At 68.2% G+C, this 57273-nt stretch carries 50 protein-coding genes and 3 pseudogenes (2 of these 53 running past the window's edge); 19 read left to right on the forward strand and 34 right to left on the reverse strand.

Features of this window, described 5'->3' with window-relative positions:
* Positions 1-358, reverse strand: partial view of a sensor histidine kinase gene (locus tag ACFYNL_RS35645; RefSeq protein ID WP_388811698.1) — the start only. The gene continues 1391 nt to the left of window position 1, outside the view; only the first 358 of its 1749 coding nucleotides appear in the window; it begins with the start codon at positions 356-358; its stop codon lies beyond the left edge, outside the window.
* A gap of 71 nt (positions 359-429) precedes the next feature.
* A complete protein-coding gene (locus ACFYNL_RS35650) occupies positions 430-1107 on the reverse strand; it encodes a response regulator (protein WP_388811700.1) in 678 nt (225 codons plus the stop codon).
* Between the two features lie 169 nt (positions 1108-1276).
* Between ACFYNL_RS35650 and ACFYNL_RS35655 the strand changes: the two genes are divergently transcribed.
* The 6 genes from ACFYNL_RS35655 to ACFYNL_RS35680 all read left to right on the forward strand — a co-directional run bounded on the left by ACFYNL_RS35655 (position 1277) and on the right by ACFYNL_RS35680 (position 7564).
* Positions 1277-2086 carry a hypothetical protein gene (locus ACFYNL_RS35655; RefSeq protein WP_388811226.1) on the forward strand — a complete coding sequence of 270 codons (810 nt, stop codon included), beginning with the start codon at positions 1277-1279 and terminating at the stop codon, positions 2084-2086.
* Between the two features lie 313 nt (positions 2087-2399).
* On the forward strand, positions 2400-3299 hold the full coding sequence (locus ACFYNL_RS35660; protein ID WP_388811229.1) for a response regulator transcription factor: 900 nt from the start codon (positions 2400-2402) through the stop codon (positions 3297-3299).
* Positions 3300-3496: 197 nt separating this feature from the next.
* Positions 3497-4078, forward strand: a complete 582-nt coding sequence (locus ACFYNL_RS35665; RefSeq protein ID WP_388811231.1) for an RICIN domain-containing protein — start codon at positions 3497-3499, stop codon at positions 4076-4078.
* 498 nt (positions 4079-4576) lie between these two features.
* Positions 4577-4981 (forward strand): hypothetical protein, encoded by a 405-nt coding sequence (locus ACFYNL_RS35670; protein WP_388811233.1) that lies wholly within the window; start codon positions 4577-4579, stop codon positions 4979-4981.
* 7 nt (positions 4982-4988) lie between these two features.
* On the forward strand, positions 4989-6218 hold the full coding sequence (locus ACFYNL_RS35675; protein ID WP_388811236.1) for a hypothetical protein: 1230 nt from the start codon (positions 4989-4991) through the stop codon (positions 6216-6218).
* Positions 6215-7564, forward strand: a complete 1350-nt coding sequence (locus ACFYNL_RS35680) for a hypothetical protein (RefSeq protein WP_388811239.1) — start codon at positions 6215-6217, stop codon at positions 7562-7564. The genes ACFYNL_RS35675 and ACFYNL_RS35680 overlap by 4 nt, the downstream gene beginning before the upstream one ends.
* Before the next feature lie 176 nt (positions 7565-7740).
* On the opposite strand, the gene ACFYNL_RS35685 is transcribed toward ACFYNL_RS35680, so the two are convergent.
* On the reverse strand, positions 7741-8103 hold the full coding sequence (locus ACFYNL_RS35685) for an STAS domain-containing protein (protein ID WP_388811242.1): 363 nt from the start codon (positions 8101-8103) through the stop codon (positions 7741-7743).
* Between the two features lie 185 nt (positions 8104-8288).
* Between ACFYNL_RS35685 and ACFYNL_RS35690 the strand changes: the two genes are divergently transcribed.
* Positions 8289-8741: an ATP-binding protein gene (locus ACFYNL_RS35690; protein ID WP_388811702.1), complete on the forward strand. Its 453-nt coding sequence runs from the start codon at positions 8289-8291 to the stop codon at positions 8739-8741.
* A gap of 226 nt (positions 8742-8967) precedes the next feature.
* Here ACFYNL_RS35690 and ACFYNL_RS35695 read toward each other — a convergent pair whose 3' ends face one another.
* The 7 genes from ACFYNL_RS35695 to ACFYNL_RS35725 form a co-directional block, all read right to left on the reverse strand.
* The gene (locus ACFYNL_RS35695) at positions 8968-9123 is read right to left on the reverse strand and encodes a DUF6131 family protein (protein ID WP_388811245.1); all 156 of its coding nucleotides are present in this window, start codon (positions 9121-9123) and stop codon (positions 8968-8970) included.
* Positions 9124-9340: 217 nt separating this feature from the next.
* The gene (locus tag ACFYNL_RS35700) at positions 9341-10195 is read right to left on the reverse strand and encodes an RNA polymerase sigma factor SigF (RefSeq protein WP_388811248.1); all 855 of its coding nucleotides are present in this window, start codon (positions 10193-10195) and stop codon (positions 9341-9343) included.
* Positions 10196-10448: 253 nt separating this feature from the next.
* Positions 10449-11378, reverse strand: a complete 930-nt coding sequence (locus tag ACFYNL_RS35705) for an anti-sigma factor RsbA family regulatory protein (protein ID WP_388811251.1) — start codon at positions 11376-11378, stop codon at positions 10449-10451.
* Entirely contained in the window at positions 11375-11863 is a 489-nt protein-coding gene (locus ACFYNL_RS35710) for an STAS domain-containing protein (protein WP_388811705.1), read from the reverse strand. The genes ACFYNL_RS35705 and ACFYNL_RS35710 overlap by 4 nt, the downstream gene beginning before the upstream one ends.
* A gap of 300 nt (positions 11864-12163) precedes the next feature.
* The gene (locus ACFYNL_RS35715) at positions 12164-13006 is read right to left on the reverse strand and encodes an alpha/beta fold hydrolase (protein ID WP_388811254.1); all 843 of its coding nucleotides are present in this window, start codon (positions 13004-13006) and stop codon (positions 12164-12166) included.
* A gap of 5 nt (positions 13007-13011) precedes the next feature.
* Positions 13012-13629: a dihydrofolate reductase family protein gene (locus ACFYNL_RS35720; RefSeq protein ID WP_388811256.1), complete on the reverse strand. Its 618-nt coding sequence runs from the start codon at positions 13627-13629 to the stop codon at positions 13012-13014.
* 108 nt (positions 13630-13737) lie between these two features.
* Positions 13738-15210, reverse strand: a complete 1473-nt coding sequence (locus tag ACFYNL_RS35725) for an MFS transporter (protein WP_388811259.1) — start codon at positions 15208-15210, stop codon at positions 13738-13740.
* 119 nt (positions 15211-15329) lie between these two features.
* Here ACFYNL_RS35725 and ACFYNL_RS35730 point away from each other — a divergent pair, with 119 nt between their 5' ends.
* Positions 15330-15917 (forward strand): helix-turn-helix domain-containing protein, encoded by a 588-nt coding sequence (locus ACFYNL_RS35730; protein WP_388811262.1) that lies wholly within the window; start codon positions 15330-15332, stop codon positions 15915-15917.
* A gap of 123 nt (positions 15918-16040) precedes the next feature.
* Here ACFYNL_RS35730 and ACFYNL_RS35735 read toward each other — a convergent pair whose 3' ends face one another.
* The 5 genes from ACFYNL_RS35735 to ACFYNL_RS35755 form a co-directional block, all read right to left on the reverse strand.
* Positions 16041-20966: a hypothetical protein gene (locus tag ACFYNL_RS35735; RefSeq protein WP_388811265.1), complete on the reverse strand. Its 4926-nt coding sequence runs from the start codon at positions 20964-20966 to the stop codon at positions 16041-16043.
* Positions 20967-21154: 188 nt separating this feature from the next.
* Positions 21155-21832 (reverse strand): hypothetical protein, encoded by a 678-nt coding sequence (locus ACFYNL_RS35740; protein ID WP_388811268.1) that lies wholly within the window; start codon positions 21830-21832, stop codon positions 21155-21157.
* A 532-nt stretch (positions 21833-22364) separates the two neighbouring features.
* Positions 22365-23684: a CHAT domain-containing protein gene (locus tag ACFYNL_RS35745; RefSeq protein ID WP_388811271.1), complete on the reverse strand. Its 1320-nt coding sequence runs from the start codon at positions 23682-23684 to the stop codon at positions 22365-22367.
* Positions 23685-23897: 213 nt separating this feature from the next.
* Positions 23898-24497, reverse strand: a complete 600-nt coding sequence (locus tag ACFYNL_RS35750; RefSeq protein ID WP_388811273.1) for a hypothetical protein — start codon at positions 24495-24497, stop codon at positions 23898-23900.
* A 333-nt stretch (positions 24498-24830) separates the two neighbouring features.
* Positions 24831-25292: a DUF6153 family protein gene (locus ACFYNL_RS35755; protein ID WP_388811276.1), complete on the reverse strand. Its 462-nt coding sequence runs from the start codon at positions 25290-25292 to the stop codon at positions 24831-24833.
* 335 nt (positions 25293-25627) lie between these two features.
* Between ACFYNL_RS35755 and ACFYNL_RS35760 the strand changes: the two genes are divergently transcribed.
* Entirely contained in the window at positions 25628-26155 is a 528-nt protein-coding gene (locus ACFYNL_RS35760) for a DUF4396 domain-containing protein (RefSeq protein WP_388811278.1), read from the forward strand.
* A gap of 72 nt (positions 26156-26227) precedes the next feature.
* Here the strand turns inward: ACFYNL_RS35760 and ACFYNL_RS35765 are convergent, their stop codons facing one another.
* A complete protein-coding gene (locus ACFYNL_RS35765) occupies positions 26228-26764 on the reverse strand; it encodes a hypothetical protein (RefSeq protein ID WP_388811280.1) in 537 nt (178 codons plus the stop codon).
* Positions 26761-26910, reverse strand: coding sequence for a hypothetical protein (locus ACFYNL_RS35770; RefSeq protein ID WP_388811283.1), 150 nt, complete (start codon positions 26908-26910; stop codon positions 26761-26763). The genes ACFYNL_RS35765 and ACFYNL_RS35770 overlap by 4 nt, the downstream gene beginning before the upstream one ends.
* Positions 26911-27010: 100 nt before the next feature.
* Here ACFYNL_RS35770 and ACFYNL_RS35775 point away from each other — a divergent pair, with 100 nt between their 5' ends.
* Entirely contained in the window at positions 27011-27580 is a 570-nt protein-coding gene (locus ACFYNL_RS35775) for a TetR/AcrR family transcriptional regulator (protein ID WP_388811285.1), read from the forward strand.
* A gap of 425 nt (positions 27581-28005) precedes the next feature.
* Here the strand turns inward: ACFYNL_RS35775 and ACFYNL_RS35780 are convergent, their stop codons facing one another.
* Positions 28006-28512, reverse strand: a complete 507-nt coding sequence (locus ACFYNL_RS35780) for a DUF6624 domain-containing protein (protein WP_388811288.1) — start codon at positions 28510-28512, stop codon at positions 28006-28008.
* A 90-nt stretch (positions 28513-28602) separates the two neighbouring features.
* Between ACFYNL_RS35780 and ACFYNL_RS35785 the strand changes: the two are divergent.
* Positions 28603-29355: pseudogene (locus ACFYNL_RS35785) on the forward strand (transposase); the annotation flags it as partial.
* A gap of 30 nt (positions 29356-29385) precedes the next feature.
* On the opposite strand, the gene ACFYNL_RS35790 reads toward ACFYNL_RS35785, so the two are convergent.
* Positions 29386-29856 (reverse strand): GNAT family N-acetyltransferase, encoded by a 471-nt coding sequence (locus tag ACFYNL_RS35790; RefSeq protein ID WP_388811708.1) that lies wholly within the window; start codon positions 29854-29856, stop codon positions 29386-29388.
* Between the two features lie 152 nt (positions 29857-30008).
* Between ACFYNL_RS35790 and ACFYNL_RS35795 the strand changes: the two genes are divergently transcribed.
* Positions 30009-30728: a hypothetical protein gene (locus ACFYNL_RS35795; protein WP_388811291.1), complete on the forward strand. Its 720-nt coding sequence runs from the start codon at positions 30009-30011 to the stop codon at positions 30726-30728.
* A 574-nt stretch (positions 30729-31302) separates the two neighbouring features.
* On the opposite strand, the gene ACFYNL_RS35800 is transcribed toward ACFYNL_RS35795, so the two are convergent.
* Both ACFYNL_RS35800 and ACFYNL_RS35805 read right to left on the reverse strand, forming a co-directional pair.
* A complete protein-coding gene (locus ACFYNL_RS35800; protein WP_388811294.1) occupies positions 31303-31476 on the reverse strand; it encodes a hypothetical protein in 174 nt (57 codons plus the stop codon).
* A gap of 179 nt (positions 31477-31655) precedes the next feature.
* Positions 31656-32315 carry a hypothetical protein gene (locus tag ACFYNL_RS35805; protein ID WP_388811297.1) on the reverse strand — a complete coding sequence of 220 codons (660 nt, stop codon included), beginning with the start codon at positions 32313-32315 and terminating at the stop codon, positions 31656-31658.
* A 574-nt stretch (positions 32316-32889) separates the two neighbouring features.
* Here ACFYNL_RS35805 and ACFYNL_RS35810 point away from each other — a divergent pair.
* On the forward strand, positions 32890-33474 hold the full coding sequence (locus tag ACFYNL_RS35810; protein WP_388811300.1) for a DinB family protein: 585 nt from the start codon (positions 32890-32892) through the stop codon (positions 33472-33474).
* A gap of 46 nt (positions 33475-33520) precedes the next feature.
* A pseudogene (locus ACFYNL_RS35815) lies at positions 33521-34339 on the forward strand (IS5 family transposase).
* A 439-nt stretch (positions 34340-34778) separates the two neighbouring features.
* On the opposite strand, the gene ACFYNL_RS35820 reads toward ACFYNL_RS35815, so the two are convergent.
* Positions 34779-35126, reverse strand: coding sequence for an ASCH domain-containing protein (locus ACFYNL_RS35820; RefSeq protein WP_388811302.1), 348 nt, complete (start codon positions 35124-35126; stop codon positions 34779-34781).
* Between the two features lie 441 nt (positions 35127-35567).
* Here ACFYNL_RS35820 and ACFYNL_RS35825 point away from each other — a divergent pair, with 441 nt between their 5' ends.
* Entirely contained in the window at positions 35568-36437 is an 870-nt protein-coding gene (locus ACFYNL_RS35825; RefSeq protein WP_388811305.1) for a nuclease, read from the forward strand.
* A 210-nt stretch (positions 36438-36647) separates the two neighbouring features.
* Here ACFYNL_RS35825 and ACFYNL_RS35830 read toward each other — a convergent pair.
* From ACFYNL_RS35830 to ACFYNL_RS35840, 3 genes and pseudogenes are all read right to left on the reverse strand, one after another.
* Positions 36648-37147 (reverse strand): annotated as a pseudogene (locus ACFYNL_RS35830) (IS5/IS1182 family transposase); the annotation flags it as partial.
* A gap of 96 nt (positions 37148-37243) precedes the next feature.
* The gene (locus ACFYNL_RS35835; RefSeq protein ID WP_388811308.1) at positions 37244-37999 is read right to left on the reverse strand and encodes a peptidoglycan-binding protein; all 756 of its coding nucleotides are present in this window, start codon (positions 37997-37999) and stop codon (positions 37244-37246) included.
* Positions 38000-38534: 535 nt separating this feature from the next.
* Positions 38535-39248, reverse strand: a complete 714-nt coding sequence (locus ACFYNL_RS35840) for a BTAD domain-containing putative transcriptional regulator (RefSeq protein ID WP_388811310.1) — start codon at positions 39246-39248, stop codon at positions 38535-38537.
* Positions 39249-39473: 225 nt separating this feature from the next.
* On the opposite strand from ACFYNL_RS35840, the gene ACFYNL_RS35845 reads away from it, so the two are divergent.
* The 3 genes from ACFYNL_RS35845 (at position 39474) to ACFYNL_RS35855 (ending at position 42607) form a co-directional block, all read left to right on the forward strand.
* Positions 39474-41900, forward strand: a complete 2427-nt coding sequence (locus ACFYNL_RS35845) for a S8 family serine peptidase (RefSeq protein ID WP_388811312.1) — start codon at positions 39474-39476, stop codon at positions 41898-41900.
* A gap of 259 nt (positions 41901-42159) precedes the next feature.
* Positions 42160-42345 (forward strand): hypothetical protein, encoded by a 186-nt coding sequence (locus ACFYNL_RS35850; protein WP_388811315.1) that lies wholly within the window; start codon positions 42160-42162, stop codon positions 42343-42345.
* A 73-nt stretch (positions 42346-42418) separates the two neighbouring features.
* A complete protein-coding gene (locus tag ACFYNL_RS35855; protein ID WP_388811318.1) occupies positions 42419-42607 on the forward strand; it encodes a hypothetical protein in 189 nt (62 codons plus the stop codon).
* Between the two features lie 1380 nt (positions 42608-43987).
* Here the strand turns inward: ACFYNL_RS35855 and ACFYNL_RS35860 are convergent.
* Complete coding sequence (locus ACFYNL_RS35860; protein WP_388811321.1) at positions 43988-45106, reverse strand: hypothetical protein; 1119 nt, start codon at positions 45104-45106, stop codon at positions 43988-43990.
* Positions 45107-45345: 239 nt separating this feature from the next.
* On the reverse strand, positions 45346-46083 hold the full coding sequence (locus ACFYNL_RS35865; RefSeq protein WP_388811324.1) for a hypothetical protein: 738 nt from the start codon (positions 46081-46083) through the stop codon (positions 45346-45348).
* 856 nt (positions 46084-46939) lie between these two features.
* Between ACFYNL_RS35865 and ACFYNL_RS35870 the strand changes: the two genes are divergently transcribed.
* A complete protein-coding gene (locus ACFYNL_RS35870; RefSeq protein ID WP_388811327.1) occupies positions 46940-49129 on the forward strand; it encodes a hypothetical protein in 2190 nt (729 codons plus the stop codon).
* Between the two features lie 114 nt (positions 49130-49243).
* On the opposite strand, the gene ACFYNL_RS35875 is transcribed toward ACFYNL_RS35870, so the two are convergent.
* From ACFYNL_RS35875 to ACFYNL_RS35905, 7 genes are all read right to left on the reverse strand, one after another.
* Complete coding sequence (locus ACFYNL_RS35875; protein WP_388811330.1) at positions 49244-49675, reverse strand: DUF2087 domain-containing protein; 432 nt, start codon at positions 49673-49675, stop codon at positions 49244-49246.
* 52 nt (positions 49676-49727) lie between these two features.
* Positions 49728-50933, reverse strand: coding sequence for a hypothetical protein (locus ACFYNL_RS35880; protein WP_388811333.1), 1206 nt, complete (start codon positions 50931-50933; stop codon positions 49728-49730).
* A gap of 44 nt (positions 50934-50977) precedes the next feature.
* Positions 50978-52099: an MFS transporter gene (locus tag ACFYNL_RS35885; RefSeq protein WP_388811336.1), complete on the reverse strand. Its 1122-nt coding sequence runs from the start codon at positions 52097-52099 to the stop codon at positions 50978-50980.
* Between the two features lie 64 nt (positions 52100-52163).
* A complete protein-coding gene (locus ACFYNL_RS35890) occupies positions 52164-52472 on the reverse strand; it encodes a hypothetical protein (RefSeq protein ID WP_388811339.1) in 309 nt (102 codons plus the stop codon).
* A complete protein-coding gene (locus tag ACFYNL_RS35895) occupies positions 52469-53392 on the reverse strand; it encodes a hypothetical protein (protein ID WP_388811342.1) in 924 nt (307 codons plus the stop codon). Before ACFYNL_RS35895 ends, ACFYNL_RS35890 begins: the two co-directional genes overlap by 4 nt.
* Positions 53389-54036 (reverse strand): hypothetical protein, encoded by a 648-nt coding sequence (locus ACFYNL_RS35900; protein WP_388811345.1) that lies wholly within the window; start codon positions 54034-54036, stop codon positions 53389-53391. Before ACFYNL_RS35900 ends, ACFYNL_RS35895 begins: the two co-directional genes overlap by 4 nt.
* Positions 54037-54693: 657 nt before the next feature.
* On the reverse strand, positions 54694-57273 hold the 3' portion of the coding sequence (locus ACFYNL_RS35905) for a fumarate reductase/succinate dehydrogenase flavoprotein subunit (RefSeq protein WP_388811348.1). Its footprint extends 162 nt past the window's final position; 2580 of the gene's 2742 nt are visible here — the last part of the coding sequence; its start codon lies beyond the right edge, outside the window; its stop codon occupies positions 54694-54696.

Genomic DNA, 57273 nt, shown 5'->3' on the forward strand with positions numbered 1-57273 from the left:
GGTACGGCCCCGCCGCCCGCGGGTCGATCCCGGCGAGTTGGGCGCCCGGTTCCGTGTAGGTGTCGGTGTTCAGCGGGTCGATGGTGGCCGAGGCGCGGGCGGGCAGGGCGGTGCCGCGGGCGGCGGAGTCGGCGATGACGTCTCCGGCCTCCGTCGTCAGGGCGATGCGCCGTCCCATGGTGCGCGAGAGGTCGCGTACCGAGGGCTGCACGCCGTCCCAGTCGGCATGGGTCGCGGCGAAGCCGCTGAGCTGCCGCAGGATGTCGGTGTCGTCGGAGAGCACCTGACCGCGCTCTTCCTGGATGGCTCGCTTGGTGGTCTGCACGGCCAGCCACGCGGTGGCGCCCACGGAAACCATGGCGATGGCGATGGAGGTGAGAAGCAGCCGTACCAGCAGGCTCTTGCGCCAGGGTATGCGGGGGCCGGGTGTCACGGCTGCTGCCCGCTGAGCTTGTAGCCCACACCGAAGACGGTCAGCAGCCGGACGGGTCTGCGCGGGTCGTCCTCGATCTTCTTGCGCAGGTTCATGATGTGTACGTCGATGGCGCGCTCGGTGGAGGCGCGGTCGTGGCCCCGGGTGTGCTGCAGCAGTTGACGGCGTGAGAAGACCCGGTCGGGTGCCTCGGTCATGGCGTGCAGGATGGCGAACTCGCCGGGAGTGCAGGGCACGGGGACGCCGTCGCAGGTGACCTCGTGCCGTTCGGGATCGACGGTGATGCCGCCGACGTGGAGCACGGGCGAGTCGGCCGCGGGGCGCTGGGTGCGGCGCAGCACCGTGCGGATGCGGGCCAGGAGCTCCCGTGGGCTGTACGGCTTGGTCATGTAGTCGTCCGCGCCGGTCTCCAGGCCGAGCAGTACGTCGTCCTCGGTGGAGCGGGCGGTCAGCATCAGGACGGGGATGTCCCCGTTCTGCCGCAGCACACGGCACACGCCGAGACCGTCGATCCCGGGCAGCATCAGGTCCAGGACGACCAGGTCGGGCCGACGGCTCGCGGCCTCGTCGATCGCGGCCCGCCCGTCGGCGACCACGACAGGGGTGTGACCCTCCCGAAGCAGCAGCCGCCGTATCAGCTCGGCCTGCATGGGGTCGTCTTCCGCGACCAGAATATGTGCGCCCACGCGCCCGACTCTAAGCGCGCGTGGCCGCTCTCCAGGAGCCATTGCGGGGCTTCCCACACCCTGACGACTTCCTGACAAGCGTGCCGGCCGGCCGGCGCTCCGGATCCTCGGTCCGAAGCTGACGAGTTCCTCACACGCCTCCTCCAGCATGACGATCATGGCTTCATCAACGCGTCGTTTCGGGATACCGGCGGCCGCCGGCCTGGCCCTGGTCCTCATGCTCGCCGGATGTGGCGGAGCGGGGGCGGGTGGCAGGACGGCCCACGCCGACCGGTCGGCGGCCGCCCGCACGCAGGAGGGACCGGGACCGGCCACCGAGTCCGTCGTCTCCCGTACGGCCCGGGCCAGGCCCGGGCCGGCGCCCTCGGACAGCGCCGGCCCCGCGCGGCTGCCGGGCCTCGGGCCCCGGACGCTGGCCCAAATCCCCGACAGCGCACGCCAGGTCGTCCTTGTCACCGGCCGGGACAAGAACTCCTCGACGTCGCAGGTGGTGCTGTATCGGCACACGGAGGCGGGCTGGGAACCGGGAGCCACCTGGCCGGCCCACAACGCACTCAGAGGCTGGACCGACGACCACCGTGTCGGTGATCTCCGCTCGCCCATCGGCGTGTTCGCGCTCACCGACGCCGGCGGGCTGCTCGCCGATCCCGGGACCAGGCTGCCGTACGACCAAGGGCGCGGATTCACCATCAACGGCACGGGCTTCGAAGGCGAGCCGCTCGCGGGGTCCTTCGACTATGTCGTGGCGATCAACTACAACCGCCGGCCCGGCACCTCACCCCTCGACTGGACCCGCCCGCTCGGCGCGGACAAGGGCGGCGGCATCTGGCTGCACGTCGACCACGGTGGGCCGACGCAAGGCTGCGTGAGCGTGGCGAAGCGGCACATGAGGGAGCTGCTGCGCACCCTCGATCCCGCCCTGCACCCGGTGGTCGTCATGGGGGATGCCGCGTCTCTCGCACGCTGAAGCGGGCGCCGAGGGACGATGCGGGAGGACGCCTCATAAGCCGAGGCGCTCGCCAAGTACCGGACGACAACTGATGGTCCGCACGGACGTGTCGTGATCACCGATGTGCGGGCAGGGCGAATCGCCGTCGCAGCCATGGCAACCGATGCGACGCCGGTGAGGGACGGGCACGTGTACGTCGAGAGCCTGACCCGCTCGAACGAGAGCACCTTCGGCGGTCCCGTGCGGCTCGGGGCTCTGCAGGGGCGGGAGCTCTGGATGTCGCAGGACTCCGGCCCCGTCAGCAGGACCGGGTGGATCCGGGAAATCGCGCATGCTCCCCGAACTCGATCCACAGGTCCTGAACATGGCTCGCCTCTGCCGTGGCCATGGTGGCGAGTTGTCGGTCTGGCGAAGGATCTGTCGCGCGGTGGATGCTGCCGCTGTGGCGGACTTCTCACAGCGCGAGTACCGACGGATGCTCGATCTGGCGGTCGCGGTCCTGGAGAGCAAGGACCCTGAGGCCATGTGGCACATGGTGGGGCAGGAAGTACTGGAGATACTGCATGCCACCACCACCATCTTCGTCGAGTTGCGCTGGCGGGAGAGAACGGGGCGGGCTGAGGGGTGGGCGCCCGAGTGGGTGGGCGGCACTCCGCTTGCCGACCTCGTTGGAAGGCGGATGCGGCAGGAACACCCGCTGTTCCTCTACACCTCCAGCGGGCAGCGTGCTCCGATCACCGTGGACGAAGTAGCCGAGCGTTCAGAGTGGTTGAGGTCGGACTGCTACAACGAGGCGCATGAGATATTCGGGACCACGCGGCAGATGGCCCTTCCCCTGCTGACGACGAGTAATGTGGTGCGCGGCTTCATCATGGGGCGGCCCGGACAGAACTTCAGCGCGCGCGAGGTGGCTCTCGCCGCAGGCATTCAGCCCCTGCTTCATGGTGTGGACAGCCACCTCCGGGAAATTCGGCGACTGCGTCACGATCACGGTACAGACGGTGCTGAACCCGACCCGCGGCACCGTGCCGCAGAGATCGGCATCACGCCACGCGAACTGACCGTGCTCGCGCTCCTGGCCGAGGGACTGACCGCCGCTGCCATCGCTCGCCGTCTGGGTATTTCGACCCGCACGGTCAACACCCACCTGGAGAGGATCTACCGCAAATTGGGCACCAAAGACCGGCTGACCACTGTCCTGGTTGCCCGGAACCTGGGCCTGTGCAGGTGAGACGGGCGTAGGCAAGGGCCGGCTCGCACGGTGATAGGCGCAGGTGCCCGCTCCCCCCTTTTTTTGGCGGAGCGTCGCCCTGACTGGCCCGTGCCTGTGGCGGCATCGGGAATTCTTCCGATGGCAGCGTTGCACGGGAACCGCAAGTCTTCTGGCAGACGGCGGCCTCGCCGTCCCGATCCCAGAAGGAGTGACACATGAGGCGACAAGGTGTCCGCTGCTCAACACCCGAAGGCGGAAAGCACCGCAAGAACCGGGAAGCGACCAGGCTCACCGGCCTGGCGGCAGCCGGTGCTGTCGCGACCACCGCGATCCTGGTCACCGGTGCGCCGCCGGCATCGGCCGGGATCCTCCCCGGCTACCACCAGATCATGAACCATCAGAGTAAAGAGTGCCTGGACGTGACAGGTGCGGCGACCTACAACGGCGCGGAGGTCAAGATCTGGCGGTGCGTCAACGCCGACAATCAACGCTGGTCCCCCGAGCCGGTTTCGAACGGCCAGTCCAAGCTGCGAGTTGCTCACACCGGCAAATGCCTGTCCGTGCAATGGTCGGGCAGCGACGGCTACGGGTCCAACGTGGTGCAGGACGACTGTAACGACCCACGCACCTCATTATGGCGCTTCGGCGACGAAGGCAACGGCTGGAGCAGCATCGTCACCCAGAGGCCGGACACGCACGGCGGCCCGCTGGCCATGTGCCTGGACAAGTCAGGAGGAGACGTGACGGTGTGGGGTTGTCACTCCCCTTGGTGGCAGGAGTGGCAGTCCCTGGGATGAGCTCCGTTTCGGCACTCTCCCTCGCGCGGCGGAGCGAAGGGACCTGACTCTCTTGCCTCAGGGGCACCGAGGCGCACGGCGTCGGTTCCTGGCCATGGCTGACACGAGGCATGCCGGCCTATGAGCAGGAATCAGACCACAGTTCCGTCCGCGGGCCCCTGGCAGTAGCGGCGCGGCACTCACCCTGTTGTGCTGCTACCGCCGCCGGGGCCAAATCCCCAGCTCCATGGGCCTGGTTGTCACCCCCCGTCGGCGCCGTCGGCGTCACGGCCATGCGACTCGCTCGACGACGCACGGCAGGCCTCCCCTGTAGCCCTGTAGGCCGCAAGTATCGATGATCACGACATGTATTGCATAGAAGCGATCGTCTTGTCTGTAATTCAGTATCTATATCGGTAAGTATTGCAAAAGCAGCCCATGGAGAGCCCGGTCTTCCTACCGTGAGCGTTCGGCGCGTCCTTCCACGCGCCCGGCTGTCGTGGGGAAGGAAGTCTGCTCATGGACCCTGTCACTCTGGTCACCACCGCACTCGTGGCGGGCGGGGTCGCGGGCATATCCGGTGCGGCGTCCAGCGCGGTCCAGGGTTCCTACCAGGCGCTGTGCGGCGCGGTGCGCCGGAAGCTCTCGGGCGGCGAAGACGGCCCGGAGGGGCAACAGGAGCGTGCGGAGGTGCTGGACGCCTACCTCACCAACCCGGTCGGCCACCATGAAGGGCTGGTGCGTGCGCTGGTCGCGGCGCATGCCGACCGCGACCCGGAGCTGGCCGACGCCGCGCGGGCGGTCCTCGTACTGACCCATCCCGGCGTACAGGCCGACCAGCGGACCCTCCACGTCGATGCCCGCCACGCTCAGGGATTCATTGCGGGCGACCATGCCCGGCAGACCAACCACTTCTCCGGGTGACGGCCGCATGAGCCGCCGGACCGTCGGCGACCAGGACCTCCAGCCGGATCCGGACGGGCAGCGGCCCCTCGACCTGCGCGGCGCTCAAGGCGTGATCGTCGGTACCGGCCGCATACGCCAGCGCAACACTTTCATCAAGTACCTCGTGCAACTGCCGCGCGGCGTCCAGGTGCTCCTGGCCGTACTCCTCTGCCTGGCCGTCATCGCCGGCGGGTGGTCGATCTACTCGCGGTGGGTCGTTCCGGAGATCGCCCCCACCTACCGCACGCAGTTCCTCGTGGACGCGGCGAAGGGCGCGGACCCCCGCGGAGCGTCTGACGTCGCCGCCGCTGTGCGGACGACGGTGGGCAACTCCGGGGACCATGACGCGCTCGCCTTGCGCGCCTTCGGCGGTGCGTGCGGGCAGAGCGACAACACTCGGCGCCTGGCCGACTTCGCGACCGACAACCGGCAGGAACTCGTCCGTGCCACCGACGGCATCCGCGCGGCCGGGGAGCCCACCCTGGTGCGCGGCATCGTGGAGGCGGTGCAGGACTTCTCCCGGCCCTTCGACCTCGCTGCCACCCAGATGAACCGCGTCATCGTCATCACGCGTCACGGGGCGGACGCCTGTGACGACGACATCGCCTTCGTGGAGAAGGAGATCCGGGACCGGATCCGTGCGGCAGGGTTGCGCCTGGAGTTCCGCATGATCGGCTATCAGGTACCAGAAGCACAGCGTGACCGGCTGCGCCGGATCGCTGCGGGCACCGGAGCCCCGGATCCGGTGCTGGCCGACACACCGAGGGAGCTGGAGGCCGCGGTGGACTGGTACGCCAACGACGAACCGGTCCTTCTCGGTGCCCGGAAGGTCGTCGACGCGCTCAATCCCGCCGTCGAACAAGTCGACGCGGCCGTGCGGGCGATCGACGACGGCCGGTTCGACGCCGCCGATGAGCACCTGCGTACGGCTCGTGGGGCGGACGCCCGGGTCAGCGCGGTCTTCGAGGACCTGGCCGGCCGTACCAAGAACCCGACCGAACGCGACATTCACGAGCGCGCCGCACGACTTCGCGACCGGCAACGGCGTGTCATCGCGGCCGCCGGTGAACTGCTGGACGCCGAACGGTCCGCACCCGCGGGGAGTTCGGGCCCGAGGGCGGCCTACCGGAAGGCCGCTGACGCCTACAACACGGAGGTCGAAGCCTTGAACACGGCACTCGCCAAGCTGCGCGCCGAATCCCCGGTCGCCTCATGACGGGCCGGGGGCCTGCCCAGGACGCACAGGGCGCGGAGGGCGCGGAGGCCGGCAGGGTCGTGGAGACGGTCGCTGCCGGTGGTGCCGGGGCGCCCGTGGGGGCCGCGGCACCGCGAACCTCCCGGCGACGCAAGGTGATCACATCGCTGATCGCGGTGTTCGCGCTGCTCGTGGCGGCCGCCGTGTTCTTCGTGTACCGCTCCGTGCCGGACCACCGCACCGCGTTCCTCGTGGACGCGTCCGTCCCCGTGCCTGCCTCCGCGGCACGCCGGGGAGCGGACTTCGCCGCCGTGGCCGGCGCCGTAGGTTCGGCTGCCCAGAATTCGGGGGAGGGCGACGCTCTGTCGTTGCGCCGGTTCGGAGGCGACTGCGGCGCTCCCGGGAACACATCGCAGATCGTCGGGAGCGGTACCGGCCAGGGACGCGAGATCGCCGACTCCGTCCGTCGGCTGACGCCCGGCGGACAGGCGACGCTGGGCAGCGGAATCGCCGCGGTGATCCAGGACTTCGACGGTCTCTACCCGTTCCGGGGGGAGAAGAGCAACCGCATCCTCGTGGTCACGAGCAGCGGCAGGGATGCCTGCACGTCCGATCAGCGTGCCGTCCTCAGGGAGGCGCACGACAAGGCGAAGTCCGCCGGTCTTGAGCTGGAGTTCAGGTTCGTCGGCTACAAGGTGCCCGCCGGTGAGCGGGCCGACCTCAGCCGACTCGCGGCCGCCGTGGGCGCCCCCGCGCCACGCTTTGCGAGCACATCCGCCGCACTCGCCCCAGTACTACGGAAACTGATGCTGCCGAAGGAGTACGAAGCCCGCAAGGTGACGGTGCCCAGCACGCCCGGTGCACCGGAAACGTCCGCACGCCCGGAACACCCCTTCACGGTCGGGCTCTTCACCGGCTGGGCGGTGAACGTGACGGGCACACCGGTGCGCTGCGCCGCGGCGACCAACGCGACCACGGATCGGGAGTGCCGCTTCACGATGCGTGAAGGCGATCGCATCACTCTGCGGGCCGCCGTCAGCGGGCCCAACCCCAACCCGATGGGCGACCTGGCCGAGCAGAACAACCCGTACTACCGGGCACACAAGACGCCCTACTGGTACGGCTGCGACGAGGGCCCCCGGTCGCGTACCTGCACGATCACGATGACCAGGCAGCGGGTCGAGACCAGCAAGCGGTGGGCGGACGGCGCCTCCTCACCGACGGGCATGGCGGCGAGCCGACTCCTGGCCTGCGTGACCACCGAGGAGACCTCGGTGCTGACCCTCGCGCGCACCTGCGCCGCCCTGACCGGCTCCGAGGCGCCGCCGGAGCCTGAGATCACCTATGCCGACGGTTCGACGCAGTGAGCGGTGGCCGGGGGATGCGGCCCCGGGGCCCTGCCACCTTGCCTGGCGCGCTCAGCAGGTGCGCGCCATGCCCCCGCCGGGGCCGTCGGCGGTCGTTGCGGGCCGGGACGGTGTCACCCGGCGTCCCGGCGGGCAGCCACGGCTCGATCCGCTGGTGCACCCGGCGCGCGCTGAGTTCAGTCGGTCAGGGCCCGCTCGACGGTGGGATGGCAGGAGATGATCTCGTCGAGGCCGACAAGCTGCAGGACCCGCAACACCGGATCCGTGGCACCGGCGATTCGCAGCCACCCCTGCGCGTCACTCATTCTCTGATGGACGGCGATGAGGATGTTGATGCCGCTGGAGTCCAGAAAGGTCACGCCGCTGAGGTCGACCACGGTCCGGGCCGTGGTGTCCCCGTCGGGCAGCAGAGCCTCGCTGAGCTCGTCCTTGGCGGTGTGGTCGATCTCCCCGCGCAGGGTGAACACCCGGATGCCGTCGACGGTGGTGTGGTCGATCGACAGCCGGCCGGACCGGGCTGCTCCGTGGGCGTTGGTCACCGCTGTTCCTTCGACTGCGCTCGCTGATCGGTGCTCGGGCTCCGTGCAGGACGTACTTCGGCAGCCTGCCCCGATGCCACGGCGAACAGTCGTGAGACTTTCCGGCTGGATTCAGGAGCATGTGAGGCGTGGTGCGGGGTACGCGCAAGCGTGTGAACGGGGGAAACGGCGATGAATCAGGCGGAATCGGCCGTCGAGGGGAGGGCAGCGCGTTGCCCGGCACCGCTTCGGTCCAGGACACCGTCGTGCTGGACGGCGATGGATCCTGCATCGCTCAGGCACGGCACCGTGCGGTTGACTTCCTCACTCGTGCGGGGGCTGAGCACGGCCTGTTGATGTCCACACGCGCGATGGACCTGACCCAGCTGGTGGTCAGCGAACTGGTCACCAACGCGCGCAAGTACGCTCCCGGGCCGGTGCTGATGGAACTGCGCATCTCCGGCGGGATGCTGGAAGTGGTCGTATGGGACAGCGATCCCGTACTCCCGGTGGCCCGGGCTGCCGACCCGGGGAGAGTCGGCCAGCACGGCCTGGAGATCGTCATGGCCGTCGCACACGGCTTCGAGGTCCAGCGAGAGCCGGTCGGCAAACGGATCACAGTCCGTATCGCCCTGCCCGACGATCCCTTGGAGGCATGACAGGACGCCGCTGTCACCAGCGGCAGCCGACGCCCCCCAACCTCATGGCTCCCGGCGCGCTCGTGGGGAGTGGCAACCGGGGGAGGGCGGGTGTCACTCGTGGGGCGTGGCCGGGTCGGGAAATCGGGACGTGTTGCTCCGTCACACCGTCGGCATGCGGTGACCATGCGGAACGACGGTGCGCTCCGGCCCGTGGGCCCAGGTCACCCCGGCCCGTGGGCCCAGGTCACCAGTAGTGTCGGCGGCCTGCGACCGCATGCCCCATGGAGCCCATGATCCACAGGACCGCGCCGACGACCGCGAGGATGAGGCCGATCGTCCACAGGATCGATATGCCGGTGACGAATCCGACGACAAGCAGGACGATGCCGATGAGAAGCATGACCGCCTCCTGTGCGGAGTAGTACCGCTTTCACTGTGGACCGCAACGCCCGGTTTGGGAAGGGCTGCGCTCCGTGGTGCCGCCCCTGGCACGGACGCTCACCGGGCGGAAGGCGGCGGAGCTTCGGCTGCGGCCCCCTCTGTCGACCGCTGTCGGCCCTCGACGGATGGGACGGCGGCGGCGCCGGGCGAGTTCCGGCGCCTGCCGGCCCAACGGCTCAGTCAGTGGTGAGCATGCCCTTGCGCAACCGGGCCAAGGTGCGCGAGAGCAGACGGGAGACGTGCATCTGGGAGATGCCCAGGAGTTCGCCGATCTCGGCCTGGGTGCGTTCCTCCACGAACCGCATATGGATGATCCGCCGGTCACGCTCATCCAGTTCCGCGATCATGGGGGCCAGCGCGTGGAAGTCCTCCACCAGGCCCATCGCCGCGTCATCGGCCCCGATGAAATCCGCCAGCACCATCTCCCCGTCCGCGTCGCCGCCGATGGTGGCGTCCAAGGAGGCCGAGTTGTAGCCGTTGGCGGCCACCCGAGCCTCCAGGACCTCCTCCTCCGAGAGGTTCATCAGCTGGGACAGCTCGGCGACGGTGGGGGTGCGGCCCAGCCGTGAGCTGAGTTCCTCCGTGGCGCGGGCGAGTTCGACCCGGGCCTCCTGCAGGCGGCGGGGGACGTGCACGGCCCAGGAGGTGTCGCGGAAGAACCGCTTGATCTCCCCGACGATGTAAGGGATGGCGAACGAGGTGAACTCCACCTCGCGGGAGAGCTCGAACCGGTCGATCGCCTTGATCAGGCCGATCATGCCCACCTGGACGATGTCCTCCAGCTCGTCCGCGCTCCGGTTGCGGAACCTTCCGGCGGCGTAGCGCACGAGGGACATGTTCATCTCGATGAGCGTGTTGCGCGCGTACTGGTACTCCTGCGTGCCCTCTTCCAGCACCGCCAGCTGCTGAAGGAACAGCTTCGACAGTTCCCGTGCGTCCCTGGGCGCGATCTTCGCCGGCTCGGCGACCTCCGGCAACGACGCAGCCGTGCTCTGGACGGACCCCGTCTTCGACACCGTCACCACCGTCACGTCCGTTCCCTCCCCATATGTCCGCCTGACCTGCTCTGTCGCCACGTGAAGCGACGAAGCGCGCTTACCCGGACTCCCACCGACCATGCCTGCGCATTTCAATCTTGCGTCCACGTGAGGCCGCGACGGCTTGGGCTTCGGCGTCGGCTTCGGCTCCGGTGTCCGCTCGACCTGCGCAGGCGACTCCGGTCGAGGTGGCCGCCGCACGGGACGGCCACCGGCCACGGGCGCTTCACAGGGCCGGGCAGAAGCTTCATGGAGCCAGGTAGAAACGGACGACCGTGCCGTGGTCCGTCGTCTGCACCCGCACGAGGTCGGCCACATAGTTGACCAGCAGCAAGCCCCGGCCGCCGATCTGCCCGGGTTCCGGCGGCCTGCGGCCCGCGAGGGGGTCGGTCAAGCGCCCGCTGTCGCGGACCTCGCACACGACCTGTCCTGCCTCGCCCCAGACCCGCAGGGTCCCGTGTCCGCCACCGTGGCGGACGCTGTTGGTCGTCAGCTCCGCGACCGCCAGCTCCGCGTCCTGCAGCCGCTGCCCGGCGAGACCCAGCCGTGCGGCCTGCTCGACGGCGAAGTGGCGGACGGCGGAAAGCTCGCCCGAGCAGTAGGAGAAGGCGGCTGCGTCCGCGGCCGGCACGAGTTCCTCGTTGTAGCGGGCTACGACTGCCTGCCAGTCGTAGCCCTCACTGGCGGCCTCTACGCCCCCTTCGATGACCGTCGGATGAGTGAGACGCGCGTCGGCCACCACGTCCGCGTCCAGCCGGGACTCGTCGTACGGACACAGGATCGTCACCGCCCGCCCCACGAAGGCCGCGTTGATCAACGCCTCGTGCTGCGCACACGCCGGGTACTCCACTCGGCTGCGCCCGGCCCAGATCGGCTCTCCGATGATCCGCACACGCCCCTGCGGATGGGCGTCGGCGAACCCTCTGAGCACGCGGGGGATGATGCGCCCCGGATTGCGGCCCTCCTCGGTCATGTCCAGGAACAAGACGTCCTGGGCGTCCGCACCCAGTGCGGCTTGCAGAATCTTCAGATTGGGTCCGGGCACTGCCACCGCCACCGGCTCACCCGCGACCAGGCCCTCGCGCACGAAGGACACCGTCTGCTCGGCGTACTCCAGTTCGGTGCGGTAGAACAGCGCGGGGTGGGAGAACACATCGTCGACGGTCCCTGTACTCATCGCGGCGCCACCTCGATCCCCGGCAGACTCGGCCAGAACAAATCCAGCACCCGGAGCAGATGGGGAGGCGGCTCCTCGACCACGATCCGTCCGTCCGACAGATTCATGGCCGTGACCGCGAACGCGGACACCCCCGCGACGTCGACGAAGGCGACCTCTGACAACTCCATGTAGGACACGTCAGTGTGCCGCCGGGCCAGCTCGGTCAACGCCTCCTCCCAGGACGGGAGTGTGAGCGCGCTGATCTCGCCACTGACACGAATTCCGGGACGGCCCCGCAACGGTCTCACCTCCAGTACGGCGCCGCCCGGTACCGGAGCGGGCCCCCCACCCTCGTGCGCCACACTCACGCGCGGTCCCATCGATAGTCCCCGACCGTCTGTTCCCCGCACGCGGGGCCGGGCGGCCTCTTCCCAGCCAGGGAGCTTAACCCGGCCCGTCGGTGTCGTTGCCGTGGACCTTCTTGCCCGAGCAGGTCGAAGCATGCTTGAAGGCTCACGTCCGATCTCCACGGCTCGACGCGCACCTACCAAGTGAAGAGGGCGACTTGTGCCGGCGGGTGGAGGGCGAACCGGGCACCTGGCAGGTCGGCGAGGCCGTCGAGGAGTGGCTGCACGGGAGGCTGCTGCCGTCCGAGGGCTCCGTCATCGAGACGCTGCGGGATCGCCGCTGGGCGCCGCCCGAGGGCGCCGCCGCAGTCGTGCCGATCGAAGACGCGCGGCCGGATCGGGCCTCGGACGTCCACAGCCGCCTGGAGGCCGGACCCGGGCGACACGCGCCGTCCTCTACCCGAGTGCGAGCATCGCCTCGGTGACCTCACCGACCTCCGTATCGGGGATCGCAGTGGCGGCCTCCCGCAGGACGAGCAGGCGTGCCCCGGGGATCTCGCGTGCGATCGCCTCGCCGTTGCCGACGGGGAAGAACCGGTTGCGGCGGCCGTGGACGACGAGTGCGGGGACCTCGATCTCGGGCAGGCGCTCGCGCCAGCGGGGTGTGCAGTCGAGCGCGGCGAACACCATGCCCAACTGGTTGGCCATCTGGACCGGGGGAGCGGTGCCGGGCGTGCGGTCCCAGATACGCGCGGCGGTCGCGTGCGCGGCGACCGGGTCGTCGCCGAGGATGTCCGCGCCGGCGGCGACGAACCGGGCAACCTCCTCGCGGTCGGTCCAGTCGGGCATCGGGCGCGCGAACAGTCGGCTCATCGTCGCCTTGTCATGGTCGGGAAGGTCATCGTCGGGCGGGCCCGGGGCAACCGGCCGGGTGCCCACCAGGGTGAGCGCCGAGAACGCGCCCGGATGGTCGAGCGCGGCCACCTGGGCGACCATCCCGCCGACGCCGATCCCCGCGAGGTGCGCAGGCCCTCCGCCGAGCACGTCGACGAGGGCCGCCGCGTCGGCGGCGAGGTCGCGCAGCGTGTAGGCGGGCGCCTGGGGATACGTGGTCGTCGATTCCCCGCTGTCGCGCAGGTCGTAGCGCACCACACGGCGCCCGCCGGCGGCGAGGCGCTCGCACAGCGCGTCGGGCCAGGAGAGCATCGTCGTCCCGCCCGCGAGCAGGACGAGCGGCGCGTCGCCGTCACCGAACGACTCGATGCCCAAGGCGATTCCATGGGCGTTGACGGTGGTCATCGGGGTCACCGGACGACGTCGTAGGTCAGGTGCGTCGCGGTCGATGTCGGGACCACCTCGCGCTGCACCAGCGTGCGTGGCGTTTCACCGGTGAACAGCGGTGTCCCGGTCCCCAGCACGACGGGCGCGAGGTGCAACGTCAGCGCGTCGACGAGCCCGGCCTCCAGCGCCGAGCCGATCGTGGCGCCGCCGCCCATGAGGATGACGTCGAGGTCCTCGCCGCTGTCGGACGACGCCGCCTCGGCCCGCTCGCGTGCGGCGGTGACGGCGTCGGGCAGACCGGTGGTGACGAACGTCCAGTCGAGGCCGGCCGTCCGCACCGACTCCGGCGGCGAACTCGTGACGACGAAGAACGCGGGCTTGCCGACCTCGCCGGCGCCGTAGCCGGTCGTGTCGTCCCAGCCTTGCGGCCCGTCGACGATGTCGAAGAGGCGGCGGCCGAGGACGACAGCGCCGGAGCGGGCGGTCCCCTCACGCAGGACCCGGCGGTCGTCGGGGTCGTCGGAGAACGCCCACGTGTGCAGGGCCTCGCCGCCGGTGCCCAGACCGTTGTCCGGGCCGGGGTCGGGCCCGGTGACGAAGCCGTCGAGAGAGACCGAGATGTCAGCGATGATGCGAGTCATACCAAGGCAGACCCGATCGGCCGCCCGAACTCATCGCTCACAGCCAGACGTAGCGCGGGTGCGGAATCGCGCGCACGAGGACCGAGGGGGCCGACCTGGGACGCTCGGTCACCGCCCGGGGTCCTCCCTGCCTGTCGTGGTCGTGGTCGTGGTGGCGGTCGCGGCCTTGGCCTCGGCCGTGGTCCGCGGGGCGCTCGGGGTACGTGCCGCGGCGAATGCCACGGCGAACAGGAACAGTCCGCACGCCGTCACGATCAGCCATCCCGCCCGGGAGGCCTGTGCGAGCCCCGCCGGCGCGACCCCCGTGACCAGAGCTCCGGCGACGGCGATGCCGACTGCCGAACCGAGTTGTCGTGCGGTGGAAGTGATCGCCCCGGCCACTGCCGCTCTCGACGGCGGGAGTCCACCGACGGCGGTGTTGGTGAGGGGGGCGTTCGCGAACCCGAAGCCGATGCCGATGAGCAGGTAGGCGAATCCGAGCAGCACCACGCCGGTGTCCTGGTTCAGGCCCACCAGGCTCAAGCCCCCGGCGGCGATGAAGGCGCCGGCGAGGAGCAGCGGGCGGCGCGGCCCCATACGTCCTACCAGGACACCGGACCAAGGCGCGCACAAAGTGGCCCCGACGGCCATGGGGAGGGTCGCCGCGCCCGCTGCGAGCGCAGTCCAGCCACGGCCGTGCTGGAGGTAGAGCGTGGTGAGCAGCAGGCTGACGTTGAGCGCGACGAACACCGCTGCCGCGCCCAGCACCGCTGTGGCGAACGCCGGCCGGCGAAAGAGCCGGAGGTCCATCAGGGGTTCGGACCGGCGGAGTTCGACCCGGGCGAAGGCGGCGACGGTGACGGCGATCAGGGCACAGCCGGTGAGCACCGCCGTTGAGGCCCAGCCGAGGCGGGGGCCTTCGATGAGGACGCCGACGGTGAGGAGCAGGGCCGCCGTGAGCAGTGCCTGCCCGCGCAGGTCCAGCTGCCGGGCGCGCGCTCCGCGTGACTCGGGTACGAAGACGGCGACCAGGACGAGCGCGGTGACCACCACCGGAACATTGATCCAGAACACCGACCGCCAGCCGAACGCGGCGATGAGCGCTCCGCCGGTGACAGGGCCCGCGGCCATGCTGAGTCCGAACACGGACGCCCAGATACCGATCGCCCGGGCCCGCTCCCGTGGGTCGGGCATCGCGTTCACCACGATCGCCAGCGCCACGGGACTGAGCATCGAGGCCCCGATCCCCTGGACGGCCCGCGCCGCGACGAGAGCACCGAGCGAGGGCGCCAGCGAGCAGGCCAGTGAAGCCAGGCCGAAGACGACCAGTCCGCACTGGAAGACCCGCCGCCGTCCGAACCGGTCCGCGAGCGCGCCGGACACGATCAGGAGGCTCGCCAGGACCACGGTGTAGGCGTCCACGACCCATTCGAGCCCCCGGGTGCTGACGCCGAGGCCGTGCCCGATCTCGGGCAGGCCCACGTTGACGATGGTGGTGTCCACTCCCACGAGGAACAGGCTCAGCGCACAGACGGCGAGCACCGTCCAGCGCCGACGCGCGCCGAGCGAGGGTGGTGGGGCGGACAGGGTCGTAGTGGCCACGGAGGCTCCCCTTCCATCGAGCCGGGATCTTTCGCGAGCTCAGGCTCGGGGTCGGCAAGCGCGGCGGCCTACACTTTTTGCGAAGGCTGCAAAACGGCACGGGGCGCGGACGGGCGGTCATGGACGCTGAACTGGCGGAGATACTCGACGGCATCGGGCCACGGCTGCGGACGCTGCGGCGTGACCGCGGGCTCACCCTGGAGGCGGTCGCGGACGACACCGGCATCTCGGTGAGCACCCTGTCGCGTCTGGAATCGGGCCGACGGCGCCCGACACTGGACCTGCTCATCCCGCTCGCCCGCGCCCACCGTGTCGCTCTGGACCAGCTCGTGGCCGCTCCCAGCACCGGGGACCCACGCGTCCATCTGCAACCCCGCAGCCGCGGACGCGGCAGCGTTCTCGTACCGCTGACGCAGTACCCGGGCCGCGTACAGGTCTTCAAGCAGGTCCTCGCCCACCGCGAACCGAAGCTCGTCACTCACTCCGGCTACGAATGGCTGTACGTGCTCGCCGGTGAACTCCGCCTCGTCCTCGGCTCACGTGAGGTCGTCCTGCGGCCGGGCGAGGTGGCCGAGTTCGACACCACCGAGCCGCACTGGTTCGGTCCCGCCGGAACGGACGCCGTGGAGATACTGCACCTGTTCGGCCCGCACGGTGACCAAGCCGTCATCCGCACCGCCCCGTCGGCCCACGGGGCGAACACCTGAGCCTGTCCGGCCGCCGTCTGCCCGCCTTGCTCCGCACCGCTCAGGCGCGGTCGACGACCGCAGGGGCCTGCGGGACGTGGTCGAGCCCGACGGTGCCCACGACGTCGGCGCGGTGCGCCATGATCACCGTTCCTCCTGGTCACCCTGGCCGAAGGGTGCCATGGGCAGGAGACCGTCGCCCTTTCTGGCGATGAAGGGCAGTTCCCCCTCGTCCGGGAGGGCCGCTGGGGCACCGGTGCCGGGGAACAGGTGCCGGATCACGCGCATGGCCAGCTCCGACACGTGGGGTGGATTGCTGCCGATCGTCAGGGCCAGCATCGTCTGGGTCGCCGCGTCGCGGTCACCTGCTCGGAGCCTGACCAGCCCCGCGTGCAGGGCCAGCAGAGGGGTGAAGTCCGGTGCCAGGGACCGGCTGGCCTTCCAGGCGGCCTCGGCGCCGGCGCATGCCTGGTCATGCAGGCCGATGCGGCTGCGAGCCTGCGCGAGATTCGCGGTGATCACCATCCGGCCGACCTCGTCGCTCGGCGGACACCGGTCGAACGCCTCGCCGAGCAGGGTCGCGGCCGCGGGCATGTCCTGCCGAGCCATCGCACGCACCCACCCGGTGGTGTCACCGTACTCGACGAGGTCGATCACGCTTCGTCCCTCAGGCCAGTGGTGAAGGTAGCCGAGCCGGAACGCGCGCCAGGCCGAGGGCGACAACGACGGGAGCAAGGGCGCCAGGTCCGTCGCGCATTGGGCTGGTGTCGGCGGCCTGCACAGAAAGCGCGCGGCGTGCTCGATGATGACGGCCTTGCCACGCTCCGGAACCCAGCCGAAGCTCTCCCAGCGCGCGTCGCCGTGCAGGACGCCGTTGCGATGACCGGTCGCCAGCAGCTCGGCCACCGCGTAGGCGAGCACGCCGTGTCCGTCGCCCCGGCGCAGTCGTTCCATGACGCTCGCGGCCGGTTCCTCACCGTTCTCCGGCGCCCACAGGTGCGCCCACTGTCGAAAGTCGGCGCGCACCGGCCTTGACCGCCGCATCAGTGTGTCGGGGACGACCACGCCGCTGTCCGACAGCAGGGTGCGGACGGTGGCGACACCGGCGAGCAGGCATGGGAAGACCGCGACACCGATCAGCGGGGAGAACGCGCCGCCCGGCAGGACGCCGAGGCCGGCGGCCAAGCCGTCGACGACGCTCAGCGGTACGGCCGCGCAGTCCCCCACGGACTCCACGAGGCTTTCGAGGTCCAGGGGACCCGACGCCCCGCCCTCTTCCTCTTCGCGCAGGACAGCAGGGCGCTTCTGTACGAGCACCACCCCTCCGGTCCGGCAGATCCGCCCGACCGTGGACAGATAGCGATCGGCATCGCTGTCGTCGACCACGGTCGCCGCGACGGCCGCGGACCCGAAGGCCAGGTCGGTCGCGTACGTGGCAGCCGCCGGGAGGTCGTCCGGCGGCCAGCAGCGAGACTCGTCGTCAGCGGGCGCTCGGCCCGCTCCCGCCGCCCCCGGGCCGCTCACCGCCTCGCCCTCCGTCGTCGTCTCGGACGGCGTCGGCATGCCGGTCAGGGCGATCAGTCCCTGGCACAGCAGGAGGGCCTGCTCCATGCGGTCCGGGCGGTCCGACCGCTTGTTCACCTCCTCCAGGACCGAGGAGACCACGTGCCGGGCTCCCGGATGGTCCGGACGGTCGGGCGTCAGCAGGCCGAAGATGGTCAGACACACACCGACCGCCTCATCGAGGTCGGACTCGGCGCCCCGTGAGCGGTACCTCGCCAGCAGCGCGCGTACCAGGTGCAGGACACAGCTCAGGCGCTGTCCGCGGTGTGCCGTCACCTCGGGCTCTGTCCTGTTCCGAAGCTGATCGCCCTCGACCGACTCCGCGAGTGCGACGGCCTCGCGCAGGAGAGGCACGGCCTCGTCAAAGGCGCGGGTGTCGCCGGCGGACGCGCCGCTTGCTTCCGAGCCGACGAGGAGCGCGTTGCCCAGGACGGACAGTCCGATCAGCCTGAGGACGGGGCTGTGCCCGGTGGCGACCACGTCACGGGCGCACCGGATGGCCTCGTCCAGATCCGCATCCTCCTGGGACTCCCCGAACCGGGACAGGTGCACCCTGCTGGCGTGAGCCGAACAGAGAGGGCGGAACGGGTCGTTCTCGCTGATGTGTCCGGCCAGCCGCCCGAGATCGGCGGCCGCCCGGGCCAGGCCGACGCGATCCCGCGTGCGCAGCGCCCGCTCCGCGATCCCCAGGACGACCGGAGCGGCGGCTGCATCCGCGGAACCAGTCTCAGGACGGGACTCCCTCGGCCGGGCGGCGAGTTCGGCGCTCACCAGACTCGGAGCGACCTCTTCCAGGCCCACTCCCCACACATGCTCGAACAGTTCCAGTGCCGCAATCGTCTCCTTCGCGGCCTGCTCCTCGGGCAGTTCCCGGCCCCGGTGCCAGCGCAGCCAAGCGACCGCGTGCAGCGCCGCCACGGCATCCACGGGGTCCCCACCGGCCACGCGCGCGAGTTCCATGATCGTCTGGGCCTCTTCGGTCGCCCGCGCACTGAGAACCGGCCCCGGATCGTGCCGTGTGACGTAGACGCTCACTCGTCGGTTGACTGCCTCGGTGAGGGCATGCAGCTGCTCTCCGTCTGCGGGACGTGGCCCAGATGCCGAGGAGGCGGGGACCGGCTCCGCCTGGCCTGGGCCGAGAGGGTCGGGAAGGATGCGCGGTGGCTCGGGGCGTTGGGCATGAGAAGCAGGGACCGGGACGACCGGTTCCTGCTCGGACCATGCGGGAGATGGCCGATCGAGCTCCTCGCGGATGCCCGCGAGCCGTTCGGCCAGTTCCGGGTGCTCGGCCCACAGCCTCGTGAGGTCACCGCGCGTGGCGAGGAGTTGGCTCCACAGCACCGCGCGGCCCTGCTCCAGCTGCTCCACGGCCCGCCGGATTCGGCGGGCGTCGGTACTGGCCGCGGTCGCCTCGCGGACCAACCGGGGCCAGTGGCTCAGCAGACGTTCTCGGGAGGACCGCCCGAGCCCGTGCCAGGCGAGCAGCGGAAGCAGTTCCACCATGTCGTAGTCGTCCGCCGCCGCGCCTGGTCGCCCGTTGATGAGGGCGATGAGATCGCCGGCGGATCGGGCGGCGCTGAGCCGGGCGTACACGTCGGCCGTCGCATCGCGTGCGACGTCCCGGAGAAGTTCGACAGCGGAGAACGCGTCCGCGACGGTCGCGTTCCGCGCGAACCGGTCGGTGAGCGCATGGGCCGCTGCCATGGACTCGTAGGCGCGGTCGGGCCGTTCGGAGACTGGCGCCCGCAGCGCTGCCAGGGCGGCGTCGACGGCCTGGTCGAGATCATCGGCGCGGTCTTCCGCATGGAACCTGGAGCGCAGCAGAAGACTCAACTTGACGAGCATGGAGGGCCGGGCAGGGTTCTCGGGTGCGATGGTGTCCACCGCTGTCCGGACCGCGTCGATCGCCTCGGTGAGGTCTTCGGGACGGCCACTGAGATCGGCGCGGTGATACAGCGTCGAGGCGAGGTTGGACAGCACACCGGCGTGGTCGGGACCGCCGACCGGGCTGATGCGCAGGCACTCCAGCAGAGTCCGGTGAGCCCGCTCAAGGTCCTCGGGATCCTCGGTCACCGTGTAGCGGACCTGCAGCGCCGAACCCAGCGTGTTGAGGATGGGCCGCCGGTCGATGTGTGTGCTCGGCACGGTGCCGGCCGCTGACTGCAGCGCGTGGATCGCATCGTCGATGTCCTGCAGTTCCTGCAGGCGGATGAACCGCTGGTACAGAGCGCCTCCCAGCTGGCCGAGGCGGGAGTACCACCCCCGGTCCGCCGGTGACGCCGAATCAGCCGCCGCCCGAAGCAGCGTGATGCCTTCGTCGAGGTCCTGGGCCGAGGTCCGCTGCACGGACCGGTTGACGTAGGCGTTGCCCAGGTCGGCGAGGGCTGCGGGGCGATCGGGATGGTCGGCGGGCATGGCATCGATCGCGCCCCTGAGCAGTTCGATCGCCTGCTGGAGGTCGTCCTGTTTGCCGAAACGTTCGTAGCGGGTACGCAGGACGACTCCGAGATTGGTCTGCACCGCTGGCCTGCCCCCGTCGTCCGCCGGCAGTCCGTCCAGGGCCTGGCGCCCCAGGACGGCACTGCGGTCCAGATCAGCCGGGTTCCCGGTCGTCTCACAGCGCCGCAGCAGCGCGGTGGACAGCAACGAACGGGCCTTCGCCCTGTGCGGGCCGTCCGCCAGCAGGTCGATGGCCTCCTCGAAGAGGCTGATGGCCTGCTGCAGGTCGTCGAGGCGCCCGGTCCGCTCGAAGTGGTGCAGGAGGGTGGTGCCGTGGCTCGTCAGGACCGTCGTCCGGACGGCCACGTCGTCGACGCATGCGGCGAGAGCTTCTCGACCTGCGTCGATCGAGCGCCTCAGGTCGTCGAGGGATCGTGTGTGGTCCGCACGTGTCTTCAGGGCGACCGCGAGGTTCTGCAGCAGCGCCGCCCGATGTGGGTGGTCGGAAGCGGCGACCTCGACGGCGGCATGGCAGAGGCGGACCGAGTCGTCGAGATCGGTCCGTACACGCAGTTCCTCGAACAACTCCCCGGCGCGGTTGCCGCACCAGGACAGGAAGGCGGCGCGGTCCGTTCCGTCGGCCGACGTGGGCCGGCTGTCCGCCGCAATCCGCGGAGCCGGCTGTCCGAGGATCGCGCTCGCAGCCAGTGGCCCCCATGCGTCCGGGTCGGAACTGGCAATCACACTCGTGGCCATGAAAGGGCGCAGTTGCTCCGGCACGCTCCCGGGGTCGCGAGCATAGATCAGGGCGAACAGACCGGTGCTGGCATACAGATCGCCGATACGCCTCTCCGGATCGACGGAGTACCGGCACCGGAGGAGCTCGGCGAACACGACCACCACCCGAACAGGCGGTCCCCCGGGCCAGGCGGCCTGCGCGATCGCGATCAGACGTTCCCAATCCCGTGAAGCCTGCTCGTCGAGCACCCCCGCAGGGTCGGCGCCCCGCGCCCAGCGGTCCACCCGGGCCCGCAGCGCCGACAGCAACCGTTCCGCCTCGTCCCGCATACGCCGAGCCCCCCTCGTTCGACCGGGGCACACGCACGCTGAGCCCACCCCCGGTCAGCTCGCGAGTCCGTCAAGCGTGATTCCCCGCCCCGGAACCGAAAGACAGGTCGATTCCGGGTGTCACCGGACATAAAGTAGCGGAGCGCTCACGCTGGCGCAGGCATCCGTTACAAAGTGCTCGCACGCCGTCAGGCCGCCACGGGCGGCCGCACTTCGTCCAGCGACGACGCTCCGGGTGCGCAGGAGTCGACGGCCCGCAGGCCGTCGGAACGGGTCAGATCGATCGTCACCTCGCCGCTTGCGGTCTTGAGGGTCAAACGCCCCGCGGTCATCCGGACCACCTCACCGCAGCGGGCGCCGGCGGGAGTGGTGACCTCGATGACGGGACCCTTCTTGGCAGGGCCGTACCAGGTCACTCCCACGGCCGTGACGAGCAGCGCGGTGCAGGAGAGCGACAACACCACACCCCAGAACAGCGCGCCCGCGGCGCGGAGGGCCTCGGTGTGGTCGGCGCCGATCGCAGATCCCCCGCTGTGGGCCCGGTACTCCTCGACCGTGGTCGCCGCGGGACGGCCGTGGGCGGCGCGCAGGAGCAGCACGGCCGCTGCCGTTCCGGCCAGCAGAGCCACCAGGAGCAGCAGACCGACCACCGCGTCGTACGGCGAGGCCAACTGCCCCACGTCCGTACGGCCTTTGAGCAGCCCGAAACCGATCAGGCCCGCAAGCAGGGCGCCGACACCGTTGCGCCAGGCGAGCGCAGCCGCCCGCACCCGCGGCAGCGAGTCCTTGACCAACTGGTAGTCCTGTCGCGCGGCCACTTGGTCGGCGGGGCCGGCCGGAGGGCCCGGCGTCACGCGGAGGGTCACGGTCCCACTTCCAGAACGACGTTCCAGTACGCGCCGCAGCCTTCCTGCCCCTCGGAACGACCGGGATGGAACACGGAGCATGTGCAGATCATGCGCACGACGGCGCGCTCAGCCGCTGCCGCCGGCTCGGGCCTCCGGCGCCGAAAGGACCGGACGACACTGCTGACGTACGGGTAGTCCATCGGATCGCCGCACCGTGGGCAGGGACCCTTGAGGATCACCCCACCATGGGTGGTGACGGCGACGAAGGAGGTCGCCTGCTCGGCGAAGGACGGGTGCGTGACCTCCTCGTAGGGCTCGGGATCCGCCGGCGTACCCCGACCGGCCGATTCCGGCCCGGGAAGCGCCCCGGGCCCACCCGGCTCCTCAGGAGGCGGGGACGCGTGCGGGGCCGGCGGCCGCGGCGCCGAGCTCGGGGCGGGCCGAGGAGCGGGCCGGGGATCCAACAAACCATCGGACATGGGCATTCCTCCCGTGTGTGTGGCAGGGGCCCTCACCGGCCCACGCGCTGCGAGGATCCGTCACGGGGCCTCTACGGCCCGATGTGGGTGAAGGGCGTCCACAGCCGGGGCTGGTCGGGCGCGTCGTCCCGTAGAGCTCGTACGGCCCGGTGAAGAGCCGGTGCGGCGGCCTCGGACCGCAGGCGTCCGTCGGTGATGACGTCCCTGTACAGCGCGCTGAAGACACGTGCCGCGACCTCGTCGTCGACGGACCACAGGGCCGCGACGACATGCCGGTAGCCGGTGTAGTGCAGCGCGGCCGCCAGCGTGATGCTCTCGTCGAGCAGGTCCACTCCGCCGACGGCGGTCTTGCAGGCGGACAGACCCGCGAAGTCCCCGCGGAACCGGCGGGCGGCGAGGTCGGCGATGCCGAGCATCCCGTCATGCAGCAGCAGACCTCCGCGGGACGGCTCGGCGAGGTCCTGGTCGCCGTGGCAGCTGAAGTGCACCCAGCGGTGTCGGCCGAGTTCGGCGTCGACGGCAGCACGTGTGGCGCCAGGACCCTCCAGGAGGGTGCGGCGCTCGGGCGGCAGGAGCGCCGTGAGCGCGTCGCGTTCCGCTGCGACGTTGCGCAACCGGGGTTGGCCCGGCGCGTCGTCCACGGAGACCACGAGCATGCGCTCGTCGGCGACGGTCCCACCCGTGGGGGAGTTCGCCGACGAGGTGTCGTCACCGGTGGGGGTACCGCCGGTGACCCGTCCGGCGCGCGCCTCCAGCAGCGCGCGCAGCGTCGGCGTGTACGAGGACACGACGCGGTCGAGCACCGTACGAGGAACTGCCTCACCGGCTGCCTCGGTGTGGTGTCCGGCAGTGTGGAGCGGGAGCAGGGTGAGAGGCCCCGTCGGGCACCACCACAGCCGGGGCCAGGGTGCGTTGGCGGGTGGGACCCGCTTCAGATCCAGTTCGTCGACAACGGGCCCGGCAACGCTGTCCCACAGGTCTTTCTGCAGCGTAGTGAGCATCTCGTCCGTGCGGCTCTCCGCCTCCAGCACGGCCCTCGCCGCGTGAAGTTCGGCCCGGATCGTGGCGGGGTTCGGGTCCTTCTCCGCCGAGTCCCGCTTCAACTGGTGGTCGTGCCGGGCTTGTTCCGCGGCATGGAGGACGTCCAGATACGTGTTGGTCCACTCGGTGGCCCGATCCAGCGTCAGATCGGGCAGTGCGCGGTCACGTACACCCTGTTCGGTCACGATCAGCGCGTCGCACCGCCATCGACTGACATTCACGATGACGACGGGGCCGCCGCTCGCGGCCGGTAACAGCCCTTCGAGGCGGGGCGGGCGCAGGAAGTCCTCGAACCCCTCCAGCTTGCGCACCCGCTCGATCAGAGCGTCCCACTCACGAGCCAGAGCCATGCGCCGGTCCACGGGCCCGCCCGGACTCGTCTCGGCCTCCGCCACGCGGTGCCCCCTCCCTCGTCCCGGAGGCTGGTCGGTATGCCGGGCCCCACTCCGGCCAGCGTAGGGAGTCCCGCACGGCGGCGTCGGTAGTTCAGCGAGTTGAGTGAGGCCGTGCGGATGTGCCGGCCGCGGCACGCCTCGGGCAGCGTTGCGGCCGCGGCGCGCGGATCAATGGTGGTGGCCGTCTTGGTGATCGGGATCCTCGGCGGGGTGGGTGCCGCTGGTGGGAGTGGTGGGCCGGGATGTCGGATCGGCGGGTGCGTCGGGGTCGGCGGTGCTGCTTCCTCCGCCGTCATGCCCTTCTTCGGTGCCCTTCTCGGTGACGGCATCGCCGTGGCTGTGGCCGCCTCCTGACTCGCTCACGCCGGGGGCGATGTGGCGCAGGCCGGCGAAGGTGAGAACGGCGGCAACGAGGACGGTGAGACCCATGAGACCGAAGATGCGCCGCCATGGCGTCTTGTCCTCTTTCAGGACGTAGGCCACGAAGGACAGGACGATGCCCAGCGGGATGAGGACGGAGCATCGGTCGGGGAGATCGGCGAAATGCTGCATGCCGCCGCTGAGCATGCCGAGGCCGAAGGAGAGCATCGTGGAGGTTCCGAGCATGCGCAGTGTCTTGCCCGGCGTGGGTTTCTCGGAGGTCAGGACGATCTCGTTGAGGACGGTTGCCACGAGGAACACCGCCGCGCCCGCTGCGGCGATCATCGAGTAGCGGGTGGGGTCCATGGGGTGGTGGACGACGGCGCCGCTGATAAGTCCCGCGCCCACGTAGTAGCCGACGTAGCCGAGGTAGCGCCATGACAGGGATGGGGCTTTCGGCCTCCTGCGACTGCGAGGGGCGGGCGACGGAGAGGAGGCGGGGGACGTGGCGGTAGCGGATGAGGAGGGCAACAGCTGGCCTTTCAGGGTGGGGCTGGATCGCAGGGCACACAGGTTCGCCACCTGTGGCGCGGCCCGCTGACGCGCAGGTCGAAGCAGGGCCGGGTGGGAGCGCGCCCGGGTCAGCCCGTGCTTCAGGTCATGGCGGGGACCAGCGAGGGGTCCAGCAGCCGAGAGGCGGGCGCGGGCGGGCGTGGGTAACGGATTGCCGGCGCGCGCCGGCTAGATCCGCAGAACCGTTGAATCCAGCACCGAGGCAGGCGCCCGTGGGGTGGCGGCCGGCGCGGTGATCAGCCTGACGGCATGGGGCGGCCGGACCGCTTGCAGCGGTGCCTCGCATGGGGCGGGCAGTTCGACGCCCTGCTGGGGCTGTGCGGACACGCACTGGTGAGCCGCGTGATCGGGCACGGGCTCCTCGTGGTGGCCGCCCGGCCGTCCGTCGTCGTGGGAGCTGGACCCGTGGTGACTGTGCTCGGTCCTCGCGGGCTCGTGCGCGGGCTCGTGCGCGTGCACCGTCGCCAGGGCGGACGCTCCCGGGTGAGCATGGCCTGCGGCGCCTTCTGCGCTGACACCGTGTGTGTACACCAGTGCGTAGAGCAGTGTGACCAGTCCCAGCAGCCGCCACGGACCCGCTGCACGAGAGCGGGACCGCAGCATGTGGAGGGTGGGCCGGGCCGCAACCATGCCGCAGAGCTTAGCCGCAGCCGGGGACTGCTCATCGGCTCCCCCGGGTGGCGAGGAACACACAGGCGAGGAGGTGTCCGGGCCGCCCGAGCCAGCCGCGGTGGTGGGTGGTCCCGCCGCCGTGATGCCACCGGCGGTGGGGGGCCGCACCCAGCGGTCACGCCATGTGACCGTAACGAGACCGACTCGAATCCACCTCCGCCGCACGTAGCCGCTCGGTGCTCCCCGGCTCGTCGCAGCCCCGTATATACCCTGGAGGAATACCCCCCTGGGGTATATCGTTTGCTGTGAGGGTCGGGCAGAGGCCACCCTGGACGGGAATGGGGATGAAGGTCATGGACCACACCGCTCACCAACACAGCACCGCACACGACCACGCCGCGCCCTCGGGTCATGCCGGCCAGGAAGGGCACGGCGGAGGATCTGCCGGAGCGTCCTGGAGCACGGCGGCGAAGGCGACCTTGCACTGCCTGACCGGGTGCGCCATCGGCGAGATCACCGGTATGGCGATCGGCACGGCCCTGCTGTGGGGCAACGTCCCCACCATGGCGCTGGCGATCGGGCTGGCATTCCTCTTCGGCTACTCGTTCACGCTGTTCGCCGTTTTCCGGGCCGGCCTGGACTTCAAGACCGCGATCAAGGTCGCGCTGGCCGCCGACACCGTCTCCATCGCGGTGATGGAACTGGTCGACAACGCGATCATCGCCCTCACGCCGGGTGCGATGGACGCCCACCTGGACGAGGCGCTCTTCTGGGGCGCGCTGCTGGGCGGCTTCGCCGTGGCCTTCCTGGTCACCACCCCGCTCAACAAGTGGATGATCGGTCGCGGTAAGGGCCACGCCGTCGTCCACGCCTATCACTGATCTCATCAGCAGCCGCCGGGCGCCCGGGAGTGACTGCCGGGGCCAACCGGTCCACCCGGGACCAGCCGAACGTCACAGCGCAGCCGGGCGCGGCAGCGGACGTTCGCGCTGACGGCGGCGCCCGTAGCGGGTCAAGCCGCGCGGTTTGAACACCGACAGGGCAGCCGCGGTCACCAGTGCCACCGCGGCGGCGGCCGCGTCCGCAATCAGCTGGATCCGCATCCCCTGTAGTTCGCCGCCGACCAGAGCGGCCCGGGCGGCGGCGTCGGCGACGTGACCGACCGGCTGCATATGGACCAGCAGCAGCGCGGTGGCGAGCATGGTGATCAACAGCTTTGCGATCACCCAGTAGTGCCGCCACAGCCCCCACACGGTGCCCAGCGACTGCACCACCCCGGTCACCAGTGTGAGCCCGGCCAGCGGCACGATCACCGCCCAGCCGATCAGCTCCATCGCCACGTACGCGCCTTGGACCGTCCGGGGCGCGGAGCTGACCAGCCCGGCCACGGCGAGTGCGAAGAACGCTGCGACGGCGCCGAGCCAGCCCAGCGAAGCGGTGACGTGCGCGGTCAGCGCCGCTTTGCGCAACGAGGCGGAAAACGGGCTCATGGCGTGTGCCCGGCCATGCCGCCGCCGGCCAGGTGGACGATCACGAACACCGCCACCAGGACCACGGCCACCGTCGCGGAGACTTTCACCCATCGCGGTGCCCGCTCATCGTCGGGCGCCTCGGGGCGAGGGGGCGATCCGGACATGGCGACCTCCACGGTTCGACGCACAGACACGATTTTTCAATACACAGTGTCTCTGGCCCGGCAGAGTGTAGCTAGTCTGCGACATTTGTATCCTTGAGAGGTGCCGAAACTGTGGAACGAGACCATCGACGCGCACCGCCAGGCGGTACGTGAGGCCATCCTGGACACCACGACCGAGCTCGTTGAGGGCGGCGGCCTCCGCTCGGTGACCATGTCGCAGATCGCCGAGAAGACCGGCATCGGCCGCGCCACCCTGTACAAGTACTTCTCCGATGTCGAGGCCGTTCTGCTGGCCTGGCACGAGCGGCACATCCAGGTCCACCTGCATCATCTGGCCAAGATCGCGGACCAGCCCGGCTCGGCCGTCGAGCGCCTGGGAGCCGTCCTCGCGGCGTACGCGGAAATCGCCCGCCGACGTCACGGCGGCGAACTGGCCGTCGTCCTCCATCAGGGCGAGCACGTCAGCCACGCCGAGCACCACCTCGCGCAGCTGGTTCAAGGCCTGATCGCGGAGGCAGCCGAAAGCGGCGATCTTCGCGGGGATGTTCCGCCCGCCGAACTCACCCAGTACTGCCTGCACGCGCTCACCGCCGCGGGTGGCCTGCCCTCGAAATCCGCCGTCGGCCGGCTCGTCGACGTCACCCTGCACGGTCTGCGTCCGCACGCCTGAACTCCCGGCCGCGCTCCCGCGCCCCCGCGTCGCGGGTCATCCTGCCGCCCCTCATCACGTGATGGGAGTGGCGATCACAGGTCGCGTTCTTCGGATCCGTACGGCGCTGGGTGAGTCGCCGATGACCGTGAGCTCGTTCTGGAGCCAGAAGGCATGGTTCCACCGGGCTTCCGCCTCGTCGGAGGCCTCCGCGATGCTGCGCCGGAACCGAGCTTCGGTGTGGTATCCGATGGTCAGGGTCGGCTGTCGTGGGTCGTCTCCGGGCGTTGTCGATGAAGAACGAGGCAGCACAGATGTCCCCTGCCTCGGCAGCTGGAGTACGTGTGCCAACCCGGCGCGCGTCCAACCCTGTTCGATCCGCTGCGACACGTCGATCCGACAGGCAAGACGCCAATGGTCCACGGGGCGCGACCGGCAAGGGGGCGTCAGGCCATCGAGAACTTGGCGACGTACTCGTCGAAGGGCTCGATGCCGACTGCCGCACGGAGTTCGTCCATGCGCTCGGGCTCTTCACAGGGCCACGGAACTGGCGCTCCGTCCTTCACACCGGCGATCTGAGTCCCGTAGACCTGCTTGCGGCCCTCATTGACCAGCGTGCGATCGCGCAGGAAGGCCAGCTCGCGCGGGCTGGCCGCGCCTGCCGACACCGCCTGCTGCATGAGACCGAGGGCGCGACGCTGAACGTCGAGCTGTCGGTCGGCGTGCTGCGCGATGAGCCACGCCGCGCGTGCGGCCTCCTCACCGACCAGTTCCGCCGTCGGCCAGCCGTACTCCTCCATGATCTCGCCGAGCCGGTCACCGTGCCGAGCGGTCAGCCGCCGCCACGCCAGCTGCTCGGCGAAGTCGTCGCTGTTCGCGTGGACTGCGCACTTGTGATCGGCCGCAGCCATCTCCGTCAACTCCACCGCCAGTGCGGCAACGTCGTGCGTCACTCTCAACTCCCCGATCGGCTCCATGGGTTGCAGCCGTCCAGCGTAGAGGCTGTTCCGTAACTGGTGGGGCGGTTGGTGCGTTGGCTGGGCATGGGTGCGGTGATCTCAGCTGATGATCCGAAGTGGATCGAGCCGTTCTTCGGACTGTTCGAGGTGCAGTTCGCCGGGCTGGTGGCGTTGCTGCGGCGTCGCGGTGGTGATGTTCAGCGCGGTCGTCCCTGGCGGCTGGCGCTGGAGGACCGAGTGTTGCTGTGGCCACGTACTGACGCACGATCCTGACGTTACGTCAGGTGGCGCCGCGGTTCGGGGTCTCGAAGTCCGCTGCCGACCGCATCCTCGATCACCTGACGCCCTGGCTGGCGATCGCGCCGGCCAGCCCCGCAAGGACACCGTCTACATCATCGGCGGCACCCTGGTGCCCACTCGTGATCGCAACGTGGCCGCGTCCGGCAAGAACTACCGGTACTCGGCGAACCTGCAGGTCGTGATCGACGCCAACAGCCGCCTGGTGTGGCGATCGGCCTGCCGTTACCCGGCAGCCGCAACGACTGCCGGGCGTTCACGGAGTCCGGCGTCGACCGTGCCTGCCGCGGCACACCGACCATTGCCGATGGCGGATACCAGGGCACCGGCCTGCTCATCCCACATCGCAAACGACGAGGCCAGGCACATCTCAGCCCGCGGCAGGAAGCGGAGAATGCCGTCCATCGCCGGGCCCGAGCCCGGGTAGAACATGCCCTGTCCCGGCTGAAGAACTGGAAGATCCTGCGGCACTGCCGGCTCAAGAGCAACGGCGTTCACCAGGTCATGCTCGGCATCGCCCGCCTGCACAACCTCGCATTGACCGTTTCAGCGGTTCCGGCGGCGGCGTGCTCAGCTCAGCGTCAAGTGCACCAGGTCGATCTCCTCGTCACGAGCCCGGGCGAAGCACCGGCTCTTCCCCGTGACGATGAAGCCGCACTTCTCCAGCACGCGGATGGAGCCGGCATTATCAGCGGCGGCGTCGGCGTGCAGCGGCCGCGCGGGCTCCAGCTTGATCAGCTCGGCAAGGGCCGAGGTGGCAATGCCCTGGCCCCAATGTGCTCGCCCGATGACGTACGTGACTTCACGCTCCGTCGGCGGGCCGAAGACAGCGGCGTGCCCTGCCACAATCCCGTCAGCGAGGATGGTTCGCAAGATCACGGACGAGTCCGAGCGCACCTTTGTCCAGTGCTGGTCGAAGTGGCCACGATCGTAGTGATACTTCCTGGTCACGGCTGCCATGTGCTGCAACTCGGAATCCGTCAGCTGCTGCCAGAAGATCGGCAGGTCACTGTCCTCAAGCTCGCGCAGGGATATGCCCATAGGCGCAGTCTCACTCTCCAGAAGATCGGTACACGGGTAGCTGGCCCAGACTAGGGCCTGTCCGATGGGTCTCTCGGAGCTGCCACCACGACAGACCTGCGAACGCGGACGCGGAGCCGCTCCTGACCGCCTTGGGAGGGTTCAATGACCAGGTGGTGAACTGGGCACAAATGCGCGACTGCAGATTCGACGTCGATCGCGTTCCTGAGCTCTTGGAGCGGGTGGAGCGCCAGGACGAGCCTGAAGCGTGGAAAGAGCTGGGTTGGCGGCTCGTCCTTGAGCACGACCTGCTGTCTCCAGCCAGTTTCGCGGCCTTGCCGCGCCTGGTGCGCCTTGCGCAACGCAGCGCGGAGGCGCGCGGCCTGGCCGGGAAGATCCTTGAGCGCGCGGCAGGGCAGCACGGCTGCGATGCTCTGCTGGCGGACTGCGCCGACGCGATCAAGGAGTTCCGTGAGGTGCTGGACCGGCACCTGCGGTCGCGGCCGGCTGACTACCTGGTGTCCTTCCGTGCCCTGCTCGCGGTCGAAGAGGAGTACCACTGGGCGAATGCTCTGGAGGGCTTCACGGACGACATCATTTGCGTGGACTGTCCTCACTGTGGCGTGGGCGTGACGATCGCCATCGGCGGCTTCGGGTGCTACTCGGAGGTGCGTGACGGGGATGAGGAGTTCCGACGGGACCTGCGTCCGGCGGCGGCCGAGGAACTCACCGGAACCGGCCGATGGATGCATGAGATGACTGTCCGCGACGGGCAGGAGGCGCTCGCCAACGGAATTGCCCACCTGTTCGGTAAAGCGGAATGCCCGCGCTGCGCCAGCGTCTTCACCGTCGCGGACGAGTACACGTCCGCCAACCGTCCGGTCATGCGGTAAGCCACGGCTACGAGCGGAGCCAGAGCCGGATCGCGGCGACGGTGACCGTGCCGTGGAAAATGCCCACCGACCCGGGGTGATCAGCAGAGGCAGGGGCGGCGCCCGCCTTCTCCGGCGAGGTGAATCCTGCGGGTGAGGCCGCCCCGAGAGCGTCCGAGTACCTCCTCAGGGTGGTACTGCCGGGGCGTGCGTCCTTTCCCGGCACCCGCGGTGGTTTCTTGCACGCTCCGGCAGCGTTGCTGGCGGGCCAGGCAGGTCGTGTAGTCCACGCTCACCATCGACCGGGCGATGCGGCCCTGGGCATCCGCGTCGGCTGGCACAGCCGGGTGGATGTTGGACCGCGTGCCACCCGCCGACCAGCGCCTGTGCCTCTCATTACGCGGCATTCCACTTGCCGAACCGCGCAGGCAGATCCCGCCACGGCACGCCGGTGCGCTGCCGCAAGAGGGCCCCGTTGATGTCCTGCGGTGGCTGGACCAACGCACCTCCGCACTGCCCGGCCGCCCGGACCTGTAGCTTGTCGATCTCGCCCATGAACACGAAGGCACGGGAACGTCGGACGGGCTGCAACTGCTCACCAGCGGATGCCCTGTGCAGATGACACGAGCAATCCGAGCAGGCTCACACCGATGATGCTTCCCATCAACTTCAGCAGTTCCTTCCGCTGGTCCGGCAGCTTCCAGGCCAACAGGCTCAGGCCCAAGAAGCTGACGGCGGTCAACCCGATGAAGAACTGAATCAGCGTCATTGCCCCTCCGCCCCCGATCGGGCGCCTCCCAAATCGGGTGGCGCCGCTGTGCCAAGCGTCGACCCGGCGGTACGTGATGTCCACCTCCGGGTCATAGACCTCGCTCCGAGCGGCCGCATCCGCTCGGAGCGAACTCGATGCCTGCATGTGACACCGGCATGGTGACCGGACGGCCACCCCTAGTCGGACAAGTGCGCCGCGTCTGCGCGTACCTTTTCCACGACCGAGGCGAGCACTCCCCGTGCCTGGAGGCTGTCGGCCACGCCGGTGGCGAGTTCCCTCGTCGTTTCGGCAGGGACCCCGTCGACCGGGGCCAACGCGAGCGCCGTCTGGTGGATCTGTTGGGCCAGTGCGATGTGCCCGAGGGTGTTGGCCGCGGCGTCCGGGGCTCCGTATGCCTTGTTGAGGAGGGGGAGCGCCAGCGCGAGGTCGGGCTCGACGGTCATGAACTCCTTGCTGCGAGGGTCGTGGGGGTCCTGGAGGAGGACGCGGCCGGGCGTAGCCGCGGTACGGCCCAGTGCCGCGGCGGCGTGCACTGCCAGGGCGCTGTCCGGGATCCGTTCCACGACATCACGCAGGACATCGATGGCGCGTTCGAGTGAGGGTGCGTGACCTCGGCTGCCGCCGAAGGCGAGCACCCTGCCGACCTCGTCGGTGTGGACGTCGGCGGCCAGATGCTCTTCCTCCCGGCTGGTGGGCGGCCGTACCTCGACGGGCAGGGCCGCGGAGAGGATGGTGCCCAAGTCGCTGCTGAGGAACGCGCGTATCTCGTAGCGTCCCGGTTCGCTTCCCCCTATCAGCAGGGAGCGCGTACCGCTGAGGACCATGGTGGGGGCCAAACCGTCCAGTCGACACGCAGGATCTCGCGTATCAGGAGCGAGGGCACGGCAGCGACCGGGCTGCCCACGCCGCCGTCCGCCTCCGGCACACTCTCGGCCGACGGGAGTTCGGGGCCGGGCCCGGACCAGGGGCGCGACCGCGGTACCTCCAGCACATAGACACCGCTGCGCGGCCGGGGCGGGCCCCGACGCGCCGGCCGTGGCACCGGCCGAATCATCCGCAAGGGCCCATGCAGCGGACGACCTGGCATCCCGGTCTCGGTCAGCGGACATGCCTTCCTCCCCCATCCGTGGCGGACCCTGGGTCACCCGGGCTCCCGGCCGACCCACCGTCCAGGGGTCGCGTAAGCACGTCAATGCGCAGAAAAGCGGATTGGCCAGGGTTTGTTCACCCATGGAAGGCGTAAGTCAAGGAAGACGTAGGCGACTTAGAGGGCGTCTCACGTGGCAAGTTTCGCCACCTTCTTGGAGTAGCTCAAGGCGGTGGCTACGGCCACGATTCGGCTCTGTCGGTCGTTGCGGTCCACGTGCGGGATCTTGAGGCCGCGAGTAGCCCATGGCAGGCTCATGCCGCATGATCGATGAATTCGCGAAGGACAACCTGCACGGGAGACTGCGGCGGGACCGCGATGCGCTGCTCTGGAAACTCGACGGCTTGTCGGAGTACGACGCCCGCCGACCTTTGACAGCGACCGGGACTAACCTCCTCGGCCTGGTCAAACACGTGGCCAGCGTCGAGGCCAGGTACTTCGGTGAGGTCTTCGACCGCCCTTCGCCGGAACCGCTGCCCCGGTGGCAGGACCACGACGGCAGTGACCTGTGGGCGACTGAGGACGAAACGCGCGATCAGATCATCGAGTCCTACCGGCGCACGTGGGAACACTCGGACGCGACGATCAACGAGCTTGCCCTCGACGCCCCCGGCCACGTGCCGTGGTGGCCGGGGCCTTATTTGAACACGAACCTGTTCGCCATCATGGTCCATGTCCTCGGCGAGACCAACCGGCATGCCGGGCACGCCGACATCCTGCGCGAAGGTGTCGACGGCCGAACCGGGATGCGCCCCGAACACGAGATGCAGATCAATGAAGAATCCCGAGCCGCCTACTGGGCCAAGATCGAGCAGGCTGCCAGATCGGCCGCATCAGTCAAGGCATAGACGGCTGTGCCATATGACTTGATGTTCGTTCGGCATGACGCCGGTCGTGGGTGCTGATCTGTCGAAGCGTCTGGTTCCTGATGAGCTCTGGGAGTTGGTCGCCCCGATGCTGCCGTCGCTCGCTGCTCGTCCGCAAGGTGGTGGGACCGCTCCGTGTGACGAGCGGGCCGTGTTCACGGCAGTGGTGTACGTGTTGACCAGCGGCTGTGCCTGGCGGCATCTGCCGCCGACGTCCGGCACGTCCTCCGCCACCGCGCATCGCCGCTTCACGGTACGGACCGGGGTCGGCCTGTGGCGTCGTCGGCTGCACCGGGCGGTGCTGGACGAACTCGGGGCCCGGGGTGAGGTGGACTGGACCTCGGCGATCGTCGACGCGGCCTCCGTTCGGGCGAAAGGGGGATCGCTGACGGGGCCGAACCCGGTCGATCGCGGCAAGAAGGGCAGCAAGCTGCACGTGCTGTCCGATGCGCAGGGCGTCCCGCTCGCCGTCGCCGTGTCAGGTGCGAACATGCACGATAGTCTCGCCCTCAAGCCGCTCATCCTCGGTATCCCCGCCGTCCGGTCCCGCCGGGGACCACGGCGTCGCCGGCCCGTCAAACTCCGCGCGGACAAGGCGTAATTCTCCGCCGGACATCTGTCCTGGCTGCGCGAGCGTGGGCTCGTCGCGCGCATCGCGCGGCCCGGCATCGAGTCCGGTGAACGCCTTGGTCGGCACCGTTGGAAGATCGAGCGGTCGATCGCTTGGCTCTTCGGCTACCGCCGCCTCACCGTGCGAGACGAGCTAAAGGGCTCGCACTTCCTCGCCTTCCTCGGCCTGGCCGCCGCCCTGACCTGCTACAAGAAGCTCGCGAAACTTGCCACGTGAGACAACCTCTTACGCTCCCCATCCATGGCACAACAGGTCTTCCTCCGGATACTCACCCGGTCCAACACCACAGGAAGAAGCGGCTATTGATGAGCGTCCTCGACCACTGCGACTACTGCGCCGAGCAGCTTGCCGGGTACAGACGGGCCCAGGACTTCGCCGAGGTGCCACAGAGCGGTCGCATGCTTGTGTGTGCTGATGCAAGCTTCGGCTGCTCCGCCGCTCCGAGTTGCTCGTTGTGCTGGTCGGATGTGACGACTGCGACTGGCACGAGGAGGCGGTACGGCGTTACCGGTCAGGGTTCGCGGGCTGACCGAGCAGGAGGGGCCGGAGCCGCAGCACATCGTCTGGTGCGACAACAATGCTCGCCATCCACTCAACGCCCCGAGGCGTGATCATGTGGGGAGGGGGAGCTCCAGTCGATGTCTGAGTCACTCACTCATTTCGCCAACCGGAAGTGCACGATGGCGATGGTGTCGGTCGGTGTGATGTGGGGGTAGTGAAGCCGCAGCCTGTCGTGAAGCTCGGCGACATCACGGAAACCGTCCGCTCGGGCGTCCGAATCGCTCAGCTGGGCCATCGTCTTGGCAGTGACCTGCGTGACGACGCCCGGTAGTGCCACGTCGTCGTCCAACTCGAACACCAGGTTCACCGGGCCCGTCTCCACCGGGTCACGGAAACGTACCGTGGTCGTCTTCTGTCCAGCGCGTACTGCATCCAGATAATCAGGATGGAAGTACAGGGTTTGAGTCGCCGTTGAGTGCTGCCGGGAAGTGGTGTCGTCCATTCGGCGTACCTTAACGGAACGTTCCAATTCTCCTTGTCTGATAATGCGGTGGATGCCAGGCCGTGAAGGTATCCGGTCGCAGCACCAGGTGCTTGGTGGGGTCCCGGTAGTTCTTCGGCCGTCACCGGAAGGCTTCACGACCGGTCCTTGCGGACGGCTTGCCAGCCCTGCAGACGACATGCCGTCCAAGCCGACGCGTGTGACTGAGTGCGGCTGCTTGGGAGGCCCGCGACGTCACCTTCCCGCCGGTGGCGTGAGCGGCGTCGAGGGAGCTGCGGCTGCTGGGACCGATGAGGCGCACCGGCGGCGACCTGAGTAAGCCGGGTTCTGGTCCGCCGATCCACCAAGTGCACGGCCTTGATACCCATTCGGACCAATCGCGCTGCAAGCAGATCGGAGGCGGGTCACGGTGAGACCAGTACGCGAGTGCGAGGAGACGCCATGCCGATGCTGCTGATCAAGGGAACGTACAAGATCATAGGAGCGAGTCCGGATGGGGATTCCGTCCGCTTCTACCCCCACGATCCGGATGAGTGGGATCTCCTGCGCGGGCGGCGGGTGCGCCGCAACCGCAGCGGTGGCGCACAACTCCGCCTCGACGGCATCGACACCCTGGAGACCCACTACCGCCCGCCCCGAGGCCCCGAGCTCCACCAGCCGGCCCCCTTCGCCGACAAAGCCGCCGACGAGTTGCTGTCCTGGCTGGGCTTCGGGGATGTGCAGCGAAACGCCGACGGCATCGTCACCAGCAGCACCCCGGAGTCCCGGCCCGGCTACATCCTCACCCGCAATGCCGACGTCCACGGGCGGTGTGTCGCCCTCGCCGGCCGCGGCACCGACGCACCGGGCAGCAGCGGCACCTTCATCAACGTCACCACCAGCCATCTGCGCGAAACGGCCAACCACCACCAGCTGGCCCAGGGCTTGGCCTACCCCACCTTCTACCGCAAGCTCTTCGTCGACCTGCGCGAGGAGATGACCGCTGCGGCGCAGCAGGCCCGGCAGGCCGGCAACGGCCTGTGGTCCAAGGACCAGACGCAGAGCGGTGTGAAGGTGGAGGGAATGTCCACCTTGACCGACGCCGCAGTGCTGTGGCCCAAACTATTCCGCCGCCTGGCCGACTACCTCCAGCTCAACGACGGCGACCCCGCCCTCGACGGCTTCCCCGACTACCTGGAGCAGCGGGACGACCGGCTCTTCATCCTCTCCACCGGACAGTGGACCGCACTCGACACAGTCGTCGACATCACCAACAGCAATACCGTCCGGCTCACCCATATGCCCGAGGACCTGGTCTTCGACGAGAAGTGACCAGCCCTGCGGGTTCCGACAGGCGTAGGCCTGATCCTGGGCCTTGCCGGCCCCGCCACGCATCGCGAAAGGACTGTTGCACCGCATCAGGACAGGTGTGCAGTGGCGTGAGGGCCGGAGCTACGGACCGTGGAAGACAGTGCACGGGCGGCGTCGCCGCTGGTCGCATGCTGGTGGGCCTGTGCTTCAACTGTGGTGCGGCCGACGTCGGGCCGCGGTGCCGGACAGCTCCCGCGTGTGGCAGTTGTTGCGGTTGCAGGGGACTGGTTTGCCCACGGCGACGGCGAGACGGGTGTCAGCGTCGATGACGACCTGGTAGTTGGTGGAGCACCGATGGTTCTTCGACTGCTCGGCGTCTGTGTGATCGCGGGTGGGGTCAGGGCGCTGTCCACGATCCGCATGGTCTCCTTGCCAAACCGCTTGCGTTGTCGAAGAGCGTGCAAGGGCCCGAGACGATCGATAATCCGGGCGACGGCAGACTTGGACACCCTGAAGAACGGGGCGAGTTGAGCAGCGTCAGTTTGGCGCGCCAGTCCACGCTGACCGGGGCAGAACCCGGTCCTGCAGCGGCAGCTCCCCGGCCTGCCCTTGCAGGCCGGGGACATACCTTCGCGCCGTAGCGCGGTGACCGACTTGCTGAACTGCTGTGGGCTCAGTTCGTTGAACGGGGCTGTCCAAGAGACTCTGACGCCAATGGCCACAGCAGACACGGCAAGATCATGGCACTCGACCAGCGGTTACGGGACAGCCGTCAGGGGGCCCACTGCGGCCGTTGCAAGTGCTTGTGCCCGGCAGTCGGCTGACGGTCATAGTACGACCAGCTTCTTCCAGGTCTTGTTACCTACAACGCCGTCCACGGCAAGCCCATTCTCCTGCTGGAACCACCTCACGGAAGCATCTGTCTTTGAGCCGAAGACACCGTCGATCACGAGGGCAGGTGTCCACCCGTGCTCATTGAGAAGTCGTTGAATGTTCTTGATCCCCTCCGCCTTGGGTGAGCCCACCTTGGCGAAAGGCTGGTCTGCCGCCTCCCGCTCCGCACGAGTGGGATAATCTGCCAGCCACTCGCTTACATGCTGAGGCAAATCGTCAGGGCCGTACTCCTGCCCCGCCTTCCACCCCTCAACGTCCTTAATCTTGTCGGCAAATTTATCTATTTGCCCGTCCGACAGATCCTTCATTAGCGTATCCGTGGTAACGCCGAGAGCTCCGGCTATTTGGGCGGCGTACACCTCGGGCTGATTCGAACCGTGCCCTGCAGGCGCGTAGAGCTTCATCATCTCCAGGATGGTCTTGGCTCGACGGTTGGGATGTCGCAGGAATTTGCGAACCGCCTGGAGCCCCGTAGCTTCACTCGGGAAGATGGCGAAAAGGTAGTTATACTTCCCTTTGTAAGCGCCATAACTTTCCGCCTCTCCGGATCGGACGATGTTTCCAGGGTTCTTGTTGGTCCAGGAGGCGGATCCGGATGTTCGCATTCTGTCTTCGTAGAACACGTAAGCAACTCCGAGGATGTTCACGACATCGCCGGGTTCCACATCTTCGGCTAGATTCCAATGCATGACTGCCTCCGTGCGTCACGGAAGCGCAGCGAGACCCTGAGAATTCCACTTGTCCTCGGGAGCTTCTGCAGAATCATCCGCGCTTCTCCATGTCTCCGGTTGCTGACCGGAGGTTGGCTTTGCGCCACTGGACATGAGTCTTCACCACGCTCGTCCTTGGGGCGTCACTGAGACGCTGAGAGGCCGTTCCCCGGTCGTTGAGGAATCGTTTTCTGCAAAGAAGTCCCCGCTCAGCCAGCTCCTGCGACCACCGCCAAGCTCATCAGATCATGGGCCAGTGCCCCTTCGCGGCACTGGCTTGGCGCTCTCGTTCAAGATCTACAACAAACCCCCGGCACCGCCCGTAAGCGGTCGATGCAGAAAAGGAGGCCGACGAGTGAAAGTCGGCCGTCGCCAGCAGCAGTGCGGGCGTATACATTCCGATGGGCAGAAGTAGGTAAGACTCGACACCGCGTCCGATGCGGAATGCCGGGCAACCGAAGCCAGTTCCTCTGGCTGGCCCGAGCTCCCTGGCTCATCCGGGTCCCGGTGGGAACTATGACCGGGACAAGTCGCGAATGAGCTGTGTCATCTGCGGCGAGGGGTTCACCCTCAGTTCGCGCTGCAAAAGCGTGCGGTACTGCTGATAGCATTTTATGGCGCTGGCAACATTTCCTTCTGCCAGGTGCACCTCGATGGCAATCCGGTGGGCGGTTTCCCGAACCGGGTCCACGGAGATCGCTTTAATGGCTGCCTGCAAAGCGGGTAGATACTGCCCGGCTCCCTGGAACGTCTGAGCGATGGTTTCGAGTGCATAAACACGGAGCTGATCCCACCTGGCTCGCTCGAACATCAACCATTCATCGGTCCAGCCGGGCAACAGTTCTTTTCCGAATGCATTTGCCATATGCTCCCAGTCGCTCTGCAGCGGCTGGCTGCCCTCGGCTCCACGCCTGGCAGCTTCCCACTCCTCGTGCAGGTCGACACTCACATCGGGGGACAGCACGAGACGTTGACCCAGGCTGGTGATTAGATCCGTCGATGCCGCTCGTCGTGCATGGCACAGCGCGGAGCGCAGATTGGCAGCGGCCCGGCAAGGGGTGCAGTCCGGCCACAAGTCCGCGGCAGCAACGCTCCGATGAGCCCCGTCTTGTTGCAGCGCAAGATAGGCCAGCAGACGCTGCGCGCCCAAAGGCAATGAAGGCCTCTGGGCACCGTTGATGAATTCGAACGGGCCTAGAAGCTCCATACGCACGCTGTTCGACGACACAACGTCCACTGTGCAGCGTGCACCTGCCACCCGCCACCCGCTGCAGAGCTGACCGAAAGACGGAAGAAGGGCTTGTGACGTGCTGAAACCTGCAGCAGCAACGCTTCGGCAACGTCTGCGGGATGCCTGATCAATGCCGCCCGAACGACCCCGAGACATCGCTGTTGGAGGCTCGGACCAGTCGGAAAGAAGCCGCCTCGATGCGCAGGTGGTGAGGAGACAACGATGGATGTGCGGTCGATCTTGAAAGGCAGCCCTCTGCAAAGCGCCCTGGGCCGCCCCGAGGTCTGCATCGCTGTGATCGACGGGCCGGTGGATCTGTCGCATCCATGCTTCGGCGGAGCCTCGATCCAACGCCTCCCCACTCTGGTGAGCGAACAGGCGGGCCGGGGGCTGATGTCGGTTCACGGAACACACGTCACCAGCCTCCTCTTCGGACAACCTCGCACCGGGCTCACCGGCATCGCCCCGTACTGCCGAGGCCTGATCCTTCCCGTGTTCAGCGACGGCGCGGAAGGCAAAGTGCCACAACTCGACCTGGCCCGCGCCATCGAGCAGGCGCTGGAAGCAGGCGCCCACATCATCAACATCAGCGGCGGAGAACGCTCGGACGACGGTGACATCGACAGCATCCTCGAGCGGGCGCTGCGTCAGTGCGCTGACAGGAACGTCCTCGTCGTTGCTGCTGTAGGCAATGACGGATGTGACTGCCTGCAGGTCCCGGCGTCCTCGCCGTCAGTCCTCGCCGTCGGCGCCACCGACGCACAGGGCCGGCCCTTGCCCTCCAACGACTGGGGTTCCGCCTACCGCACCAATGCCGTGCTCGCCCCAGGCGAAGGCATCGCAGGTGCGTCACCTGAGCGCGGCCGGATCGCCCTGAGCGGCAGCAGCTTTGCTACACCGGCCGTGTCTGGACTGGCCGCACTGCTTGTTGCGCAACAGCTCAACGAGGGAGCATCCGCTGATCCGCTCGCAGTGGGAAATGCCATCGTGCACACCGCCAAGAGACCGAATTGCGTTCCCAGCGACGCCCCCGAGTGTCGGCGAAACCTGGCGGGTCACGTCAACCCGATGCAGGCCTACGAGGCGGTTCTGCGAGGGGCTCACCCCGAGAGCGGATCTGCGGCTGCGCGGACCGGTCCTCTGGTGACCGTCCAGACGCTGTCGCCCGCAGTGCTTCCCTCATCGGGCCGTGCCCGGCTCGCATCCGTACGCCCTTCCGTTCTGACCGAGGAAACGCACGCCATGGACACCAACAGCCCCTTCTCCGCGGAAAATGCAGCTCCGAGCCAGACCAGCGACGAGCCTCGGCCGCCGCAGACTGCCACCCCTGACTCGCCCATTCAGTCCACTTCAGAGCTGGGGCACCCCAGCGCGCCGGAGAACCCGTTCCCAGCGTCTGCCGACCGGTCACCCCACGCAGCTGCCGCTGAGCCGGGCAACAGCAGTGCCCCCGTCTCCGGCAGGACCTCTCCACTCGCGGCCACGCCTCCAACGACCGGTCTGCCGGTCGAGCGCCCCGCCGTCAGCGATGGTGTCCAGCCGGCCTGCGGTGGTGGCGACGCCACGGAGAGCTGTACATGCAAGAGCGAAGCTCTTCCTACGCGTCAGCAGTACGTCTACGCCATCGGCACCATCGGCATCGACTTCGGGACGGACGCACTGCGGGACAGCTGGCGCCAGGCGATGCCATGGCCGATCAAGCACGACGAGATCACCAATGTAACAACGCAAATGCAGCCCAATATCTACGATGCGGCGCAACTCCACGCCTATTTGTCCAAGAACCCATGGGATTCGGACAAGTTGATCTGGACGCTCAACCTTGACGGTGTGACTCCGCTGTACGCGTTGGAGGCTGAGGCCCCCGCTGGGATGGACTGGACAGAAACCGTCCTCCCCACTCGTGAGTACACGAGCAAGCAAGACGTCCACCAGTTGTCCCAGAATGCGGTCAAGGACGAGGAGAAACTGGCCAGCTTGCTGGAGAATCTCTCCCACCCGCCGGTCTCCCGGGTGTACAAAATACTGAGGGATGCGTACCTCGGCCAAAGTAAACCTAGAGATGCCAAGGACTTCGTCTCCAGAGTCTCGATTCCCGGAATCCTGACAGATCGCACGGTTCGTTTGTTCTCCGGCCAGATGGTCCGCGTTGTCGAAGTCAAGTCTAGGGGGCTCAGCACCTGGAACGAGGCGCTGCTTGTGGAAAGCGTATGCGAGGCAGTTGTGGAGGACTACAACAAACGGAGAAAGACTCTCACCGACGACGAGAAAACTCACCTCCGCGAAACAATTCGTGCATTGTTCGACCAGGTCTACTACCGTTTCCGCAATCTGGGGCAGACGGGACCAGATCGTGCGCTGAACGCGGCGGGAACAAACGCATTCCTCGTGGCCGGAGAGGTGGCGGACGGGATACTGTCCGCCCAACATGTCCCGGGTTCCAGGGAGAACTTCTACGTACTGGACACAGTATCCGTCCAGAAGAGTACGTACTGTCGGCAGGGATCCGAGTGTTACGACATCAAGGTGCGATTCTTCGACCCTGAGGATGAGCGACGAGCCAGCGTCACCTATCTGTTCACGTATGACGTGAGCACCGCTTATCCCGTCACCCTGGCCCCGACACACAAGTTCATCGAGCGAGCCTGAAAGCGCTGGGAGGCGTACCCATGGAGTCCCACCAGTCGAAAAAGAACGCCCGGATGGCACTGCCGACTCAGGCGCCCCCGATCTACCGCGGTGCCGCAGAATCCGGATCCTCGAGCGCCGCACGCACGGGAACTGAGCCCGCCGCATACACCAAGTGTGCAAATCTCACGGGTGCGGCACGGGATATGTGCTACGCATCACTGTTCAAACCAGTGTGATCCAGCCTCTAGGAATCTGGTACACAACGAAAGGATTCATCATGGAATTCCACGTATCCGGCGATGAGCGTCGCCCCGAGAAGGCGTCGCTGCAGCTCCCCCTGCAGGCCCCGCCCGTCGACCGAACGGGGACTGCGCCGAGCGGCAGCGCGATGGGCGCGGCCGGCATCGAAGCCAACGGCCTGTTCGATCTGGCGATGCCGCTCATTTCCTCGCTCTTCAAGTGATGGGACGGGTTCTGGCTGAGGGCCACAGCTCTCAGCCAATCCCCCCACGACCAACGTACGGAGAGGCGCAACCATGCTTGAATCCCGCCTGACCGGCGACCAGCAGGAGACTTATCCGCGCCTGGAGCTCCCGCAGCAGGCACCTCCGATCGACCGGACCTACGCAACACCTGCGGTCGGCGACACCAACTCCGCTGGTGTCGAACCGAACATCCTGCCATTCCTCCCGCCCATCCTTGCTGGGCTGGGAGCCCTCTTCTGAGGGGACGAGGCCGCCACTAGAACCGCAGGGTGGACGTCAGTGCACATGGCGCCCGCCCTGCACGAATATCCCTCCGACACTGCCTAGGAATAATCATGGTGCTCTATCTCCCGACTCAGGGAGCGGTCGACCGCAGTACGTACGAACCATACGTGAGGCGAATCGGTCTCGCTGAGAAAGAAGACCCTCCAGGTTCTGGTACGTGGGTTGTCGTCGCAGTACGAGAAGGGGAGCCGCCTCCGGCGTTCAACTACGGCACGGATGTGGGAGATCCCGGACCATGCGTCAACCGTGACGCGAGAGGATGGTGTTGCGACTCTCCCGGGGATTGCTCATGGATAGGACTGGTCTAGGTTTCGTCGGACCCACACTCCGCGGAATTGGCCGATCACTTCGAAGGTGGTCCGCCCTCAAGTGTCGGCGTCGACGCCGGTTCTGCTCAGCGCGTGGCGAAATCGCCAGAGTTGAGCTCCGCAAGAAGCAAGAAGCAAGAAGCAAGAAGCAAGAAGCCACTCGTGTCCGTGTGATTCATCCGAGGCGAGAGAAAGCCAGAGGAGCATGATCATGAGGAAGCAGGATGGGCGTGACGAGGCAAGGTGCCAGCCGTGCGCCATTCACATGCCTCAGCAGACGCCGCCCGTCGAGCGCAGTCAAACCACGGCTGCAGGTGCCACCGGTACTACGCTGGGCGTCGAAGCGAACATCGTTTCGCCACACCACTTTGACTGGGACAGTAAATGGATAGGAGGAGGCTTCAACCCCTACGTCGTCTACTGACGGTTCGCGGGCTGCGCGTTCGTATCCGATCCGCACCAGCCTCAGCGGTGGACGTCAGGCAGGTCGACAAAGTCGAGCCACAGTCTGTCAGTTCCCTTGGCCCAGGGCGCCCCCATGGCCGAGCCCTCCTTTCCGACCGCTGTCGGGGAGTCGTACGACACGGTCATCGCCGAGTACGTCGAACGCGCCCCGCCTCCAGCTGGGGATGGACCGTGTCCCGCGCGATGCCGGCGGGGTTCGCTGAACTCGTGCGGACGGCCGGCCAGGGACCAGTCGTAGACTCGGGCCTGCGGCCCCGGCCCATCACAGTGCACCTGGCCCGGCTGGGGTGTCCGCTTTCGGCGTCGATCTGTCACCCAAGATGATCGCGCCGGCCCGCCACGCCTATCCGGACTGTGGTTCACCGAGGGCTCGGCGACGGCCCTGGGAACAGGCTCCGACGTCTCAGCCGATGAGCTCAGCGCCTGCGGGCCGAAGGGGCGGTGTCGGTCCCGGGCCGAAATCCACGCGTTGCTCGCCTGCCTCGTCGCCGCTCGGCTCGGCCAAGGCGGTCGTCGCAGCACCGCTGTGTACAAGGTGCCGGGGACATCATGTTGTCTACGCTCACGCCCGCTCGCCCTGTTCGTTCACCGGTGCTGCCGATCCGGCACGGCGCATCCGGTGCCGCCGCAGGGGTTGCGTCGCCCTGTCCCTTACGAGGAACAGGTGCACCGCCAGGGGGAGCAGGAGAAGGGGCAGGGTCGCCCACAGCACCCCGGGCAGACGGAACCGGCCCAAAGAGGTCAGAGCGTTGGCTTCGTACCCGATGGTCACGTACGCGTCGTCCCCGACGGCCCGGGTGTCCAGGGAGACCAGGGTCGGGTCGTTGTCGTCTCCGGGCTTGTAGAAGCCGTAGAGCGCGTAGTAGCGCCCGTACCGGGACCAGCCCTCCGCGCTGAAGTGGACCGTGACGTGCTGACCGTGTTCGAAGACGGAGGATGAGCCGTTGTCCGGCTGGTTCCAGGTGATCCCGCACGCCATTTCCTCGTTGCCCGCACATCTGGCGGGCAACGCCATGCGCACGGGGTGTCCGTAGCGCATGGCGTAGCCGGCCGAGTCGTGGACCGACTCTGAGACCGCACCGAATACGGCCATCAGTACGGCGACGGCGACTGGCACGACGGTGAGCGTCACCTGAGCTCGGACCAGAGCCAGAATGGAGGTGGTGGCCGTACCAACGCCAGCCACGGTGATCAGGATCCACGCCGGTCCGTGAGCCCGTGGCTCGGTGACCAGGGCGCCGACGCTCCCGCACGCCGCTGCCAGCGTCAGCGCGCCCGACACGTGTACGGCCAGCGGCAGACCGCGTACACCCTTGGCGTACCGGACGACCGGTACCGCCGCCACCATCAGCACGCAGAGGGCGGCGATCGCCCAGACACAGCCGTTGTCGGGTCCGGGGTCGGCAACTGCCAGTTCCACCAGGACGATGGCCAACGCGACGATGAGGATCACGCAGCAACCCGACGTAGCCTCGCTGTCCCAGCCGCTGCCGGTGGCCGACGTGTCCTTCTCCAGGGTGACGCGATCGGCAGTTGTGCCGGGCCGAGCGGGAGGGCCGGACGGGAGCTGCTTCTCACCTGTCTCCGTGTCCCCTGTCGCCCACACGGCAAGTACTCCCACGAAGGGCACTCCGACCAGGGCTGTCGCGATCGCCACCAAGATGCCCTGAGCCACTGTCATGTGTCGCCTCGCCCTTTGCTCGCCGTCCGGATCGTCGGAGATCCCAGCCTGTCAAGGGCCGGACACAGGCGAGCATCAATGAGGAGAGAGACAACCGGTTCGAGGGACGCGGACCGCGAGTCGGCCGTCGAGCAATGCGCAGGACTTGTGGATCGGTTCCGGGAGAGCATGCGGACGGCGTGTCTTCCCGAAGACCGACAGAGGTGGGCAACTGCGGTCCGGTCACATGTGACTAGTCATCACATGTGCTGCATCCACACGTTGGGCTCCACGTAGGTGCCCTGGTCGCTGTCCTTGTCGACGTGGAGCAGGCTGAGGCCCTGCGGGATGACGTAGTCGCCCGGCTCCGGGAAGGCCATGCCCGTCCACTGCTCCCACTCGGAGACCGTGCCGGTCATCGTCTGAGAAGCGGGGGCGGCGGCGATGATGCGCGCGCCGAGACGTTGGTGGGTGCGGATCCACGGGTCGAGCGAAGTGCCGTCCGTGCGGGTCCAGCCCATGAACGACTCGATAGGCGTCAATGGGTACTGCGACTTCAGGGTTGGGCGGACGGGGGCGATCACTCGAGGCCAACTGTGCTCCACGGCGAGTTGCCGCAGCGCAGCGAGCGTCCTCCCGGCCAGGCCGCGGCCCTTGAGGGAAGGTGTGACCACGGCGCCGCAGATCACCAGGGTGTCGGGTTCAATGCCCTGCTCGCGGTTCTCAACGGCGCGAATGGCAGCGTCCGTGTAGCCGGAGGGCAACGTTTCCGCTTTCCCGTCCCAGCGGATCGGCATCCCCCAGCCGGCGGCGACCGGCGCGCCTCGCTCGTCGACCATCATGAGGTTGAGCTCGGTGAACCACTTCCTGATCCGGCCGATGTACTGCTTGATCAGCCGGTCAGCGGTGATGAACTCCGGGAACCCCTCGCTGAAGAGCTCCTCCAACTGCTCGTCGGGCCACTCGTGCGCGTCAAATAGCTCGGTGATCAACTTCATGGGCTGTGTGTAGCGCATCTCAGCTCACACTGGCTAGGCGGACGGCGCTGCGATGCGCTGCAACGATGTCCGACCGACTGGGGCTAACTCAGATCAGAACTGGAGGCGAAACTCAGGTCCTCCTGGGTGGCATCACACGCGATCCACAACACTTGACAATGGCTCTCGACCCGGCTGGCGCTGCACTCAGCGATTCTCGTAACTCCGGCGTGTTCACGGCGCTCGCGGACACGGCCGTGGCCGACGTGTCGCCTCGCAGGGCGCCGTGACCGGAGGGACCGGCCCACCCGCCTCTCCGACCAGCGGCGCGACCCATCGCTGCAAGCCGCCGCTCCGCAACGGCCACCGAACCCGCGCCGTCCTTCACGCGGGCGTCTTCGGATCTACGACATGCCGCCGTGGTCAGCTATCGGCGTGACCGCCTCGGCTGTCTTTCAGACCTTCTAGAACTCCTGCACGAGCACCAGCATGCTGCGTGACCAGCAGGAAGTGGTTCTTGACACCTACAGCCCCGAACCGGAAGCGTACGCATTCCGAGACATCACTGTCCGTACCGGGAACGGTCGTTGAGCCCTTCACCGGAACGGGCATCTTCATCGCGACTCACCGCGTATACGGGGGATGTGTCACCGTGACCCACCGCACTCGGCACCGCCTGACGACAACCGTCGGCTCCGTCACCGCCGCCTTAGCCCTCACTCTCCCGCTTGCGGGCAGTGCGGCATTCGCGTCGCCCTCCGTGGTGGCCCGCCCGAGCGCGGGCCGCCCGGACACCGCCGTCGCACCTGCCTCGGCGCCTGCCCTGCCGGCCGATGTACCGGACAGCGGGAAGCTGCCGTACTACGAGGACAAGCTCATGAAAGAGCTTCTGATGATCCGGCTCGCCATGGAGAAGGGGCAGGCGGGCAAGGCGTTCAGCGAGTGGTCCAACGTGGCCTTCGCCCTCGTCGACCCGAGCGGCCTGAGCGAGGAGCAGCTGGACGCCATCGTCGACAACCCGCCTTCGGGCAGCGGGCCGCTGGTCGTCTACCGGAAGGTCGACCTCTTCGAGTTCCGCGACTACCTGCCCGAGGGGGCGTACCAGCGCGTGCGCGACGCGGGCCTCGACCACCTGCTGATGGTCGGCGGGATGAGCTTTCCCAAGCGCCAGAACTCCGGCTCCGACGAGACCACCGACCCCGGCAGCCACTCCGAGACCCTCGTCCTGCGCGCCCTGGAACGTCTGATGACCGACCCGGACTACGCCGACGCCTCCTTCGACGAGTTGACCTGGGCGTCGGAGAGGGCGTTCTGCCAGCAGTGTCGCAAGCTCGTCGACGGCGCCGCCCGCCGCTTCTTCTCCTACGACTACGACCTCACCGACGCGGAGGTCTCCGAGCGCAACCAGAAGATCGCCGTGGCGATGAAGAAGCACACCACGGACGAGGCCCGGGATCGGGCGGTGAGGGCGATCAACGCCAAGTACAAGAAGATCGCGTCCCGGCGAAACGAGGCGACCCGGTTGCAGCTGGGCAAGGACATCCGGTGGGCGAGGGACGATTACGGAAAGGAGCAGCGGCGCGAGAAGGAGTATCAGGAGGCGACCAAGGACACCATGAAGGTCCCGTCCGCCCCGTGTCCCGGCGGCGCCGTCAACAACGCCTCACTGCAGAGCAGTTCGTCTGTCACCCTGGCGAACCCCGCGGTCTTCACCCGCTCCGGTGCTCCGCTGGCCCAGCCCTGCGACGAGGATGAGGGCGCATCCGCACCGCGCAGCAGCGGCCTGGCGAAGGCCCTGGCCGATCCGGCCTCCGCACCGGGCGGCATCGACTTCACCACCCTGGAGTTGCGTTACCTCTCCGACGCCGGAAAGGGACTGCAGTACGCCTTCAGCGCAGGTCCCGGCGGCCCGAGCACCGAGAAGAACTCGGCGGCGGGCGTAAAGGCCGCGAGGGAGAGCTCGGACGCCTTCTTCGTCTGGCTTTCGATGCCGCGCTCCACGTTCTGGGTGAACCTCAATCCGACCGAGCCGGATCGAATCGTCGACGCGGATCTGGGCCGTACCGACGTGGGCCGCATCATGCTCCAGGCCGACCTCCAGCTGAAGAAGACGACGGCCGCCCTGATCCATCCGAAGACCGAGCTGGGCAAGAAGTTCTGGAACCGGATCGGCGGCAAGTGCATGTCGTTCCGTACCTGGATCGTGCCCGGTCAGGCGCGCGTCAACGATCAGGGCGACCAGCTCTACATCCTCGACGCGCCGCTGGAAGTGAAGATGGAGTCGCAGCGCCTGTCGGGGGAGGGCAGCTCAGGCGCCGCCTCCTGCAAGGACAGCAGCGACCCCGGTGCCGAGAAGCGCAACGAGGAGACGTTCCGGGACCTGATCCTGCCCGGCATCGAGCGGGCCGTGAACCACGCATCGCAGTACGCCGATCTGCGCCGCGTCTATCTCTCCAGGGTCGCCGCGGAGTGGTACCGCCAACGCGACACCCAGCGGCCGTCCACGTACGGCGACCTCATCGACCGGGGCGACGTGAGCCGTTGGGAGACGCGGACCAAGTGGAAGCCGCGCGACACCTTCGACGCGTACGTGCGCTCGTACAAGCAGGGCGAGTTCAAGGTCGACGAGCGCACCCGCAAGGGCAACTACGTGTACACGCGCACCTACATCTACGGCGGAGTCGACCTCTCCCGGCTCCAACTGCAGAAGGTCGCCTCCGCCGACGCCTTCCGCGAACGCTGGGCGGGCATGCAGCAGGACACCGCCCGGTCCGCTCAGGAGGCCCGCCCCGCCGCCGACGGCTCGCACATCTGGATGGGCGGCGACAACTCGCGGGCCGACGAGGGCGGTTCCCGAGGTGAGAGCGGCAAGAGGTCGGGCAAGGGCTACGGCGGCGGAGGCAGCGACAAGGGCGGCCAGAACTCCGCGCAGTCCGCCGGGAGTTCGTCCGGCATCCTCGGCGGCTGGAAGCTGCCGCTGCTGGTCGGCGCCGGGCTGTTGGTCGTCGTGGTTCTGGTTCGAAGGCGGGCAGGACGGATGCGGCCGGGGCCGGGCCGGCGCAGGTGAGGCGAGAGCGCCCCCACGGACGAAGGCGCCCCCGCGGACGAAGGCGCTCCCCCGGCCGGGGGAGCGCCCCTTGCCGAAAACGCGACACGCATACGGCGCGGAGCCCAGGCGCTGTCAGACGCGGGGTCGTCGGACGTGGGAGGCGAACCACGCCGCCTCCCACTCCAGCACCTCCGGGAGCTCCCCGGGCAGCCGCGCGGGGACTTCAGCGGTGAGCCGGTACCGGCCGCTGTGGCGGACGACATAGCCGTGGTCGATCAGTGCACGTCGCAGGGCTGCGAAGTCGTCGTGTGCGCCCTGCAGGAGTGCGTTCACCTCCGGCTCCTCGTAGACGCGACTCGGCTCGAAGAGAGACGCGAGTTCGAGAAGCACGGCCACTCGTGTCTTGCGCTTGGCGGGAAACCGGCGGAGTCGCCCGTCCCGGAAGAACCGGTCGGCGACGACCTGATGCTCCAGCCGACCGGAGGGGTCGGGGTCGGGGGACCGGCCGTCGCGGCGGGCCGTCGGATCCGGAAGGTGAAGGTTGCCCTCGATTCTGCCCGTCACTGCTTTCTGCCGCCTTCCCTGTCAGGTGCTGTCATTACGGCACCGCTTCGCATCACTGACCGGCGGTCTGAGCATGCGGTCCGATCACTCCCCACTTGGCCAACGACTGGAGAACTCGACCCAATGTGGCATCCGGAGCCAGGTCGCCGACCTTGACCGTGCCTTCGTCCACGAGGGAGGCGAGGGCGTCGAGGAGCCCACGGTCGAAAGGCAGTTGAGCCACATGACCGTTGCCTCCGAGCATCATCCATTCGCGCGACTGCGAGACATACCATTGGAGCCCGGCCGTGGGGAGCAGAGAAACCTCGGCGGCAAGTCCGACCGGATCGCTCACGGGTCGTGGTACGCCCAGTCGGCTGCTCGTCTCACGTCGCAGCGCCGACTCGGCCATCCACCGCTCCACATCCCCCTGACTGACCAGCCGCCGCAGCGTGTTCAGGTTGTCGGCGTCCTCCACGGCGAGCGTCGTCGCACCGTTGATGCCGACAGGCGCCCGCTTGGGCCCCTTCGAGTTCAGCGCGCGCCGGACTCGGTCGACGATCTTCCCGGTGTCTCGGCAGTCGTCCCAGAAAGCCAGGTTCATGTTCAGGCTGACTTCGTCCGGCGACTCCGCGACGTGGTACGTGTCGTAGGGGAAGTAGGCAATGCGATCCGGCAGGTTCCTCAGCGGAGTCGACCGGTCCCGGAAAGCGTTGTACTCAGGCCACTTGGCTCCGGCGACCTCCGGTACCGACGAGGGCCACGTGAGCATCACCTTCCCGGGGCGTACGGTGAAGGCGAAGTTGTCGGCGTAGTCGACGTGGGCGCCCGTGTGGGTCCATTCGTAGCGTCCTACGAAGCAGTCGATGTCGACCCTGCCACCCGGCCGGTGCCCGAGCACGTGGGCCATGAGGTCGGCGAAGGCCTTGGCGAAGTCCCAGAATTCGGCATTCACCGCCGGTAGACCGAAGTAGGCGGTGTTCCAGAATCTGCCGGCCATCTTCGTCTCGATCCGCTGGATGTAGGCATCCATGTCCGCGTCGAGATCCGGGTCGAACATCTGGGATGTTTCCAGGGAGTCCGAGCGCTGCCCGTCGATCACGGTGACGGCCTCGGCATGGCCCGGTGTCTTCGACGCCCCACGAGCAGCCTTCAAGAACTGGTTCAGACAGTCAGGCAGAGCGTCCACCGGCGGTGTGACGGAACACGTGGCCAGCTCGGCCACCTCACGCCGCCAGACCTTGGTGACGAATTCCGGGCTCGTAACGTTCAGCACCATGGTTCCCTTCCCGGGCCCGCTCGCGGGCATGACCGTTCAACACATCAGGCGATTACGCGAACCGACTTGGACGCTCGCATCAACATCGAGAAGTACAGTCCCCCGGCGAGAAGGCAGACTCCTGAGACGACCGCCAGCAGAGTGGGAGCGTGGCCCGGACGCAGGATGAAGCCGACCGCGAAGCTCAGGAACAGCGACGCGTTCAGGATCCAGTTGAAGGCCGCCCATGCATGAGCCTGGCCATCGGCCGGCACACCCGACCAGATGATGCGGGAGAGACAGAGATTGAAGAGTCCGTTACCGATGCCGCCGACAGCGAAGGTGACGGCGGCGAACCAGAAGGGAACTCCGAGGCTGGGCAGACCGAGTGCCACCGCCACCAGGATGTTGGACAGCGGCAGGAGGGCCCGTATGGACGTGAGGCGCTTGGGGGTCACCGCCGCTGTGATCATCGATGCGATGGCCCAGCAGGCCATCACGGTGCCGAGGCCTTTGACGTCGTAACCGGGGGTACTGGCCAGCATGAAGGGGCCCGACACTCCCTCCAGGCTGGTCGTGACCAACATGACGACCAGGCAGACAAGGCCGGCGACTCCGAACGCGCCCGGGGCCCGCAAGTAGCCGAAGCCCGCCATCGCTCTCCGGTTGCTCTTGCCGTCCGCTTCCGGGACCCGTGGTGCCCAGGCCGCAGCCAGGACCAGCAGGAAGGTCAGGGCGTTCAGCGCGAAGGTCGGTCCGGCGCCGGACAGGCTCACCACGACACCGGCCAGGACCATGCCCGCGGCACCGGCGCCGGCCTTCGTCACGCCCCACGCCTTGGCAAGTTCGGCCTGTCGCCCATCACTGAGAGCATGCAGCAGCGAACGGGAGAACGGCATGGTCAGCGCCTCGCAGGAGGCCGCGACCAGGACGCAGGCCAGCACGACGACCGTGTTGTCGGCCAGCGCGGCGGCGATCACGAAAGCCACCACCTGACCGATCAGACCGGCTCGCCATGCTGTCCGTGAGCGAATCCAGTTCCGGGAGCTGACCACCGGTGTCAACGCCAAGATCGGGACGGTCTGGGCAGCCAGCACCGCGGCGAGGAAGGTCGTGGACCCTTCCTTCACCGCGATGAGTGCGTACGCCACTTGAACGAGCTTGTCGCCGAACTCTGACGCCGCCATGACGAGGAGGAGCTTGACCAGCCCTGCTGGGTAGTTGGCGGATCGGGCTGACAGCAAAGGTGCCTCACACTCGGGGGATGACTGGTTTTCCAGGACTTGGCGGCGTGGGGGGGCAGTCCCGCGGACCGATGAAGCCCAGGGAGTCCAGGGTCTGTAGGTGCCGGTCGAACGTGGCTGCGACATCGGCGAGTTTGCCGGCCGCCTTGCTCACGAAGAGGTCCCGTGCCTCGTCGATCGACTCCGAGCGCTGCACACACCCCAGAGCGAACGCCGATGTCGGCGTGAGAAGTACGGTGGCGGCGGGGTCCTTCAGGAAGGCGAGGACGTGTCGCCGCGTCGACAGGGTGGTGAGGCGGACACAACGCGTTCTCATGCGCGAACCTCCCGCATCGCCTTGAGGCTGCTGTCCAGCCACTCCACCAGGACGCGTCCGTCCTCCCCGAGATTGTCCTGGTGAGGAGAGGCCAAGAGCTGATCGAGCATGAACCGGGCGCGCACGGTGGGTACTTCGACCTGTTGTGCCGAAGGGCCTATGACGCTGCGCCGGAATCCGGCGAGGTGCACATAGACGTGGCATGCCGAAAGGAGTCGCCAGGTGCTGAAGTACCGCTTGGTCGGCTGCTTGACCGACCAGGGCAGCAGGGTCGTCGCCGAGGTGTCCTCGGTATAGGACGGGACGAGCACATGCCGAACCTGACGGGCGAGTTCGGTCACGTCGTGCAGTGACTCGTGCAGGATGGCGTCCGCGAGTTCCCAGGTGTCGCGCTCCAGCATGTGGTGACCCACGTAGATGACTTCGGGGGTTTGTGACAGATACATGCTCGGCACAGGGTTCTGCACGACGATGCCGACGCTCACGAACGGGAGGACCCCGGCGGCGACCCGGGGGAACGCCTCGCCCAATAGGTCGACGGCCGCCGTCAGAGACTGCCGCGACGTCCGGTCCAGGGGATGCGGGTGCGGCCGGCCGAGGCCCATGCCCTCGAAGGCGAATTCCACCAGGTGGGCGAGATCGGCCCATGGGGCACCGTCGCCCCCGCTGTCCACCGGCCCGGTCTCGAACGTCGATCGCGGCAATGCGTCGAGCGTCGTGCCGACCGGAAGGCTTGTGATCAGCCGGCCGTACCAGGCCGCTCGGGCCACCCGAGTCGCTCTGGACCCGTGCGCTGCCGGAGCCGGGGCCAGCTCGTAGATCTCCGACCAACCGTCGAGCAGGGCCGCGCGATCCCGGAGCAGGGCCGCGCCGTCGAAAGCGGGGGGCGTCTGCGCGAGTATCTCCTGAGGCGCCGTCATTCCCGTGGCCTTCCCATGCCGACCGCCAGCAGGACCACCTCTTCCCCTTCGGGCAAGGGCGGACGCCCGTGGGGGGTGTAGCTGGCATGGAAGAACACGGACTCGCCGACGCGCAGGTCCGTCGCCATGAACTCGTCGTCCGCCCCCCAGAAATAGGTGGCCGTGCGGGACTTCTCGGAGACCTTTATCCGTCGCAACATCGTGAGCAGGTTGAACTCGTACTCCAGTTGGTCGTCCAAGTGCATCGGTACCCAGTTGGACTTCTGGTAGTAGAGCAGGAGAGCCTCGTTGTCGGGCCGGAAAGCCAGCCCGTGCTCGGCTGCGAGGCGGTTGATGACATCACTCTCGGTCACAATGGATTTCACGGCGTCGGGGGCCTGCAGCACATGGCGGCCCATGTAGTCCCGCGAATCCCCCTTCGAATCCATGGCTATCTGGAGGAGGTCGGCTGTCTGCTGCTCACTGAAGAGCGTGAACTGGGAGTAGACCGTCGGTCGGATCCGGACACGGTCCTTGAGCTGACTCGCGATGAAGTCTGCTATCGCAGCGCGTGGGGTACCCCGCCGCGGCAGTCGTCCGGATGGTGTCACCGTGTTCAGTTGGAGAGACCACTCGGTCAACTCCGGATCGGTAATACGAGTCACTCGGCCCCCTCTCAGTGCACTGGATGAACGCCGGCAGGTCCCGGGTCGAAAACCCGGGACCTACGCGGCATCAGTTGTAGAGCGGGTACTGAGCGACCTTGCGGTCCGCGAGCTCGCACACCTCGCCGGCCTCGGCGGCGTCAGCCTCGTCCAGCAGCTCTACCAGCTCTTCGAATTCGACGTTGTTCATGGTCTTGCTCCTTCCGTGAGAATTAGCCTTCCCATCGGTGGAGTCCGAAGCCCCCAACCAGCTGTCACCCTAAGAAGTTCATCTGTGTACGGTCAAGCAAATGCCTATCGCTCGTGCGCCCGTTTCGTTCCGTTACGAACGGATGTAAAACAGGCTTTGTGGTGCCAATGACTGGATTCATCGATCGCTTGGCCGAAAATGCGTCACCTCGGCCGCATGGAATCAGAATTCACTCACCTCACTTTGTCGCCCCTTTCCCTGTCGTGCAGGATTCCGTATTGCAAATCCTCCCGATGGGTTTGCGGGCTCGCGAGAACTGATGGGTACGCAGAAGGGAAGCCGGCCGTGGACCGTTGGCGAGAGAGAGCCGTCGCTGTTCGGGCGGGTGTGGCGATCGCCCGTGGCGCCGCCTTGCGCGACGCCGAGTCTGCGGGCCCGGACGCTTCCTGGCCGCACGACAGGTCGGTTCACAACGCCCGCGCCGCATAGGCCCTGACGTCCGCGTCCGAGTCCGTCGTCGCGGCGACCAGGGCCGTTCGGGCGTCCTCGACGGTACGGTGCCGGGTCAGGGCCAGCACGGCGGCCTTGCGGACGTCGCCGTTCGGGTCGGTGAGGGCCTTGGCGAGGGCCGGCACGGCCAGGTCGGGTTCCGCGGCGGACAGAGCGGTGGCGGCACCGGCCCGTACCTGCCAGGCCAGGTCCGACAGGGCTGCCTCGGCGCGTGTGGCCAGGGCGTCCGGGCAGCCCGTCGTGCCCAGAGCCTCATAGGCGGCCCCACGCACCAGGGCGTCGGGATCGTCGATCAGCGCGGCGAGGGCCGAGCGGGCCGGGTCCGAGTCTGTGCCCAGGGTGGCCAGGGCCTTGGCGATGGCGACGCGGACCTCGCGCGACGGTTCGGTTGCTGCCGCACCGGCCAACTCGGCGGCGGCGTCGACCGACACCAGCGCGCGCACGGCCGCGATACGGACGGTGATGTCGGAGTCCGACAGGGAGAGGGCGAACAACTCGGCGTCGCCGAGCCGCAGGGCACGCAGCACGTCCAAGGTGGCGGCACGGACGGCGGGGTCGGTTTCCGACAGGGCGGCGCCGAGGCCGTCGCGCAGGGCCGGTTCCGGTACCAGCGTCTCGACCAGTTCGCGCAGTGAGGCGACTGCGGCGGCACGGACGCCGGCGTCGGGATCGGTGAGCGCCGCGGCCAGGGCCGGGCCGGTGCCCGGCGGCACGGTCTCCGTCAGGACCGTGACGGCCGTCCGGCGCACACTGGGCTCGGGGTCCGACAAGTACGCGGAGAGTACGGAGAGATCGGGCTCCTCCTCTGCGAGAGAGAGGAGTTCGAGCAGGCGAGGTGTGGCCGGCGCGTCCGCCTCGGCAGAAGAGCGCGCGGCCGTGTCCGACACGGTGGGTTCCTGCCGCAACGCCACCGGCGCCGCTTCCCGGGCTCCTGCCGTCGCCACATGTTCAGGGTGGACCACGCCGAGATGCCGGGAAGGGCCGCCGGCCGGGGTGAAACCGTCGACCGGGACCAGGTAGGGGGCCACGGGACGAGCCGTGAACTCCATCGCCCCGGAAGGCGACTTGCGCAGGTCGAGGTGGTGGAACCAGGACGTGTCGTCGCGCTGGGGATGGTCGAGACGGTCGTGGTAGAGGCCCCAGCGGGATTCCGTACGGGCCAGGGAGGCGCGAGCGGCCATCTCCGCGCAGTCGCGGATGAAGGTGACCTCGGCGCAGCGCATGAGTTCGTGCGGGGTGCGGGCGCCCATGGCCGCGATGTCGCCGTGCATCCGCTCGAAGGCCTCCACGGCCAGGGACAGGCGGGCGCCGGACTTCGGCGGAGCCACGTAGTCGTTCACGAAGCGGCGCAGCTTGTACTCGACCTGGGGCTGGGGCGGGCCGTCCGGGTTGCGCAGCGGGCGATAGATCAACTCGTGCGCCTCGCGGAGCTGGTCGGCGGGCAACTCCCCTTCGTACGCCCTGTACCGGGAAGCGTCCGCGCCCGCCAGATCGCCGAAGACGAATGCGCCGATCATGTAGTTGTGCGGCACGCAGGCCAGGTCCCCGGCGGCGTACAGGCGGGGGACAGTCGTACGGGCGCGGTCGTCGACCCGTACGCCCGAGGCCGAGTGGCCCCCGCACAGTCCGATTTCGGAGATGTGCATCTCGATGTCGTGGGTGCGGTAGTCGTGGCCGCGGCCCGCGTGGAACGTGCCGCGAGTCGGCCGTTCCGTCGAGTGCAGGATCGACTCCAGGGCAGAGATCGACTCCTCCGGGAGGTGGCTCAGCTTCAGGTACACCGGCCCGCGGTCGCTGGCCACCTCCGCCGCGAACTCGGCCATCATCTGGCCCGACCAGTAGTCGGAGTCGACGAAACGTTCGCCGTGCCGGTTGACCTGGTAGCCGCCGAAGGGGTTGGCGACATAGGCGCAGGCCGGACCGTTGTAGTCCTTGATCAGCGGGTTGATCTGGAAGCACTCGATGCCGGTGAGCTCGGCGCCCGCGTGGTACGCCATCGCGTAGCCGTCGCCCGCGTTGGTCGGGTTCTCGTACGTGCCGTAGAGATAGCCCGACGCGGGCAGTCCGAGGCGGCCGCAGGCACCGGTCGCCAGGATCACGGCGCCCGCGCGCACGGTGACGAAGGCGCCCGTGCGGGTGTTGAAGCCCGCCGCTCCGACGGCCCGCCCTTCCTTCGTCAGCACCCGCACCGGCATCACCCGGTTCTCGATGCGGATCTTCTCCCGCATCTCGCGCCGCCGCAGCTGCCGGTACAGGACCTTCTTGACGTCCTTGCCCTCCGGCATCGGCAGGACGTAGGAGCCGGAGCGGTGGACCTGGCGGACCGCGTATTCGCCGTGTTCGTCCTTCTCGAACTTCACGCCGTAGGACTCCAGGCGCTGCACCATGGCGAATCCGCGGGTGGCGGTCTGGCGGACCGTGGTCTGGTCGACGATGCCATCGTTGGCGCGGGTGATCTCGGCGACGTAGTCGTCGGGCTCGGCCCGGCCCGGGATGACCGCGTTGTTCACGCCGTCCATGCCCATGGCGAGCGCGCC

The sequence above is a fragment of the Streptomyces sp. NPDC007808 genome, from assembly GCF_042868655.1.
Taxonomy (GTDB): Bacteria; Actinomycetota; Actinomycetes; order Streptomycetales; family Streptomycetaceae; genus Streptomyces.

Bases quoted from the DNA above. Each gene is read 5' to 3' on its own strand.
- ACFYNL_RS35655 (WP_388811226.1), top strand. From the start codon at position 1,277: ATGGCTTCATCAACGCGTCGTTTCGGGATACCGGCGGCCGCCGGCCTG.
- ACFYNL_RS35660 (WP_388811229.1), top strand. From the start codon at position 2,400: ATGCTCCCCGAACTCGATCCACAGGTCCTGAACATGGCTCGCCTCTGC.
- ACFYNL_RS35665 (WP_388811231.1), top strand. From the start codon at position 3,497: ATGAGGCGACAAGGTGTCCGCTGCTCAACACCCGAAGGCGGAAAGCAC.
- ACFYNL_RS35670 (WP_388811233.1), top strand. From the start codon at position 4,577: ATGGACCCTGTCACTCTGGTCACCACCGCACTCGTGGCGGGCGGGGTC.
- ACFYNL_RS35675 (WP_388811236.1), top strand. From the start codon at position 4,989: ATGAGCCGCCGGACCGTCGGCGACCAGGACCTCCAGCCGGATCCGGAC.
- ACFYNL_RS35680 (WP_388811239.1), top strand. From the start codon at position 6,215: ATGACGGGCCGGGGGCCTGCCCAGGACGCACAGGGCGCGGAGGGCGCG.
- ACFYNL_RS35695 (WP_388811245.1), bottom strand. From the start codon at position 9,123: ATGCTTCTCATCGGCATCGTCCTGCTTGTCGTCGGATTCGTCACCGGC.
- ACFYNL_RS35705 (WP_388811251.1), bottom strand. From the start codon at position 11,378: ATGAGTACAGGGACCGTCGACGATGTGTTCTCCCACCCCGCGCTGTTC.
- ACFYNL_RS35710 (WP_388811705.1), bottom strand. From the start codon at position 11,863: ATGCTTCGACCTGCTCGGGCAAGAAGGTCCACGGCAACGACACCGACG.
- ACFYNL_RS35715 (WP_388811254.1), bottom strand. From the start codon at position 13,006: ATGACCACCGTCAACGCCCATGGAATCGCCTTGGGCATCGAGTCGTTC.
- ACFYNL_RS35720 (WP_388811256.1), bottom strand. From the start codon at position 13,629: ATGACTCGCATCATCGCTGACATCTCGGTCTCTCTCGACGGCTTCGTC.
- ACFYNL_RS35730 (WP_388811262.1), top strand. From the start codon at position 15,330: ATGGACGCTGAACTGGCGGAGATACTCGACGGCATCGGGCCACGGCTG.
- ACFYNL_RS35735 (WP_388811265.1), bottom strand. From the start codon at position 20,966: ATGCGGGACGAGGCGGAACGGTTGCTGTCGGCGCTGCGGGCCCGGGTG.
- ACFYNL_RS35745 (WP_388811271.1), bottom strand. From the start codon at position 23,684: ATGGCTCTGGCTCGTGAGTGGGACGCTCTGATCGAGCGGGTGCGCAAG.
- ACFYNL_RS35755 (WP_388811276.1), bottom strand. From the start codon at position 25,292: ATGGTTGCGGCCCGGCCCACCCTCCACATGCTGCGGTCCCGCTCTCGT.
- ACFYNL_RS35760 (WP_388811278.1), top strand. From the start codon at position 25,628: ATGGACCACACCGCTCACCAACACAGCACCGCACACGACCACGCCGCG.
- ACFYNL_RS35765 (WP_388811280.1), bottom strand. From the start codon at position 26,764: ATGAGCCCGTTTTCCGCCTCGTTGCGCAAAGCGGCGCTGACCGCGCAC.
- ACFYNL_RS35770 (WP_388811283.1), bottom strand. From the start codon at position 26,910: ATGTCCGGATCGCCCCCTCGCCCCGAGGCGCCCGACGATGAGCGGGCA.
- ACFYNL_RS35790 (WP_388811708.1), bottom strand. From the start codon at position 29,856: ATGGGCATATCCCTGCGCGAGCTTGAGGACAGTGACCTGCCGATCTTC.
- ACFYNL_RS35800 (WP_388811294.1), bottom strand. From the start codon at position 31,476: ATGACGCTGATTCAGTTCTTCATCGGGTTGACCGCCGTCAGCTTCTTG.
- ACFYNL_RS35810 (WP_388811300.1), top strand. From the start codon at position 32,890: ATGATCGATGAATTCGCGAAGGACAACCTGCACGGGAGACTGCGGCGG.
- ACFYNL_RS35820 (WP_388811302.1), bottom strand. From the start codon at position 35,126: ATGGACGACACCACTTCCCGGCAGCACTCAACGGCGACTCAAACCCTG.
- ACFYNL_RS35825 (WP_388811305.1), top strand. From the start codon at position 35,568: ATGCCGATGCTGCTGATCAAGGGAACGTACAAGATCATAGGAGCGAGT.
- ACFYNL_RS35835 (WP_388811308.1), bottom strand. From the start codon at position 37,999: ATGCATTGGAATCTAGCCGAAGATGTGGAACCCGGCGATGTCGTGAAC.
- ACFYNL_RS35845 (WP_388811312.1), top strand. From the start codon at position 39,474: ATGGATGTGCGGTCGATCTTGAAAGGCAGCCCTCTGCAAAGCGCCCTG.
- ACFYNL_RS35850 (WP_388811315.1), top strand. From the start codon at position 42,160: ATGGAATTCCACGTATCCGGCGATGAGCGTCGCCCCGAGAAGGCGTCG.
- ACFYNL_RS35855 (WP_388811318.1), top strand. From the start codon at position 42,419: ATGCTTGAATCCCGCCTGACCGGCGACCAGCAGGAGACTTATCCGCGC.
- ACFYNL_RS35860 (WP_388811321.1), bottom strand. From the start codon at position 45,106: ATGACAGTGGCTCAGGGCATCTTGGTGGCGATCGCGACAGCCCTGGTC.
- ACFYNL_RS35865 (WP_388811324.1), bottom strand. From the start codon at position 46,083: ATGAAGTTGATCACCGAGCTATTTGACGCGCACGAGTGGCCCGACGAG.
- ACFYNL_RS35870 (WP_388811327.1), top strand. From the start codon at position 46,940: ATGAAAGAGCTTCTGATGATCCGGCTCGCCATGGAGAAGGGGCAGGCG.
- ACFYNL_RS35880 (WP_388811333.1), bottom strand. From the start codon at position 50,933: ATGGTGCTGAACGTTACGAGCCCGGAATTCGTCACCAAGGTCTGGCGG.
- ACFYNL_RS35885 (WP_388811336.1), bottom strand. From the start codon at position 52,099: ATGGCGGCGTCAGAGTTCGGCGACAAGCTCGTTCAAGTGGCGTACGCA.
- ACFYNL_RS35890 (WP_388811339.1), bottom strand. From the start codon at position 52,472: ATGAGAACGCGTTGTGTCCGCCTCACCACCCTGTCGACGCGGCGACAC.
- ACFYNL_RS35895 (WP_388811342.1), bottom strand. From the start codon at position 53,392: ATGACGGCGCCTCAGGAGATACTCGCGCAGACGCCCCCCGCTTTCGAC.